Here is a 55,698-nt window from a genome sequence, read left to right as displayed (position 1 = left end):
CGGCGCATCAGCCTGCCGCGCATGCTGCCGGCCGCCGCCATCCATGCGATGAAGACGGCGCTCTCCGTCATGCGCGAGGTCGCCGAGACGGGCGTGCCCGTCAACCGCGAGGACCTTCTCGTCGGCATCGAGGACATCATGGCGGTGATGGACTACGAGGAAATGCGGGCGCTGGAGAAGAAGCTGACGACCTTCGACGTCGACGCCGTCTTCGAATAGGTTTCCCTGCCTCCCCGGCGGCCGCCCCGTCAGGTCCGCCGCCGGGGCTTTTTCGCAGGCCCGAGGTCGATGTTGTGTCGATGGGCCGGAATGGACTAAACTCGCCCGACCCGGACATGATGCGGAAAGCGAGTCACTGCCATGCAAAACGCCAGCGCACCCTACGAGCTGACCATTCACGACGTCACCGTCGATACGGCGCATGCGCCGGCGCAGTTGAGCGTGCGCTACGAGGGCCAGCACGCTCCGGCGACGGTCACCCAGTCCCTCGACGGCGTCGAGGTGCCCGATCTCATGAAGGCCTGCGAGACCGTCGCCAGCCGTATCTTCCACGACGAATTCCGGCTGAACAACGCGGTGGAGATGACGTTTTCCCTGCGCGACGAACAGGGTCTCTCCCTGTGGCACACGAAGCCGACCCTCTATATGCAATGCCCGCTCACCATGTCGATGAAGTGGTCGTGCCTTCACCTCAGCAACACCTACAAGACGATGACCACCCTCGGCCTGATCGAGCTTCCCTCCACGCTGCCGCTCGACGGGAACCAGATCGACCTGAACAGGACCGCCCGGGTCATCATGGATTCCATGGCCAACGGCGTGGAATTCATGGGCAACCTCATGCGCATGCGCAACACCCTCGATCACGAGGCTGCCAAGATGGGAGCGCCCGTTTTCTCCCACCCTCGAGGAGCGGGGGACAGCGTTGCGCGGTCAACAAGGCCCGAAGGCCATTAGGAACTCGGCAACCATGTGATTTGAGGTTTGCGTGATGCTCTAGTCTCGCAAACCCTATCCGTCCGGCGTTTCGGATAAAGAACTGGCGCTGAAAAGGCCCGGGTTCGATACGGCCGGGCTGCCGACATGCATCGCTTCTTCAGCCGGGATCGGCCGCCCCAAAGACCCTTTGCAGGAAGCCGAGCACGCCGCACCGCGTCAGCAGCGCGTAGTAGTGCGAGGCAAAAGTGTTGACGAGGATGCCGCGCACCACTTGGAACCCGACGACCGTCGGAACGGCAAGATGCAGGATTTCCGCCGTGACCGTCATTTCGGACAGGCCACCGGGCGATGTCGCAAGGATGGCGGCCGGATAGGTCAACCCTGTCGCGACGGACAGAAGCAGGGCAAAACCCACCATGACGGCGCTCAGCCCGAAAATGGAGATGACGCTGAAAAACGCCACCCGCGGAAGCCTGGCGAGAATATCCCGGCGAAAGCGGCAACCGACGGCAAAACCGACCATCAACTGGGCAGCCGCGAAAAGCGGCTGATACATCTTGCCGGCGACGAGCCCGCGCGACGCGAAAATGGCCGTGAACAGGACCGCCCCGATCATATAGGGATTGTTGAGATGGATGCGCCCGAGACAATAGGCGAAACCCGCCCCTCCCGCGATCAATCCCACCGTCCAGTACGGATCGACGATCATGGCGCCCGGCGCAATGGCGAAATGCGGCGGACCGAAGGTCAGCAGGATCGACGGGATGGTGACGGCGACCAGCGTGACGCGCAGCGTATGGACGATGGCGATCGGCTCTGCTTGTGCGCCCATCTGCACGCCGATGTTCCCCATCTCCGCCAGCCCGCCCGGCAGGCTCGCGAAAAAGGCCGTCTTCATGTCGAGCCGGGCCTGCCGGGCGAGGATGACCCCGGCCACGCAGGACACGAGCACGGAGACGATGGCGCTGAGCACCATGAGCGGAAGCCACCCGCCGAGCTCCGCCAGGACGCTTGCCGTCATCGTCAGCCCGACGGCGGTCCCGATCGTGAGCTGGCCGAATCGCCTCACATTCTCGTTGGGCCGCAGATCGAACCCGGCCGCCGACAGGCAGGCCGCCACGAGCAGCGGGCCCAGCATCCAGGCCAGAGGGACATGGCAGGCCGCGCCTGAAAAGCCCACGAGCGCGGCAAGCCCGAAGGCAAAGGCGGTGGTGGCCAGCCTTTTCCAGGCATTCAACGAGGGAATTGGCGCACTCCTTGAAAGATAGGGATTGTTCTATAAGCCCACCGGGGAAGGCCGAAGGAGGATTCCGGGGATTCGATGCCCTGATTTCTATCCGGCGTCCAGGTCCCTCAGCACCTCGCGGCCGATCCGGAAGCTGTCGACCATCGCAGGCACGCCGCAATAGATTCCCACCTGGAGAAAGACTTCCTTGATTTCGTCGCGGGTCACGCCGTTGTTGATGGCGCCGCGGACATGCGCCGCAAGCTCGTGGGGACGGTTGAGCGCGCTGATCATCGCCAGGTTGATGATCGAACGGGTTTTCCGGTCCAGCCCCTCGCGGCCCCAGACCTCGCCCCAGCAATAGGTGGTGACGAGCTGCTGCAGGTCCTGCGTGAAGTCGTCGGCCTGGGCCAGCGCCTTGTCCACATAGGCGTCGCCAAGCGTTGCACGGCGGATGGCGAGGCCCTTGTCGTATGTTTCCTGGTCCATGTGCATTTCCTTTCAAGAGATGGTCGGATCGATGAATGTCCGGCGCGCCGGCAGCCCCATGTGCCTGCCGGTCACGAGACCGCGCGCAGGCGCTCGGCTTCGGCTATCAGCTCGTTCAGGATGTAGGGCATGACACCGCCGCTCCGCACATACTCGACCTCGACGGGCGTATCGAGGCGAAGGATCAACGGGACCTCAGCCCTCGCCCCGTCGGCCCGATGGATGACGAGCGTCAGCGACTGTCCGGGCTCCGTGTCGTCGCAAAGGCCGAGGATATCGAAGTGTTCCGAACCATCAAGCCCAAGATCCACCGTCCGGGTCCCTTCCGCAAGCTGGCACGGAAGCACGCCCATGCCGACGAGATTGCTGCGGTGGATGCGCTCGAAGCTTTCGGCAACGACCGCGCGCACGCCGAGAAGCCGCGTCGCCTTGGCCGCCCAGTCGCGCGCGCTGCCGGTTCCGTATTCCTGGCCGGCCACCACGATCAGGGGAACGTCGTCGGCCTTGTAGCGAAGCGACGCCTCGTAGATGCTCGTCGTTTCCCCGTCCGGCTGGTGCGTGGTCACGCCCCCTTCCACGCCCGGAACCATGAGGTTGCGCAGGCGCTGGTTGCCGAAGCCGCCGCGCACCATGACCTCGTGATTCATCCGCCGGGCGCCGAAATTGTTGAAATCCAGCGGGGCGACGCCGAGGCTGGAAAGATAGGCGCCGGCCGGGGAACGCGCCTTGATGTTGCCGATCGGGCTGATGTGGTCGGTGGTGACGGAATCGCCGAGGATCGCCAGCGCCCTCGCCCCCATGACCGGTTTCAGGACGGAGGCCGACAGTTCGGGCGCAAGGAACGGGGGCTCCTTCAGGTAGGTCGATCGCTCGTCCCAGGCGTAGAGGCTGCCTGTCGCTTGCGGAATGGTCTTCCAGTTCGGATCACGCGCGGCGATGTCGCCCGCATAGGTTTCCCGGTAGAAGGCGGGATTGGCCGCGATCGCCTGCGCCGCCCCGAGCTCTTCGGCTGTCGGCCAGATGTCGCGGAGATAGACAGGCCTGCCGTCACGATCAACGCCCAGCGGCTCGTTCAGGAGGTCGATGTCCATCCGCCCCGCCAGCGCGAAGGCCACGACGAGCGGCGGGCTTGCGAGAAACGAGGCGCGGACGGCCGGGTGGATGCGCGCCTCGAAATTGCGGTTTCCCGACAGCACCGCGCAGGCGACGACATCCCGCGCGGCTATCTGTTCTTCCAGTTCGGGATCGATCGGCCCGGAGGCACCGACGCAGGTGGCGCAACTGTAGCCGGCGACGGCGAAGCCCAGCGTATCGAGCGCATCCTGAAGGCCGGCCGCTTCCAGATAGCGGCTGACCACCATCGACCCCGGCGTCAGCGATGTCTTGACCCACGGCCGGGTGCGAAGGCCCCGGGCGACCGCATTGCGGGCGACCAGCCCCGCCGCCAGCATCACGCCCGGATTGGACGTGTTGGTGCAGGATGCGATGGCCGCGATCACGACGTCGCCGTCGCGCACCCCGCGCCCGTCCTCGCCGGCGACGGTCGCCGGCGCCTTTCCGTAGCCGCCCTCCGCCACCGGCGCCGCGAGCACGTCGGCAAAGCGTTCCTTCAATCCGTCGAGCGGGATGCGGTCCTGGGGCCGCTTCGGCCCGGCAAGGTTGGGTACGACGATCGGCAGGTCCAGTTCGAGCACGTCGGAATAGTCGATGTCGCCGGGCTTCGGCGCGCCGAAGAAGCCTTGCGCGCGATAGAGCGTCTCGACCGCCCGCACCGTCTCCTCGCTGCGTCCCGTCTGGCGCAGGTAGGAACAGGTCTGGCCGTCGACGGGGAAATAGCCGATCGTCGCCCCGTATTCGACCGCCATGTTGGCGATGGTCGCACGGTCGGGCACGCTCAGCGTCGTGACGCCCTCGCCGAAGAACTCAACGAACTTGCCGACCACCTTCGCCTTGCGCAGCATCTCGGTCACATGCAGGACGAGATCGGTGGCCGTCACGCCTTCGCGCAGCCGGCCGGTGACATGCACGCCCACCACGTCCGGCGTGAGGAAGAAGAGCGGCTGGCCGAGCATGGCGGCCTCGGCCTCGATGCCCCCGACGCCCCAGCCGACGGTGCCGAGGCCGGCGATCATGCAGGTGTGCGAATCCGTCCCGACCAGCGTGTCGGGATAACAGATCCCGTCCTTTTCGAGATAGCCGGGGGCGAGAAGCTCGAGATTGAGCTGGTGCAGGATGCCGGCGCCCGGCGGAAACAGGCGAACGCCGCCATAGGCCTGCATGGCCCATTTGACGAACCGGTAACGCTCGGCATTGCGGCGGATGTCGAGCGCGGTATTGAGCGCCAGCGCATCCGGCCGGGCATTGAAATCGACCGTCAGCGTATGATCGAGCGCCATGTCGACCGGCACCTTGGGGCCGACGGTCCCGGCGGGATAGCCGCGACGCATCATCGCGCCGCGAATGGCCGTTAGATCGCCGAGAAGCGGAATGCCCGCCGCGCAATTGAGGACGATGCGCCCGATCGTGAAGGGGATTTCCGTCTCGCGCGGCGCGTCGGGCCGCCAGTTGGCGAGCGATTCGACATGGTGTGGCAGGACCTTCCTGCCGTCGCAATTGCGCAGGACGGATTCCAGCACGATGCGCAGCGACACGGGCATGCGCGAGACCTTGCCGATGCCGTTCTCCTCCAGCGCGGGGACGGAGAAGTAGCGGTAGTTCAGGCCCGGTCCGAGGGTGATGTCACGGCGGGTCATGTCCTTGAGATTCACTGTCATCGGGAACTCGCTGAAGAAAGGGGTTCCATGAGCGCGCGAACCGAGGAGAGATCGGCAAGGGTGCGGACGCGCTCCGTGAGGGTCTCGGCCTGCGCCTCGGACAGGCGTCCGCGCGTCAGCCGCCTGAACTTCTCCCGGCTTTCGGCCTGCGTGCAGGGATCGGCGGGCGTGCCGTGGCAATCGAGCACCATGCCTTCGAACGATCGTCCGTCGGCGAGCGTCAGCGAGACGCAGGCGCCATACTGGGCGGGATAGACGGCGTCGATGCGGGGATCGACGCCGATCTCTATCCGCGCCGCCAGTTCCCGGATATCCGCGCGGCCGACCGTTTCGGCGGCGAACATGTCCGGGTCGCGCGGATCGCCCAGGAGGGAGAGCGCAGCGCAATAGGGAATGCTGTATTGCGCGCCCATCGTATCGATCGGCGCGGGCTCGCTGTTGTTCTGGGCCGCATATCTGCTGACGCCGACACGCACATGGGCGATATCGGCGGATGCGAGCGGCCGGGGACCGCGCATCTCCAGGAGCAGTTGCACGGTGGACTGGATCCATCCGCAGATCGGATAGACCTTGAACCAGGTCTGCGCGATCGCCCATTGCGATCCCAATCCCGCGCTCAGCCTGGCCGCGTCCGCGCTGGCGCCGCCGAACACCTCCACGAGGCCGAAGCGGCTGTCGATGGCGAAGGGCGGGCCGAGGAAGCCGCGTCGGGCAAGTTGGGCGGCGCGCACGCCGGCTTCGGCCGCGCGGCCGAGATGCAGCCGCTTCACCATGCCGCCTCCCTTGCCGACGGCAAAGCTCTTGATGCCGCCGGCGGCGGAGCAGCTCAGCCCGATGGCGGAGAGAAGCTCGTCGCGCGTCAGGCCCATGACGATGCCCGCAGCGACCGCGCAGGCGGCCGGGGCGGAAAGGCTGGTCACATGAAAGCCCCGCCGGGACGGTTCGGCACCGAGCGCCAGGCCAATGCGGTGCATCACCTCGTAGCCGGCGACGATGGCCTCCAGGAGCCGCGCGCCGCCGGCCTCGACCGCCTCTCCGGCGGCAAGCGCGGCCGGGATGACGGCCGCGCCGGGGTGCACGACGGATTGCGCGATCAGGTCGTCGAGCTCGTAGCCATGGATCGCCGTTCCGTTGCAAAGGGCGGCGGCCGGCGCGGCGAGCCTGCCGTGGCCGATGACCGTGCTGAAGCCCCGGCTTGCCTCCGCGGCCATCTCGTCGGCGAGGAGACGCGACCAGGGCTGCGAGGCGCCGAAGACACCGCAACCGAGCGCCTCCAGAAGGCAGATCCGCGCCTGCTCCACGACGGCAGGAGGCAGCGTGTCGAGGGACATCCGGCGGACGAAGTCGATCAGGTCGTGGGCGTGGCTGTTGGTCGTCATGCTGTCCATGCGTGGTCCTCTGCTGTCCTTTGCAATGCGGCCGTCAGAGCCGGATGACGCCGATGCCCTTCTCGATGTCGATCCGCGTGCCGAACGGCTCGGAAAGCGACTTGAGGCGTCGGAGAACCGCCTCGCCGGTTTCCCCGTCGGCAAGGAAGGGGCGGCCTTCCGTCAGGGCATGCGAACCTTTCCCCGTCCGCCGCGTGATCACCGTTCCGTCCGGCGTCGTCCGGCGGCCCATCTCGACCGGGTGCAGCCGGATCTCCTTCAGGACGTCGCCGTCATAGGCTAGCGCGAACACGGCGGAACTCCACCAGGGCGCAAGGTCGAGGCCGGGATGGAGCGGATAGGCCGCGGCGTTCAGCGTCGCCAGGCGGTCGACATCGTGGTCCCACGCCTCGTAACTGTCATAGGGCACCCGGCGGACGAATTCCGATTGGCAGATGAAATTGCCGACGCCGTAGAAGATCGGCTTGCCGTCGTGGATCTCGATGCCGAGCGTCTTGTGCCAGCCGTGGCCGATGTAGATATCGGCGCCCGCCTCTATCGCGGCATGGGCGAACTGGCGGGCGAAGCGCGGAGGATTGTCGCTGCGCGGCCCTTCCGAGACATTGAAGTGATGGGCGACCATGACGAGGTCGGCCATCGCCGCCGCCTCGCCGATCGACCGGAGATTGCCTTCGAGGTCGCGCGGATGGCATTCGCTGAACACCCCGAACCCCTCGCCGGCGACGAAGGTCGGCGCGGTGCGGGTCGACTGGTCGCCGGGAAAGTTCAGCACGATCTCGCTCGCCTCCCTGCGGCCGCCGATACCGAGCCGGCCGGCGAGCCTTTCCAGCTCGGCGGCGGCGGCCCTGTCGATCTCGTATTTCATCGACACGCGCAGGGGATTGACGCCCGGCCGGCCGCGCAACTGCGCCTTCGGATGGCTCGCCCATTCGTAGGCCTTGTTTCCCGAGCTCGTCGAAACGAGCGCCACGCGGCCCTTGCGCGTCTCAAGGAAGGCCGGCTCGCGGGCCTCCTCCAGGTCGCGCCCGGTGCCGGCGCAGGCAAATCCCGCCGCCCGGCAATGGCGCGCCGTCGCGAGCAGGCCCGACGGGCCGAAATCGAAACTGTGATTGTGGGCAAGGGACAGAAGGTCGATCCCGGCCGCCCTCAGCTCCGCGGCAAGATCCGGCTCCGCGATCATGTAGCTCGCGATCCAGTCGCCGCGCGAGGCCCATTCCAGATCGTCGGCAGTGCCGAAATTCATCTCGAGATGCGCGTAGGTGACGTCGGAGTCTGCGAGCAGGTCGAGGACGGCGCGGAACTCCGGCTCCTCATAGGCCGAGAAGGGCCGGGACATCATGCATTCGCCCGCAAGGACGACCTTCCAATCCCGTTTCCGAGACATGTTCTCACCCCGTTTGCTTGATCGATCAGTCGGCGGCGCCCATCAAAGGACGGGCGCCCGCTCGCGCGCTCAATAATAGGCGCGCTCGGCACCGAGGAGATTTTCCCGGAAGCGATCCTTCAGATGGGCGCCGTCGCGCACACGGATCGACATGGGATAGCGCTGGGTGTTCACCTTGATCGCCGCGAAGAACGGCCCGTCCGTTTCGAACAGCCGGGGCACGACCGCGTCGAGCTCCGCCGGGGTATAGACCGTCTCGGTACCGGCAAAACCGCATGCCTGCGCGACGCCGGCAAGGCTCACGCCGCGCTGCGTGTGGGTCGGCTGCATGCCGGTCTCGCTGTAATGCTCGTTGTCGATCACCACGATGGCGAGATTCTTCGGCCGTTGCGCGCCGATCGTCGCGAAGGCGCCGATCCCCATCAGCATCTCGCCGTCGCCGGTCACCACCAGCACGCGGCGCTCGGGCTGGGCGAGTGCGAGGCCGAGGCCCGTCATGGCCGCCGCCCCCATGCCGCCCCAGAGGCAGAACGTGTTGGGGTGGTCGACCGTGCCGGCATCGTAGGTCGCCGAGCCGAGCCCTGTGACCATCAGCGCGGTTCCGCGTTTCGCCGCGATCGTTCCCATCACCTCGCGGCGGTCCATCGTGCCCTTTTTCGTATCGGTCATCGTCATTTGCTCCAGTCCTTGAAGCCGAGAAGCCGCTGGCTGAGGAGCACCGCGACCGCGCAATTGGAAGAGAAGGCGAGCTGTGCGGCGGCGTAGACGATCTGCCCCACCTCCTCGGCGTGGTTCGCACGATGAATGTAGACGCCCATGTCCTGCAGGACCCGTTCGGCGTTCTGGCCCATCGGCAATTGCCAGGGGTTGAACTCGCCCCACTCGCCCCGCATCGTGACGATCATCAAGAGCGGCATGCGGCAGTGGAGCGGAACGCTCAGCATGTTGATGCAGTTGCCGACGCCGGACGATTGCATGAGGAGAGCGCCGCGGTCGCCGCCGAGCCATGCGCCGGCCAGCATGGCGACGCCCTCCTCCTCGGTGGTCAGGGAGACGGCCGACATGCCGGGGTCCGCCTCGCAGCTCGCTATCAGCTCGACATGGCCCGCGTCCGGAACGTAGGCGACCTGCCTGACATCGCTCCGCTTGAGCGCCTGGAATATCTCGCCGGGCCAAAGCCGGGGGGTGGGTTCTATTTTCACGTCGACTCCATGGAAGGCTTGAACAGAATTTGAAACGTCGGGTCCTGGCTGCGCGGCCGCTGGGCCGCGCAGGCGATCGGTATTCTTCGGGGTCTATGCGGTCAGAGCTGGTTGGCTACGCCGGATTGCTTGACGACCTCGGACCACTTCCCGATATCGTTGATCACCTGCTTGGAGAATTCCTCGGGCGTGTTCCCCACGAGCACGGCACCGGTCGGCTCGAAGCGGCCGCGGAAATCGGGATCGTCGATCAGCGCCTTGGTGCCCTCGTAGACCTTCTGCACGATCTGCGGGTCCGTGCCGGCGGGGACCAGGAGGCCATACCAGAGATCGGATTCGAAGCCGTCGAGGCCCGGCAGCTCGGCGACCGCCGGAATGTCCGGCAGGGACGAGTTGCGTTGCAGGCTGCTGACCGCCAGCGGGCGGAGCTGCTCCTGCTTGATATAGGGCGAAGCGCTGAGGATCGAGACGAAGAGGCAGTCGATATGGGCGCCGAGGAGCGCGGTGATCGACGAGCCCGTTCCCTTGTAGGGGACATGCGTGATATCCACGCCCGCCCTCGCCTTCAGCATCTCCAGCGCCAGGTGCGCGCCGCCGCCGACACCGGACGAACCGCAACTGAGATCGCCGGGGCTCTTTTTCGCCAGCTCCAGGAATTCCTCCATGGTCTTCGCCGGCGAGGACGGCGGCACCAGGAAGACGAAGGGCAGGCTCGAAAGCATCGAGACGGGCGTGAAGTCCTTGACCGGATCGTACTTGACACGGTCCCCGAAGATCTGCGGATTGATGACGATCGTGGCGTTGGTCGTCAGGAGCAGCGTATAGCCGTCCGGCTTCGCCTTCGCGACGATGTCCGTCCCCAGGTTGCCATTCGCGCCGGCCTTGTTCTCGACAATGACGGGGTTGTTGTTCCACAGGCCCTGGAGCTTGTTGGCGAGCTCACGCGACATGATGTCCGTGCCGCCGCCAGCCTCGAAGGGCGTCACGATCCGGACCGTCTGGTCCGGATAATCCTCGGCGGACTGGGCGAGAGCCGGCGCGGCCTGCAAGGCGATGAGCGATATTGCTAGCCCGGCGATATGATGGCGATATGAAAACATGACTTCCTCCCTTTATGCGTCGGGAGTTTAGTGAGCCGGTTTTGCGGGCGCAAAGCGTCATTTTCGATAGTAGTATGCGCTGGCGGCATACTGGAACCGGGCGCGCGGATGCGCGCTCTCCTGCCGCACGAGGATGTGCCAAGCTTACTTCGCCGCGCGTTCGCGCTCCCGCGCCCGCAGCGTCGCGCGAACGTGGTCCGGCGTCAGCCTGGGCGCCAGGAGCTCTATGAAATCGAAGATGAAGCGCCGGATATAGGTGTCGGTCCGCAGGGTGACGTAGCTGGTGCTGGCCTCGAAGAGATGGCTGGCATCGCGCGCGCGGAGCGCCCTGTCATGCGCCGGGTCGAAGGCGTCGGTCGCCATGACGGCGATGCCGAGGCCCATCTCGACATAGGTCTTCCCCACGTCGGCATCCACGGCGTTGAAGAGGATCATCGGCGAGATCCCCTTCTTCTCGAACGCATCGAGGATCTTCCATCGGCCGCTGCGATGCGGATCGTGCGCGATCATCGGATATTTGGCGATGGCCTCGAGCGTCAGGGTCTTGACCCGGAAGATGGGGTGGCCTTTCGGCGCGATCAGGCTGCGCGTTATCTGATAGCAGGGCATCCGCAGGAGGCTCGGAAAGGGCCGCATGGTCTCCGTGCCGACGGCAATGTCGGCCTTGCCGGTCTCGACCGCCTCGCAGATCTCCGTCGGGTTGCCCTGCAGCAGACCGATGCGCACCAGCGGATGGCGCTGGACGAAGCTCTTGATGACGCGCGGGAGGATATATCTGGCGTGCGTATGGGTCGTCGCGATCGTCAGCGTCCCGCCTTCCTGGGCGCCGTAGTCCTCGCGGATGTTCTTCAGGCTCTGGACTTCGTTGAGGATGCGCTGGGCGATCTCGACGACCTCGCGGCCCGGATCCGTCAGGCCGGTCACGCGGTTCCGGCTGCGCTGGAAGATCGAGAAGCCGAGTTCGAGCTCCAGTTCCTGGATCTGCTTGCTCATGCCCGGCTGGGAGGTATTCAACGCCTCGGCGGCGGCCGAGATATGGTTGCCCTGCCGGTTGACCTCAACGACATATCGGAGTTGGCGGAGCTGTACCATGGGCGTGTCCTGCGGTGATGACCTCACGCCCAGTCTATGCGGCCCGCACCGGCGTCGTCATGAAAAATATGGGGCTTTTCACAGGACGCCGGCCGCCTTCCGTCAACCCTCCTCGATCGCCTGGTCCTTCTGCTGGCGAACCAGCGGAACCACCATCAGCGCCATGAGGCCGAACGCGATCGCCAGGAAGACGGCGCTGAGGGGCGAGGTGACGAAGACCTCGGGATTTCCGTGGGATTGCAGCAGGGCGCGACGGAAGTTCTCCTCGATCATCGGCCCGAGCAGGAAGCCGAGGATGAACGGCGCCGGCTCGCAGTCCAGCTTGAGGAAGATATAGCCGAGCAGCCCGAAGAAGGCGGCGAAGGCGACGTCGCTGGCGCTCATGTTGACCGTATAGATGCCGATGCAGGAGAACACGAGAATGAGCGGATAGAGCCAGCGATAGGGCACCTTCAGGAAGGAGACCCAGAGCCCGACCAGCGGCAGGTTGAGGATGACGAGCATGACATTGCCGATCCACATGCTGGCGACCAGCCCCCAGAACAGGCTGGGATGCGAGGTCATCACCTGTGGTCCGGGCGTGATGCCATGGATCATCAGCGCCCCGAGGAGCAGGGCCATGGTCGCGCTGCTGGGAATGCCGAGGGTGAGCGTCGGGATGAAGTGCGTCTGCGCGGCCGCATTGTTGGCCGATTCCGGTCCGGCCACCCCTTCGATCGCACCCTTGCCGAAGCGGGAGGGGTCCTTGCTGAGCTTCCTTTCGAGCGCGTAGGACGCGAAGGAGGCGATGGTCTGCCCCGTTCCCGGCAGGACGCCGAGGATGGAGCCGATGCCGGTGCCGCGCAGGATCGGCTTCCACGAGGCCTTCAGGTCCTCCCGCGTCGGCATGAGGTTGGTCACGCGCCCGGTCAGGACGTCGCGCTGCAGCGAGACGCCGAGATTGACGACGATCTCCGAGAAGGCGAAGAGGCCGGCGGCGACGACGACGAAGTCGAAGCCCTCGGCAAGGCCGTCCATGCCGAAGGTGAAGCGGTCGATGCCGGAATTGACGTCCGTTCCCGCCAGGCCGAAGATCGCGCCGCAAAACGCCATGCCCATGCCCTTGACCAGGGAGCCGCGCACGAGGGCGGACGAACAGATCAGCGCCATGAACATCAGGGAGAAATACTCCGCCGCGCCGAACTTCAGCGCCACGGCGCCGAGCGGCGGCCCGACGAAGGCGATGAGCAGCGTACCGATGCAGCCGGCGACGACCGAGCCGATGGCGGCGATGGCCAAGGCCGGCCCCGCCCGCCCCTGCCGCGCCATCTGGTATCCGTCGATGCAGGTGACGGCCGAGGAGGATTCCCCCGGCAGGTTCACCAGGATCGCCGTGGTCGAGCCGCCATAGGCGGCACCGTAGTAGATGCCGGCGAGCATGATCATCGCCCCCTCGGGCGGAAGGCCGAAGGTCAGCGGCAGCAATACGGCGATCGTCACCAGCGGCCCGACACCCGGCAGGACGCCGATGAAAGTGCCGAGCAGCACGCCGGCGAAGCAATAGGCAAGGTTCATCGGCGACAGGGCGACACCGAAACCCAGCGAAAGATGCTGAAGGAGTTCCATCACCAGGGCCTCAGCTTGAGGGGAATGTTCAGTCCGTAGACAAAGATGCCCACGGCGATCAGCGTCATCGCAAGAACCATGACGGCGAGTTCGCGCATGCTGCCCTCCCGTCCCGCCAGGCGGCTGATCAGGACGAGCGCCACGACCGCGACGATGAGACCGCGCGACTCGATGAGCAGGCTGAAGACGAAGACGGCGGCGAGGATGAAGGCGAGCGGCCGGATTTCCCAGCTCGTCACGCTTTCGGAGGCCTCCGGATGAAGCGTCGAACGGACGACCATCGTAAGGCCGATGAGCGTCATGATGGTTCCGAGAATCGCCGGGAAGTAGCCGGGGCCCATATTGCCGGCCGTTCCCATGTCGTAGCTCTGCCCCAGCACGATGGTTCCAAGCCCGATCGCGCCGAAAAGGGCGCCGCTCAGGAAATCTTTTGTGATGTGAAGCTTCATTCTTCCTCCCCATCCCGTGACATCGCGATGCCGGGGCGTCCTCCCGCCCGGCGCTGCTGTCACAGGCGCCTTTTCCGCATTTCGCGGCGAGCCTTCGCCGCCACGGACGATCTCAACTCGCTTTCGCCTTCACCGCTGCACGAACGGATTGGCCGAAGGCGCACCGTAGTTCATCCAGACGCTCTTGACCTGCAGGTATTCCTTGATCATCTCCGCACCGTTCTCCCGGCCCACCCCGCTCTGGCGATAACCGCCGAAGGGCGACATGTAGCTGGTCGCGCGATAGGTGTTCACCCAGACGGTGCCGGCCTTCAATGCCTCCGTCATGCGTACCGCCCGGCCGATATCCCTTGTCCAGACCCCGGCCGCAAGCCCGTACATCGTGTCATTGGCGATCCGCACGGCATCGGCCTCGTCCTTGAAGCGGATGACGGAGAGGATCGGGCCGAACACCTCCTCCTGCGCGATGCGCATCGTGTTGCGCACGTCCTTGAAGATGGTCGGCTCGACGAACCAGCCGTCGCCGCATTCGGGACGCCTGCCCGGCTCACCGCCCATCACCAGCGTCGCCCCCTCGCCGAGGGCGACGTCGATATAGTTCAGCACCTTCTCGTATTGTGGCCTGGTCGTGACGGGGCCTACCTGCGTCTCCATCTTAGCGGGGTCACCCATGCGGGCCGCCTTTACCGTCTCGACGAGGCGGTCGAGGAAGGCGTCGTGGATGGAATCCTCCACCAGGAGGCGGGAGCCTGCGAGACAGGTCTGGCCGGTGGCCGCGAAGATACCCGCGATGGCACCGTTCACCGCCTCGTCCAGATCGGCATCCGCGAATACGATGTTCGGCGATTTCCCGCCGAGTTCCATCGTCACATGCTTCATGGTCTGCGCTGCCGCGGCATAGATGCGCTTCCCGGTCGCGTCCGATCCGGTGAAGGCGACCTTGGCGACCTTCGGATGCTCCACGAGGGGCGTGCCGACTTCGTTGCCGAAGCCCGTGACGACGTTGACGAGGCCGCCCGGCGCGCCTGCCTCCTCGATGATCTTCACGAATTCCAGGACGGAGGCCGAGGTGAATTCGGAGGGCTTGATGACCACGGCATTGCCGGCCGCGAGCGCCGGCGCCAGCTTCCACGCCGTCAGCATGAGCGGCGAATTCCACGGCGTGACGATCGCGACGACGCCGAGCGGTTCATAGCGCGTGTAGTTGAGATAACCGCGTTTATCGAGCGGGATGACGGAGCCCTCCACCTTGTCGGCGAGCCCGCCGTAATAGTGGTACCAGTTCGGCATGTAGCGCATCTGCGCCAGCATCTCGGCCATCAGCTTGCCGTTGTCGCGCACCTCGATGGCGGCGAGATGCTCGGCGCGCTGCGCGGCGAGGTCGCCGATGCGGCGCAGCAGCGCGCCGCGCTCGCTGGCGGTGCTGGACGCCCAGGGGCCGGTGGTCACGGCCGCGTGGGCGGCCTCGACGGCCCTCTCCACGTCCGCGGCATTGCCCCGCGCCACCCGGGCCCAGGGCTTGCCAGTGAAGGGGTTGTACGTGTCGAACCATTCGCCGCCATCGGGATCGACGAACCTGCCGTCTATGTAGTGCTGAAAGTTCTGCATTCCGCTCTCTCCCGTCATCGTCATACGCCCGGCTCGTTCGGCGAAGCCCACTTCGCGTGCTCCGACACCTTGCCCTTGAGAAGCCTGTCGATATCGAGCGCGCCGTGTGCCGGGTCGGGCAGCAGTTCGTTCAGCGTGCCGTTCTCCATCGACAGAGCCTCCGCGCGCTCGCGCTGCAGCGCCCTGACGAGAACCTGCTCGGCCAAGAGGCGCGGCACGACGGTAATGCCGTCGTCATCGCCCACCACGATATCGCCGGGCGAGACGACGACCCCGCCGACCTCAACCGGAACGTTGATCGAGCCGGGCGTGTTCTTCTGCGGCGCGCGCGGCGACACGCCGCGGGAAAAGACGGGAAACCGGTCGCGGCGCAGCAGCGCCACGTCGCGAACCGTTCCGCTGGCAACGACGCCGACGCCGCCCCGGCCGCGCACCTGCAGGGCGCTGCGATGGCCGAAACAGCCGCTGTCGGAATCGCCGGTATCGATAACGAGCACGTCGCCCGGCTGCATCATCTGCACCGCCTTGTGCGTCATGATGTTGTCGCCGGGAAAGCAAAGCACCGTGAAGGCGGAACCCACCAGGGCGATATTCTCGAAGATCGGCCGGATATCGGCCTTCATCGCGCCATGGCGGCCCATCGCATCGCTCAGGGTGGACGTCGGCACACCCTTGAACCTGTCGATCAAGCCGGACGGCGCCCGCTGGAAATCATGATAGATATGGCCATACATGGCCTTCTCCCCTTAAAAGTCCTTCATGCCGTCCGCTCAGGCCCGCTCCGCCACGAGCGTTTCGCGAACACCATCAAGAAAAGCCCGCGCCGGACCGGCGACGAACGCCTTCACGTGAACGTTGACCCAGCGCAACCCCCGGCGACGATAGTGCTCAACCATGTGCAGATCGCCCTGAACATTCATCCCTGCCACGCGTCCGGCCCGCTCGATCGTGCAGATGGCATCTTCGACCGCCTGCCGCACCTTCGGATGGTCGGGCTGCCCCTTGAGGCCCATGGACTGGGCAAGGTCCAGCGCGCCGATGTAGAAGACGTCGACGGCCTCGGACATCAGCATCTTCGGCAAATTGACGAGGGCGGCTTTCGATTCGATCATCGCCACGAGCAGCGTCTTGCCGTGGTCGCCTTCCCATTGGGTGATGCCACGGGCGATTGCCGCCAGTTCGGCAGGCGTATCCACATGCGGCGCCTGGATGCCGTCGATGCCACAGCTCAGGTATCGGTTGATCAACCCGATCTCATGGGACCATGGGCGCACGATGGACGCCATTCCCGATGCGCGCGCCGCCCGGGCCAGATCCTCGACCGCCTGGAAGTCCGTGCCGGCATGTTCGCAATCGATGAAAATCGCATCGAAGCCGAGGCCGCCGACGAATTCAACGAGGCGCGGGGTCGGAAAGTCCGTGTTACAGACCGCGACCGTTCCGCCGCCCTTCAATCGGTTTTTCAGATCGTGGCTCATCGGCTTGCCCTGGCCAGATTCGCGGTCGTCGCACTTTCCGCAACGAAGCGCGCGAATTCCGTATGATCGGCATTGGGTCCGTTCCAGGCGCCCGCTTCCTCCCACAGGTCAAGGCAGGCACGGCCGAGGGTGGCGGGAACCTCGCAGGCGTCGGCCACGTCCATGGCCAGCTTCAGGTCCTTGACCATCAATTCAAGCGCGAAGCCGGAATCATAGGCATGGTTGAGAACGTACTGCTTGAACTTGTTCTCGGTGCTGTTGTTTCGCCCGGTCGAGGCGTTGAGCACATCGATGAGAACCTCGCCATCGATGCCGAAGCGCTCTGCGACGACGAGCGCTTCGGCCACCGCCGCCAGACCGGCGGCCGAAACGTAGTTGTTGAGGACCTTGATCGCGTGACCCGAACCCAGCGGCCCGATGTGGAAGCGCTTTCCCATGGTCGCAAGAAGCGGATCGAGGCGGTCGGCCAGCGCGCGGTCGCCACCCACCATGATCGACAGCGTCGCAGCGATGGCGCCCTTCATGCCCCCGGAGACGGGCGCGTCGAGCAAGCCGATTCCGAACACACCGAGATCCTCTCCGAGTGCGCGCGTACCCACCGGTGCGGACGAGCTCATGTCGACGATAGCCGTGTCCGCCCGCATGCCCCGCACCAGACCGTCGCTCCCGACACCGTCGCCGAGCGCGACGTTGCGCACGATCCTGCCGTCCGGCAGCATCAGCACCACCACATCCGATCGCTCGCCAAGCTCGGCGAGCGATCGGGCACTGCCGCATCCGTGCTCCGTGGCGAAGGCGTCCGCCTTCTCACAATCCACGTCATAGACCGTAACCTGCCAGCCGCCGGCAATCTGATTGGCCGCCATAGGCCGGCCCATGTTTCCGATGCCGACGAAACCAACCCTCGTCGTGCCCTTTGAAGCGGTCACCACAGTCCTCCCTTTATAAGTCCTTGCCAGCGGGCCAGCGCCGGAACTACATGGCCGATACCTTCGCCGTCCTGACGCTTTCCCTGGTCGCCCGCGCCGCGATGGCGGCGTTGCGCCCTGCGATGCGGCCGAAGACCGCGCCGCTCATGAGGCCCGTCGCACCCGGATAGTTGAAGTAGAAGAGGCCCCCGACCAGTTCGCCAGCCACATAGAGGCCGGGGATCGGCCGTTCGCCGCCATCGATCGCCTGTGCGTCAGTGGAGATGCGCAACCCGCCGAAGGTGAAGGTGATGCCGCAGGTCACGGCATAGGCTTCGAACGGGCCGGTCTCGATGGGGTTCGCCCAGTTGGACTTGGGAATGTCCAAGCCTTCGGTGCGCCGCCCGTCCTTCACGGTGGGGTCGAAGGGCACGTCGCGGGTGATCGACGCGTTATAGTCGCGCACCGTCTTGAGGAAGGTCTCCCGATCGACGTCTCCCATCCTGTCGACCAGCTCCTCCAGCGTGTCGGCGACCACACGGGTCACGCGGCGGGTCTTGTATTCCGGCCGCAGGAGATGAACGACGGTCGAGTCGAAGATCTGCCAGGCGAACTGGCCGGGCTGTTCGAGAATGACCTTGCCGTATTTCGCATAGGTGTAGTTGCGGATATCCGCACCCTCGTCCAGGAACCGCTTGCCGGCCGCATTCACCATGATCGACCAGGGATAGCTGTCGCGCTCATAGTCGCCGGTGACGGAGAGGTCGCCGAAGTCCTCGGCATAACGCTCCCAGCCGACGGCATGGCAGCCGGACCAGTTGCCCTTGGGCTGTGCGCCGACCTTCAACGCCATGTCGAGCCCGTCGCCGGTGTTGAACTTGCTGCCCCGCACCTTGGCGAGGTCCCAGCCCGGGCCGAGATACTTGGTGCGCCATTCACTGTTCGCCTCGAAACCGCCGCAGGCCAGCACCACCGACTTCGCCCGAACCTGCTGCGTCACGCCGTCCAGCTTGACGATGACGCCCTCGACGCCGGCATCCGAGCTGATGAGCTCGCGGGCCCACGCATTGTAGCGCACGTCGATGCCCGCCTTCTTCACAGCCGCATAGAGCGAGTCGACAAGCCCCTGCCCGCCGCCCCAGGCCGCAAGCGTCGCGCCGCCCCAGAACTTGAACTTTCCATCGACCTTGAAGGACTGGCGGCCGAACTGCGGATAGAACTTCACCCCCTGCTTCACCATCCAGTGCATCGTGGCATTGCTCTGGCGGACGAGAATCTCGCAGAGATCGGGGTCGGTACGGTTGTGCGTGATGCGCGCCATGTCGTCGAAGAACATGTCCTCGGTATAGCTGCCGAAATCGCTGTCCATTTCCTCGGGCGTGAGATCGGGGGAGAGGGCCCGGATGTCGTCCGAGCCCGTATAGGCAAAGCGCATCAGGCCTTCGGTATAGGAACTGTTCCCGCCGCGCTCTTCCTCCGAAGCCCGCTCAAGAACGAGCACGCTGCCGGCGCCATTCTCCCGCGCCGACAAGGCTGCGCACAGCGCTGCGTTGCCTCCTCCAACAATCACAACGTCATACTCGATCTCACTCATCGGCCGCTCCATAACTCCATCCTCGAACTTTCGTGCTGGCTCCTTCCTAGCAAAGTCGTTGAGCGAATTATCAGACTATCTGGTGCTTCTAGTATTCCGCACCGACATACTGGAGATGACCTTCCGTGATCATGTGCAAACGATGCGACCGCTCCGGATCGCAAGGGCGTTATCCTTTGCTGCTGCAGCGGCAATGAGGTCGGAAGGACGACGGGGCAGACATGGAATGCGATCGTCAGATTCCCATTGACAATCGATATCTCAAATATATCCTAAAAATATATTTTATGAGGGAGCGCCCTTTGAAACCCTTCTCCGCCGGCAAGATGCGTCTCAGCGACGTCGCCTATCACGGCCTGCGCAACGCCATCATCAAGGCGGATCTGCTCCCGGGTTCGCCGATCGACGAGAAGGAATGCATGGAGCAGCTCGCCGTCGGCCGGACACCGCTGCGGGAAGCGCTGCAACGGCTGGCGCAGGAGGACCTGCTGCTTGCGGTTCCCCAGCGCGGCTATTTCGTTTCCTCCACGTCGGCCACCGATTTCTTCCAGCTCCAGGAGTTCCGCCTCCAGGCAGAAGTCTGGGCCGCGCGGCTGGCGGCAACGCGCATCAGCGACGTCCAGCTCGATCGCCTCGCCGCGCTTATCGAGGAAGCACGCGCGGGCGTCGAGGCACGCCGCATGGAGATCGAATGGCATCTCGGCATCGACGAGGAGATGCACAAGCTGATCGCCGAGGCCTCCGGCAATGCCTACCTCGCGCAGGCGCTGACGCGTCTCTACGCCCTTTCGGTCCGCAGCCTTTACGTGTCGCGCATGCCGGTGGCGCTGCTCTTCGAGGATCTGAAGGACATGGTGGTGATCCACGAAGCGCTTGCGAGCCGCGATCCAGACAGGGCCGAGGCGGCGATGCGGGCGCACCTTTCCGTCAGCGCGACCAACCTCATCCGGCCGGTGGAGCCGGTCCGCCACAACCGCGTGGAGGTGGGGAAATGACCGCCGCGCGCCGAGGCAACCTCATGACGCTGGCGCTTCTCGCCCCGTCCCTCCTCAGCGCGGTCCTTCTCCTGGTCATCCCGATCCTGATCGTCATCGCCTTTTCCTTCGCCGAGCAGGATACCTATGGCGGCGCCAGGTTCGGCTTCACATTGACGAGCTACCGCGAGCTCTTCCAGACGATCTACCTGCCGATCTTCACGAATTCGCTCCAGCTTGCGGCGGTCTCGACCATCGTCTGCCTGCTGGTCGGCTATCCGATCGCCTATTTCATCGCGTTGCGCGCCGGGCGCTATGCCGGCCTCCTGCTCGCGTTGCTCCTCATCCCGTTCTGGATCGATTTCATCGTGCGCATGTCGGCCTGGATGGTTCTGCTCGGCCGCGGCGGCACGATCAACAGCGCGCTTCTCGGCCTCGGCCTGATCGAACAGCCGATCCGTATGATCGGCACCTATCCCGCCGTGCTGGTCGGCATGCTCTACGCCTTCCTGCCGACGACGGTCCTGCCGATCCACGCCGCGCTGAACGGCCTCGACAAGCGCCTTCTGGAAGCCGCCGACGATCTCGGCGCGACGCCGCTGCAATCCTTCTGGCGCGTCACCTTCCCCCTGTCGCTGCCCGGCGTCATGGCGGCGATCCTCTTCGTCTTCGTGCCGGCCATGGGCGTCTACGCCATCCCCGTCCTGCTCGGCGGCGGCAAGAGCATCATCCTCGGCAACCTCATCGTCCAGCTCTTCCTCGACTTCCGCAACATCCCGCTCGGCGCCGCCGTCTCCGTGGTGCTGCTCGCCATCTCCTCGGTCATCATCGTCTGCTACATGCGCGTGCTGCGCTCGGTCGAGGAGGCACGTACATGAGGAAGGTGCTTGCCCTCTACGTTCCCGCCGCCACGGTCGTCGGCTATATCTTCCTCTTCGCGCCGCTCATCGTGCTGGTGGTCTACGCTTTCAACGCCGGCCGCTCGACGGTGGTCTGGGAGGGCTTCTCGCTCGCCTGGTTTACGGAAGCGCTGCGCGACCGCAGCCTCCGGGCCGGCTTGCAGGTGAGCGTCATCGTCGCCATCGCCTCGGCGGCGCTTGCGACCGTCATCGGCGCAAGCGCGGCGCTCGCCGTGGTCAAGCGGCCCTTCGCCGGCAAAAGCCTGTTCTCCACGCTGGTCATCGCCCCGCTCGTGCTGCCGGAAATCGTGCTCGCCGTCGGCCTGCTCGTCGCGACCGTCTGGACCGGCATTCCGCTCGGCTACGGCACGCTGATCGCCGGCCATGTGCTGGTGTCGATCCCCTTCAGCTTTCTCATCGTGCGCGCCGCCGCCTCCGGCCTCGATCCGCGCCTCGATGAAGCCGCCGCCGATCTCGGCGCCAACGGCAGCCAGGCCTTCCTGCGGGTGACGCTGCCGCTCCTTGCGCCCGCTATCCTCTCGGCCTTCCTGCTCTGCGCGGTGATCTCCTTCGACAATTTCGTCATCTCGACCTTCGTCTCCGGCGTCGGTTCCACGCCGCTGCCGATCCAGATCTACGCCATGCTGAAGACCGGCCTCACGCCGAAGATCAACGCGCTCGGCGCCATGCTGATCGCCGTCAATGTCATCGTCATCCTGGTCGTCATGGGCCGCTATCTCAAGACGATCCGCAAACAATCATAACCACCAACCAAAATGGGGAATGCGACAATGAAAAACTGGAGAAGCCTGCTTACATCGGTCAGCCTGATCGCCTTCGCATCGGGAGCCTCGGCCGCCGAACTCAACATCTACGCCTGGTCCGGCGAAGTGCCGCAGGAGATCGTCGACGACTTTGCGAAGGAGACCGGCATCACCGTGACCTTCGACACCTACGATTCCAACGAGACGATGATGGCCAAGCTCTCGGCCGGCGCGAGCGGCTACGACCTCATCGAGCCGAGCCAGTACACCGTGCAGGTGCTCGCCAAGCAGGGCCTGCTGCAGGAGCTCGACCACGCAAAGATCCCGAACCTCGGCAATCTCGGCGCGCCGTTCAAGGAAGTCTCCTACGATCCCGGCCAGAAATGGTCCGTGCCCTATATCTGGGGCACGACCGGCTTCGCCTACAACGAGGACTGCGTGAAGACCCCGCCGACGAGCTGGAAGGTACTGTGGGACCCGCAGTATGAAGGGCGTATCTACATGCTCGACAACATGCTGGCGGCCTATATCGCCGGTCTCCAGGTGAACGGCTTCAAGGCCGGCACCACCACGCCGGCGGAAATCGAGAAGGCGACCCAGTCGCTGATCGAGCAGAAGAAGGTGCTCGGCGGCTACAACAGCACCAATTTCGGCGACCTCGTCGCCTCGGGCGAGGCCTGCATCGTGCAGGGCTGGAACGGCAACATCGCCCAGGTTATGGCGACCAATCCCAAGGTCAAATATGTCGTGCCGGATGAAGGCGGCTCGATGTGGATCGACGGCTTCGCCATTCCGAAATCGGCGAAGAATGTCGAGGAAGCCTACAGGTTCATCGACTACATCATGCGCCCCGAGGTCGCCGCAAAGGCCGCGAATCTCTCCAAGTCGGCGACCGTGATCGACAAGGCCAAGGCGCTGTTGCCGAAGGAAGTGGTGGAGAACACCGCCATCTATCCGCCGGAAGACAAGCTGATGAAAGCGGACTTCATCCTCGATGTGGGCGACGCGACGAAACTCTACCAGGACGGCTGGACCAAGGTGAAGACCGCCCAGTAACGCGCCGGCGGCCGGATGCGGACCTCCGGCCGCCCCTTCTTCCCTCATGAGCTGCGAATGATATGCCGCCTGACACCATGATAGAGACGGCCGGCGCAAGCCGCGCCGCCATCGAGCTGATCGATATCCGCAAGGCCTTCGGCTCCGCCGGCGGCGAAACGACCTATGCGGTCGACCGGATGAGCCTCGCCATCAGGGCGGGCGAGTTCTTCACCTTCCTCGGCCCCTCCGGCTGCGGCAAGACGACGACGCTGCGCATGATCGCCGGCTTCGAGGAGCCCACGTCCGGGCGCCTGCTTTTGGATGGCAAGGAGGTGACCGGCGTTCCGGCCCACCAGCGCAACGTCAACACCGTGTTCCAGAGCTATGCGCTCTTCCCGCACCTGAATGTCGGCGAGAATGTCGGCTTCGGCCTCTCTGTGAAGGGTGTCGCGAAGGACGAGATCCGCCAGCGCGTCAAGGCCGCGCTCGAAAGCGTGCACATGGCCCACGCCATCGACCGCAAGCCTTCAGCGCTTTCCGGCGGCCAGCAGCAGCGGGTGGCGCTCGCCCGCGCGCTGATCAACCGCCCCTCCGTGCTGCTGCTCGACGAGCCCTTCGGTGCACTCGACCTGAAGCTGCGGCGGGAGATGCAGATGGAGGTGAAGGAGATGCAGCGCAAGCTGGGCATCACTTTCATCTTCGTCACCCACGACCAGGAAGAGGCGCTGACCATGTCAGACCGCATCGCGGTCATGAACAACGGCGTCGTCCAGCAGGTCGGAGGACCGGCCGATATCTACGAGCGCCCCGCCAATCGCTTCACCGCCGGCTTCATCGGCGACATGAACCTCATCGATGCGCGCGTCGTCGCACATGACAGCGACCGGCTTACCGTGGACGCCGCGGGCGGCCGGTTCGACCTCCCCAGCACCCTGCCGCTGCAGCCGGGCGATCCGTGCACGCTCGCCATCCGCCCGGAGGCGTTGCATTTCGTCGAAGGGGAGGCCGGTGGCAGGGTCCGCTTTTCCGGTGCGGTGAGCGAGGCCGTCTATATCGGCACGGACACCGTCTACAGCCTGACGCTCGCCGACGGCGCGCGCCTCAACGCCCGCGTCCGCAACGGTGACGGCCAGCCCATGCCGCGAACCGGCGCGCCGGGCACGCTCGCCTGCGCGCCCTCCGCCATCAGACTTCTCACGCAATAGGACCTTTCTGCACCATGTCGATCAAATCCTACCGGATCGCCGACCCTGCGCCGCAGCTCGATACCGGCCTCCTCGCCCGTTTCGCCCGCGTCGAGGCGGCGACCGTCGGCCACTACCTGCATGACCGCTTCATGCGCAACGACCTTCGCCCGCTGATCGACGGCGTGCGGGTGGCGGGCACGGCACAGACGGTGTCGATCCCCGGCTCCGACTCCACCCTGCTCTACCACGCGATGGACCGGGTGCGGCCGGGAGACATCCTGGTGATCGACCGGGCGGGCGACGAGCGCCATGCCGCCTGGGGCGGGTTCATGGCGGCGGTCGCGAAGGAGCGCGGCCTTGCCGGTGTCATCGTCGACGGCATGATCACCGATCCGGCGGCGATCCGCGAGGCCGGCGTGCCGACCTGGGCGCGCGGCGTCTCGCCCATCACCACGAAGCTGCTCAATCTCGGCGGCGGCTACAACATTCCGGTCTCCTGCGGCGGCGTCACCGTCAATCCGGGCGATGCGATCCTTGCCGACGACTGCGGCATCCTCGTCCTGCCACCCGCCGAGGTGGCGGGCATTTCGGATATCGCGCTCGCCGACCAGGAGGACGAAGGAACCTGGGTGGCCCGCATCCGTGCCGGAGCCAAGCTGCAGGATCTCGTCGATATCGCCGGCATGATCACCGAACGGCAGGAGAAGGATGGAGCCGCCCATGGCTGACATATTGAAGAATCTCGCCGTCTGGCTCTCGACCCCGCATCAGGCGATGATCGAGATCGCCCATGACATCGGCTATCGCCATGTCGTCCTCGACATCGAGCACGGTCTCTTCGACCTCGAAGCGATGGACCGCATTATCGCACTCGGCAAGGCGCTCGGCATGACCATGCACGCCAAGGTGCTGGGACCCGAAGCGATCCCGATCCAGCAGGCGCTCGACATGGGGGCCGACAGCGTCATCATCCCCCATATCGGCGATGCCGGGCACGCGCGCCGCGTCACCGCCTCCGCCAAGTACCCGACGCTCGGCACGCGCAGCTTTTCCGGCACCCGCCCCGCCCGCTACGGCGGTGTGAAGCCGGACTATTACGACAACGAGAACGCCAAGACCCGCTGCTATCCGATGATCGAATCCGCCGCAGCGCTACAGGATGTCGAGGCAATCCTGGCGCTCCCGACGGTGGACGGCCTCTTCGTAGGCCCAAGCGACCTCTCGCTCGATTCCGGCCGCGGTGCCTACCGCAACACGGACGCCGACAAGGCCGATCTCAAAAAGATCGCGGACGCCGCCGCAAAAGCGGGGAAACCCTGGATCATGCCCGCCTGGTCGCGGGCCGAGCGTGCCTTCGCGCAAGACCTTGGCGCGAGCCTGATGGTCGTCGCCGACGAATACGGCTCGATCTGGATGGGCCTCGAAGACGCCGCCAAACCCTGACATCGATTTTCCGAACGGACACTTGCCATGAACGAGACCATTTCCTGCGGCAGCCGCCTGATGCAGATCCTGAAGGCCTATGGCGTCGACACCGTCTTCGGCATGCCGGGCGTGCACACGCTCGAAGCCTATCGCGGCATGGAGGCCGCCGGAATCCGCCATATCGGCGTGCGCCACGAACAGGGCGCCGGCTTCATGGCCGACGGCTATGCCCGAATGTCGGGCAAGCCGGGCGTCTGCATCCTGATCTCCGGCCCCGGCGTCACCAATGCCGCAACGCCGATCGGCCAGGCCTATTCCGACAGCGTGCCGATGCTCGTCATCACCTCCGTCGCCGCCAACAAGGATCTCGGCATGGGCCGCGGCACGCTGCACGAGATCACCGACCAGTCCGCCGTCACCCGTCCCCTCACCGCCTTCTCCGAAACGGCGGGCAGCCCCGAACAGGTGCGCGAATACATCGCCCGCGCCTTCGCGCTCTTCGACAGCGGCCGCCCGCGCCCCGTCCATCTCTCCATCCCGCTCGATGTCTTCAAGGCGCCGGACGACAAGCCGGCGAGCCGACGCACCACCGCCCGCCGCCGCGCGCCCGACGCCGCGCAGGTCGAGGCCGCCGCCGCCATCCTCGATGCCGCCAGACGGCCGGTGATCCTTGCCGGCGGCGGCGCGGTCTCGGCCGCCGCCGAGGTCAAGGCGCTGGCGGAGAAGGTCGGCGCGGCGGTGGTTCCGACCATCGCGGCCAAGGGCATCCTGCCCGACGACCATCCGCTTGCGCTGGAGGTGACGGTTGACCGCGGCGTGACCCAGGCTTTCGTGCGCGAGGCGGATGCCGTGCTGCTCGTCGGCACCGAGCTTGCGGAACCCGACATCTGGCTCGACGGCCCGCTGCCCATGGACGGCAGGCTGATCCGCATCGACATCGACCCGGCGACGCTGGTGCGCGACTACGACGTGGACGTCGCCATGGAGGCGGATTCGAAACTGGCGCTGGCGGCCATCGTCGAAAAGGTCGCGCCGGCCGAGGGCTTCAGGAATTCCAACGCCATCGCCGAACTGCGCGCCGCCGAACGCACCGCGCTGACGCCGCTCGAACAGAAGCACGTGCGCGTGCTCGACAGCCTGCGCAACGCCATACCCGACGACGGCGTCGTCTACACCGACATGACGCAGCTCGCCTACACCGGCTACGCCTTCTATCGCAGCGCCCTGCCGCGCACCTGGCATTTCCCGGCCGGTTTCGGCACGCTGGGCTATGCGCTACCCGCGGCGATCGGCGGCAAGATCGCAAGCCCCAAGACGCCCGTCGCCGTCATCGTCGGCGACGGCGGCTTCCAGTTCACGCTTCAGGAACTCGGCACGGCGGTGGAGAACAGGCTGCCGCTCGCCATCATCCTGTGGAACAACGACAGCCTCGCCCAGATCCGCGACGGCATGCTCGCCCGCGACATCCCGACCATCGGCGTCAACCAGCACAATCCGGATTTCGTGAAGCTCGCCGAGGCCTATGGCTGCCAGACCGCCGAGCCGAAAAGCTTCGAGGAACTGGAAGCCGCGGTAAGGATCGCCTTCACTGCAGACGGCCCGACGGTCATCCATCTGCGCGAGAATGTTCCTTTCTTGAATGCAGGCTAGTCGCCTGGATCAGTGGCGCGAGTGCTCTGGCCCCCGAAACCTCAAGGGAATTCGGGGATCAGGTCAACCGGCCGGAACCAAACCGCCGACCATAGTACGCCAGCGGGCAAGCTGCTCAAGAGGTGCAGACCCTTGAGATCGAGGAGCCGCCGGGACGGGGATTCGTGTGGGTTTGACCCGGCGCATGGTCTACGCAACCATTGATGGCATGGCAGGCCCGCTCGAACATGCCGGAAACCGGAACAGCGAAAAACCACCGGCGGACCACCGCCATCCCTGGTCAGGTCGCGTTGCCCTTGTACCGCACGGCGGCGCCACCAGCGGCCTTGAGCTCATCGATCGAGGCAATGCCCATCAGGGCGAGGCTGATCGAGATTTCCCGTGTCAGGATCGCGATCACCTCGGAGACGCCGGCCTCGCCTGCCGCCGCAAGGCCGTAGGCATAGGCCCGGCCGAGCATCACGCCGTCGGCGCCGAGGCCGACCGCCTTGAGAATATCCGTGCCGCGGCGGATGCCACCGTCCAGCATGAGGCAGAAATCCGGGCCGACGGCGGCCCGGATCGCCGGAAGCGCGCCGATGGTGCTCGACGCGCCATCGAGCTGGCGGCCGCCGTGATTGGAGATCACCACCCCGTCGCAGCCAAGCGTCCGTGCGGTCACGGCATCCTCCGGCGCAAGGACGCCCTTGACGACGAGTTTTCCGGTCCAGCGCTCGCGCAGCCAGGCGACGTCCTTCCAGGACAGGGTCTTGTCGATGCGACGCGACAGGTTGGCCGCCTGTTCCAGGGCGCCGCGGCCGAAATCCGGACGGTGCTCGATCGCCCGCACCGACGGCATGCCGCCGAGCGCCACGTCGGCAAGCCAGCGCGGCTTCAGCGCGAGCCGCGCCAGAAGCCCCGGCGTCACCCGCATCAAGGAGCGGAAACCGTTGCGCACATCCCGTTCGCGAATGCCGGTAATGGCCGTGTCGACCGTGACGAACAGGGTGTCGACGCCGGCCTGTTCGGCCGCCGCAAGGAACTCCTCCGAGAGCGAGCGATCCTCCAGCACATAGAGCTGGAAATGCAGCGGCCCGCCTGTCACCGCGCGAAGATCGGCCAGCGAGGCGATCGAGAAGGTCGACAGGCAGAAGGGGATGCCCGCGGCATGGGCGGCGCGCACCGCCTTCTCCTCGCCGCGACCGGAATAGAGCCCGAGGAACCCGACCGGCCCCAGCATGAACGGCAGGGGATGGCGACGTCCGAGATAGGCGGTCGAAAGATCCTGTGGGCCGGCGTCCGCCAGCACGGTCTGGCGCAGGCCGAATCGGGCGAAATCCGACCGGTTCGCCCGCATGGTCTCCTCCTCGAACGATCCGCCGTCGATGTAGTCGAAGAAGATCTTCGGCAGGCGCCGGCGGGCGAGATCGCGAAAATCGTGGATATTGACCGGGGCCATCTCAGCCCCTGCCGGGGTCGATCGCGTCGAGGAAGCGGGTGACCGCATCCTCACCCGCCACTGGCTCGCTGCCGGCCATCACCGCGATGGACAGGCCGATGAGCGAGGAGACGGGATTGTGGCTCGTCGCTCCGGCACGCAGGTTCATGACGAGCGTCGGGCAGAGGAAGAGGCCGAGCCGGACGACCCGCCGCCAGTCGGCAGGCAGCATGTCCCGTGCCTTCAGGGCCGCCAGCAGCGGACGCCACAGGGCCTCGGCCTTCACCTCCAGCAGCGCCCGCCGGACCCGGCTCGGTTCGAAATCCATCGTGACGTGCAGCCGGTCCCCCTCAAGACGCGCGCTGGCCTCGTACCGCTCCGCCGCCACGGCGGGATCGTACAGCCAGAAGGGATGGGCGAGAATGTTGTGGAAGGTCGTCTTCACCTCGGCGAGAAGCGTCGGGATGTTCTCGCCGGCAAAGGCCGGGTCGAAGAAGGCAAGGCGTGCGGAACCCTCGCGCTCCTCGTACCAGACGTTGGCGTTGTGGGCATCGCCATGGGCGACGACACCGCCGGCATCCGCAAGGCGCGCCGGTGCAAGCCGCTCGTGCGCGGCATCGAAAAGCGCGCCGATACCATCCTTGTATTCGATGCCGTTGACGACGAAGCGGCAGCGCGAAAGCCGGTCCCAGCCGAGCGTGAGGCCGGGAAAGGCGAAGTCCTCACCGACATAGAATCGCGAAAGCCGCCCGCCCGGATAGGCGCCAGCCGGCGGATCGATCAGGCGTTCGTAGAACAGGCGGTGGATCGGCTCGGCCGCCACCTCGGCGGCGCTCACCGGATGCAGCGTGTCGAGATAGACCTTCAGCACGGCCTCGCTCAGCACGCGCTCGGCCGCGACGGCCTTTTCGCGCGCTTCGGCATCGTCCGTCATGTCCAAGGCCCGCAGCACGTCGGAGAAGCGCGGGTCGGTGCGGCGGCGATAGACGAGGATCTGCTCGCCCGGCAGCACCGACATCAGGAGCGGCTGGTCCACCGGGAGCCCGGCCTTGGCCAGGATGTCGGCGCGATAATATTCGCCGCTCATCGCCTCCTCGCCCTCTTCCTGATGGAACTTGAAGAAGAAGGCGCCATCATCGGTCTCGAAGAAACCGTTCAGCGAATTGAGGCTGTACTGGTCGTGGTTGATCGCCACGTTGCGTGCCTCGACCGCAAAGAGATCGCACAGCAGGTCGGCCAGAAGCCGCTCCGCCTCCCCGCCCCCGGCTTTCGCGAGCGTCCTGATTTCCGCCGTGCGGCTGGTGGGCTGGGTCATGGCATTCTTTCCGGATGGACGAGGATCATTTGCTGCCGTGCAGGTAGCGGCTGCCGAGCGAATAGCGGCTGCCGACATAGGTCAGCGTGTTGACGGTGGCGACGACCTGCCCCGTCCAGGTCTTGCGGTGCAGGACGAGGCAGCAGTCGCCGGGACGGATTTGCAGGAGGCGTGCATTGTCCTCGCCCGCCGGCAGGGCGCTGATGAGGTGTTCGACCTCGGTCAGCGGCGTTGCGGTCTGGAGGTAATCATATGTGGCCGTGACGCTGAAATCTTGCTCGACATAGCCGGAGACGAGGTCCGGATTGACATAGCGCTCCTCGAGCTGGACGGGCAGGTCGTTCTCGAAATGGATCACCACGGAATGATCGACAGGCCTCAGGGTCTCGAACTCGAAAGCGAGCAGCAGCTCCGGCTCCGGCCGCCTGATGCGCTCGAGCACGACCACCTCGGCCCGGTGGCGGCTGCCGCGCGCCTTGATCTCGGTGATGATGTTGCTGATCTCGATCAGCGTCGATTGCGGCTTCGGCGGCGCGACGAAGGTGCCGACGCCCTGGATGCGGCGCAGGTGCCCCTCCGAGGTGAGCTCCCGCAACGCCCGGTGCACGGTCATGCGCGAGACGCCGAGGGTGGAGACGAGCTCGTTTTCCGAGGGAAGCCGGCTGTTGCGGCTCCATTTGCCGCTGCCGATATTGCCGAGGACGAAATCCTTGACCTTCTCGTAAAGCGGCGATGCGGAATCCGAAAGCGTGTTCATGGTTCACTGTCTCCACCGGCAGACAGGGCCGGCATCCGGAATGACGCGGCGGCTAATCCGCCACCGCGACGATCGTCTTCAGTGCGCGGCTTTCGCCCCGTAAAAGCCGCTCATAGGCTGCCGGCACCGCGTCGAGTCCCGGCAGGACCTCGATCAACTGCTCAAGAGCCGGGGCGAGTTCGGGAAGCAGTCCGACCGCCTCGGCCAGTTCGTCCGCAAAGGCATGGCAACCGATCAGCGCGATTTCCCGCTCGACGAGAAGGTTGGGGTCGAGATCGAGCTTGCCGTGGCCGATGCCGACGAGGGCAAGCGCGCCACCACCCGAGAGGAGGTCAAGCGTCCCCGCAATGGCCCGGATGCTGCCGGTCGCGTCGAGTGCGTAGCGCAGGCGCCGGCCGGAAAGCGCCGCATCGAGGGCCTCCCGTTCGAGAGCGACCACCGTGCCGTCCGCAACAACCTTCACCAGCGCAGCCTTCTCGGGGTTGAGATCGGCGAGGAGGAGCGGGCCGTCATGAAGGCGCGAGAGAAGCAGCGCGCTCAGCCCGCCGATCGTGCCGCAGCCGACGACGAGCACCGGTTCGCCGGCCGGGGCGGCCAGCCGGCGCACGGCATGCAGCGCCACCGCCAGCGGTTCGGCCATCGCGGCGACATGCGGCGAAAGCGTCGGATCGTGGCGCAACACGAGCCGCGCGGGCAGTTGCACCGCCTCGGCAAAACCGCCGTCGCAGACCTCGCCGACGAAGCCGAGAGCCTCACAGACATTGGCGCGGCCGCTGCGGCAGGCCGGGCAGGTGCCGCATCCGACGCGGGAATCCGCACAGACCACATCCCCGACGGCGACATGGCTAACGCCCTCGCCGACCGCCGTCACGCGGCCGCAGAATTCATGCCCCGCCGTCGAGGGCCGGCGGGTGATCCACTGGCCGGTGCGGTAGTTGTGAAGATCGGAGCCGCAGATGCCGGCGGCTCTGACAGCGAGATTAACGAAACCGGCGGGCGGCGCGGAGAGCGGGGCCACCGCCTCCACCCGCAGATCCTTCGCATCATGGAGCCGCACCGCCTTCATGGTTCTCAGCCGCCCTTCTTGAGGTAGGTCTGGCGCAGCGGCGACACGGCCAGCGCATGGGAGGAGAAACCCTCGTAGACCGCCAGATTGTGCGAGTGCCGGGCGAATTCCGGATAGGCCGGCGCGGTGACGTAGCCGATCGAGCTGCGCTTGACGAAGTCGGTGACGGAGAGCGGACCGAAGGTGCGGGCCCAGCGGCTCGTCGGCAGGACGGCGTTCGGCCCGAGCGAGAAATTGGCGATGCTCACCGGCGTATGCGTGCCCATCAGGATTTCCGAGGCCTCGGTGATGTGGCCGAGATGGATGAAGGGGTCTTCCGAGAGAAGCTCGAGATGCTCCGGCGCATAGGCGTTGACGAAGGCGTAGCTCTCCTCGATCGAGCTCGTCAGCACGATGCCGCCCGTCCTGCCGGTGAGCACGGCCTTGGAGAAGGCGACGCGCTGCTCCGACATGCGCGACCAGTGGTCCGGCAGGGCGGCAAGCGCTTCTTCCGCGACGCGGCGGCTGTGGGTGACGAGATAGGCCGAGGAATCCGGACCGTGCTCGGCCTCGATCAGGAGGTCGAGCGCGGCGAGGCCTCCATGCACCGTTTCGTCGGCAAGGATCATCACCTCGGAGGGGCCGGCCGGAAGGCCGGTATCGATGAAGCCGGCCAGCGAGCGCTTGGCGGCAACCACCCACGGACTGCCCGGCCCGACGATCTTCAGCGCCGGTTTGACGGTCTCGGTGCCATAGGCGACCGCCGCCACCGCCTGCGCGCCGCCGACCTTGTAGACGGTTTCCACGCCGGCGAGGCGCGCGGCGACCAGCGTCGCGGCATCGACGGAGCCATCCGGCGCCGGCGGCGTGACGATGGCAAGGTTCGGCACGCCGGCAACGACCGCGGGGACGGAGGTCATCATCGTCACCGACGGGAAGGAGCCCTTGCCGCGCGGCACGTAGAGCGCCACCGACCGGATGGGCGTGAAGCGGTCGCCGGCAAAGGCGCCCGGCCGGATCTCCTTCAGCCACATGGCCTCCGGCTTCTGCTCCTCATGGAAGGTGCGGATGTTGTCGATGCCGAACTGGATCGATTCGACGACGCTCGCATCGACCAGCTTGAAGGCCGCGTCGAATTCCGCTTCCGTGACCTTGAGATTGGCCTCGGTCACGGCGGCCTTGTCGAGCTCGCGGCCGAAACGCGCCAGCGCCTTGTCGCCCTCGGTGCGTACGGCCTCCAGGATCGGCGCGACCTTCTCGATGAAACTCGAAATATCCGTCTCCGACCGGCGCAGGAGGGCCGCCTTTTCCTCGGCATTGAGCTTGGCATACTCGTAGAAAGACACTGATGTCATCGTCTTGTCCTTGATGTCTGGCCCTTCAAGGGTCATTTCGATTTGAGGAAGATGTCGAGGCCGACCAGACGATCGAGCAGAGCGATCACGAAGGCGGCGCAGGCGATGAAGACCACCGAGATGGCGGCAAGGTCCGGCGTGATGATCGACCGGATGGAATTGTAGATCTGCACCGGCAGCGTGACGCTCCGCGCGTCGACGAGCAGAAGGCTGACCAGGAACTCGTTGAGCGCGAGGATGAACATCAGGAGCGAGCCGGTGATGACGCCGGGCAGCACCGCCGGAAGCGTGATGTAGAGGAAGCGCTGCAGGGGCGGCGCGCCGCAATTGGCCGCGGCCAGTTCCAGATCGGGCGAGAGATTGCTGGCGCTCGCGGTCACGGCCCAGATCATGAACGGCAGGTTGATGACGCAGCAGGCGATGCCGACGGGCCAGAGCTTGCCGAGCACGCCCGCATTGCCGAACACCAGCATCAGGCCGATGCCGGAGCCGATCAGGGGAATGGTGAAGGGCAAGAGCAGGTAGATCTGGATGGAGCGGGCGAAGCGCACGCGGTATTTCGCAAGCGCGATGCCGGCGAGCGTGCCGACGGGAATGGCAACGACCGTGCAGATCGTGGCGACGATCAGCGAGCGCACGAAAGCCTGCCTAAGATCGCTCGCCTGTGCGATCGCGCCGTACCATTTCAGTGACAGCCCGTCCGGCGGGAAGGTGATGATGTTGCCGGCGGTGAAAGACGCGCCGAGCACCACGACGGTGGGCGCGGACAGCATGAGGAGCGCGGCGATGACGAAGGTCCACAGGACGACGGATTTGCTGCGGCTGCCGGTCATTTGCGCGTCTCCCCCATGGCAAGCGTGCCCGCGCCGAACAGCATGAAGACGACGCCGACGAGGATGGAGCCGACGGCGACGAGCATCAGCGACAGCGTCGCGCCGAGGCCCTGGTCGGAGGTGCGGAAGAACTGGTCGTAGATCGCGTTGGCGATGAAATCCTGCGTGCCGCCGCCGAGGATGGCGGGGATGGCGAAGTCCGTGAGCGACAGCGTGACGACCACGAGGCCGGCGCCGACCAGCCCCGGGCGGGACAAAGGCAGCACGACATGGCGGAAGGTGCGCACCCAGCCGGCGCCGAGCGAGGCGGCCGCGGCCTCCAGTTCGTTCGGGATCGCCGTCAGCGCCGGGGCCAGCATCAGCACCGCGAAGGGCAGCATGTATTGCACGAGGCCGAACAGCACGGCCGGATAGTTGTAGAGCAGCCGCATGGGCGGCACGCCGACGAGCCCCAATGCCTCGTTGACCATGCCCTGGTTGCCGAGGATGATGAGCCAGCCATAGGCACGCACGACCTGGCCGATGAAGAACGGCAGGAACAGGGCGACCAGCAGGAACTTGCGCAGCGCCGATGAGGGCGTTCGCACCATCAGATAGGCATAGGGGAAGGCGAAGAGCAGCGTGATCGCGGTGACGATCAGCGAGCCCATCAGGCTGCGGCCGGCGACCGTCGCGAAGAAATTCTCCGTCAGCACGCGCTGGTAATTGGCGAGTGTGTAGTCCTCCGACATCAGGAACGTGTTGGTATCGAGCACCCTCAGGCTGGTATCGCCGATCTGCACGAGGCCGAGCACCAAAAGCCCCACCAGAACGACCGCCGGCAAGAGCATGAGATAGGGCAAGCCCCGCTGGAAACTCGATGGCCAGACGGCCGCCGCAAGGCGTTCGAGCATATCCATGACACGCCATGTCACGGGATATGCGGCACGGGGAGTGCGCATGAACCGATCCTCTTAACGAAAGGAGACGGCCCGCCGCCAAAATGCCGCGGCGGGCAGGCAGGGCCTCAGCCCTGCATGATTTCCTTGAACTTGGCGAACCACTGGCTCTCGTTTTCGACCTGCACCTTGGACGAGATGCGGATGAGGTGCTCGAAGGCCTCTTCCGTCACCGGATAGGACGGATCGTCAACGAGGTCGGCCGGCGGGGTGAGACCGGGCACGACACCGGGCAGGCCGAGACCGTCGAGCCAGACCTGCTGGGCTTCCTTGGTCAGCGCATGGTTGATGTACTGCTTGGCCCAGTAGAGTTCGTTTTCCGGCAGGCCCTTCGGGATCCACAGGCCGTCCGTATCGAACTTCGCGCCCTCCTCCGGCACCACCCAGGCCAGCTCGATACCGTTTTTCTTGGCTTCGCGCGCATTGGTGGAGATGGTGCAGGCGGCGTCGATCTCGCCCTTCTGGAACCAGGTGGTGAAGTCCGGGTCCTCGCCGAGCAGCGGCTGCTGCTCCTTGATCTTCGCAATGAAGTCCCAGGCCGGCTGCATGTTGCCGGGGATATCCTCCAGCTTGCCGCCGCCGGCGACCTGGGCCGGGAAGTGGAAGCCGATGCCGTCGTTATAGAGCGCGATGCGGCCCTTGAGCTTGGGATCGAGCAGGTCCTTCCAGGACTTCGGCGCACCGTTCGGGAAGGCCGAGGGGCGATAGGCCAGCACGTAGACATAGCCGTAGGTGTTGACGATCGGATAGCCGTCGAGCCCGACGGGCTTGGCAAGCTCTGTGGTGTCCTTGAGGTTCGGCAGGTCCGACAGGTCCTCCGTCACGCCGCGCAGCGCCGACTTGGTCGCGTTGGTGGTCGTGTCCCAGTTCACATGGATCGGCGGCACGCGCTTCTGGGCGACGGCGGCCCACACCTTCGGCTGGATCTCGTTGTCTTCGGTCAGGTCATGGCGAACCGCAATGCCGGTTGCCTTGGTGAAGCTGTCGGAAACGCCCGCCTTCAGCGCGTCGACCCAACTGCCACCCCAGGCGCGGACGATGATTTCGGCCGGCTTTTCGGGCTCCTGGGCAAAGGCACGGCTGACGCCGAGCGTCGAAAGACCTGCGGACGCACCCGCCGCGGCCATCGATGCCAGCAGCGTGCGGCGGCGGATCTGCATAGAAGAAAGTTTATCATGCGACATTACGCGTTCTCCTCTGGCTTAGCCTTCGTTGGTTATTTTGCAAAGACATGCATGTCCCTTGCATTCCAGCCGAGGCGAACCGCGTCACCCGGGCCGAACTGCAGGTGGGATTCGGGATCGTGGTCGAAGACGCGCATCAGCACGTCGCCGAGCTGCGGAACCCGGATTTCATAGACGACACGCTCGCCTTCGAAGATGCAGTCGACGACGAGACCGTCGACCACCGTTTCGAGGCCGTCGAGATGACCATCCTTCGGCGCGACGCGGATCTGTTCGGCGCGCACCGCGCCGGCGCAGGGTTTGCCGCCGGCAAGCGTCGCGTCAGCCGCCAAGCCGGCAAGATGCAGGCCATTGGCCTCGATCGTCGCACGCGACCCGGCAAGCTCGACCACCCTGCCCTCGACAAAATTGGTGACGCCGATGAAATTGGCGACGAAGGCGTTCGAGGGCGCGCGATAGGCATCCACCGGACGCGCCTTCTGCTGGATCGAGCCACCGTTCATAACGATGATCTCGTCGGAAACGACCAGCGCTTCGCGCTGGTCATGCGTGACGTTGATCGTCGTCACGCCGAGCTCCTTCTGGATGCGGCGGAATTCCAGCTGCATCTCCTCGCGCAACTTGCGATCGAGCGCGGCGAGCGGCTCGTCGAGCAGCAGGAGGTCCGGCTCGAACACCAGGGCGCGGGCAATGGCCACGCGCTGCTGCTGCCCACCGGAAAGCTCGTTGATGCGCCGGTTGCCGTAACCGCCGAGACGGACGAGATCGAGATAGCGCTCCACCTTCTCCAGAATGCGGCGGGCATCGTGGCGGCGCATCTTCAGCGGAAAGGCGACATTCTCGGCGGCCGTCATGTGCGGAAAAAGCGCCAGCTTCTGGAACACCATGCCGATGGCCCGGCCATGCGGCGGCACGGCGCTGACGGGCTGGCCGTTGATGAAAATCTCGCCGCCGGTCGGGCGATCGAAACCGGCAATCATGCGCAGCAAGGTCGTCTTGCCGGATCCCGAGGGGCCGAGGATCGTCAGGAAACGGCCTTTCGGCAGGTCGAAGGATGCGCTCTTCACAGCATGGACATTGCCGAAGACCATGCTGACATCCTTGACGGAAACGGCAATCCGGTCGTGCGGCTCCACCGCGGGCTGCTCGGCATCGACAACGCCCATGGCATTCCCCTGTATTGCCCTACCGGCGACACGGGACCGCTGGAAGGCTTCCTCTTGTCACTGCGGCCACGGGCAGGCGGCCGAGCATCTCATGCAGTTGTCTATACATATGCATACAAGTTCCGTCAACCACACTTGCGTATTTTTTGCACTGCAAAGGCGGATGATTAAATATTGTGCAACTGCGAAAAATAGCTTCTGTGGCCCGCCTTGGCGCCATGACCAAAGCTAGGCGCTGCCGCGTTCAGATCGAGGCAAGGTAGCCGCCATCGACCGGAATGCAATGGCCGGTGACGTAGGCGGCGGCATCGCTGCACAGGAAGACGGCGACGCCGCCGATATCGCCTTCGCTACCGAAGCGGCGCTGCGGAATCTTGTCCAGCATCCGCGTCTGCCAGTCCTCGTTCTGGTAGAACGCCTCTGTCATCGCCGTGCGGAAGTAGCCGGGCGCGATCGCGTTGACGCGGATGTTGTGCGGCGCCCATTCCGTGGCGAGAGCCCGCGTCACGCCGAGAAGGCCCGACTTCGACGCACCATAGGGTACCGCCGTTGGAATGCCGACATAGGAGGTCAGCGAGCAGAGATTGACGATCGCGCCGCCGGCGGCGTCAGCCATGATGCGGCCGGCCGCCTGCGCACAGAAGAAGGCGCCCTTCAGGTTCGTCGAGAGGATCGTTTCCCAAAGCGCCTCGTCAACATCGAAGGACGGGCGGACATTTTCGAAGCCAGCATTGTTGACGAGGATGTCGAGACCGCCGAGCGCATCAGCCGCGGCGTTCGTCACGGCCGTGCACGCCTCCACGTCGCGCACATCCTGCGCAAGCTCCACGCAGCGCCGGCCGGCCTTCTCCACCAGCGCCCGGGTCTCGGCCAGGCCGTCGAGCGACCGCGCCGTGATGGCCACATCCGCGCCCGCCTCGGCAAGCGCCACAGCAATCGCCTGGCCGATTCCGCGACTGGCCCCGGTGACGAGCGCACGGCGACTGGAGAGATCGAAGACCGGACGGTTCATGGCGACACCTCGATTGACTTCCCGGCGAATGACAGCACTTCCGCAAGAAAATGTCTATACATATATACAGATCAAAATTCCCGGCGTATGAATGCGGCATGGCAAACCCATCGCATGGAGCCGCAAAATGGCAGACCCTTCAAGCCTGATCCGCGAAGAAATCCGCTCTATCCAGCCCTACAATGCGGGGCTGACGCTCGAAGAGGTGCGGGCGACATATCAGGTGGAGACCATCGCCAAGCTCGGCTCCAACGAGAACCCCCTCGGCCCCTCCCCGGCACTGCGGCGGCTGTTTTCCGACATCGGCGAACTTGCCCGGCTCTATCCCGATCCGCAGGGCCGCGCCCTGTGCACCCGGCTCGCCACCAGCTTCGGCGTCGATAGCCGGCAGGTCATCCTCGGCAACGGTTCGGAGGACCTGATCGGCGTCATCTGCCGCTCGGTCGTGCGCCCCGGCGACACGGTCGCGACGCTCTACCCCTCCTTCCCGCTGCATGAAGACTACACGGCACTGATGGGCGGCCGGATCGAGCGCGTGCCGGTGACGCAGGACCTGACCATCGACATGGCGGCGCTCCTTGCCGCCGTGGCCCGAAAGCCACGCATGTTGATGTTCTCCAACCCCATGAACCCGGTTGGCTGCTGGCTGACGCCGGACGATCTGGCGGAGCTCATCGCCGCACTCGACGCTCAGACGCTGCTGGTCGTCGACGAGGCCTATGCCGAATATGCCGCCGGCGACGAATACGCGTCGGCGATCGGCATGCTGAAGGGCAAGGGCATTCCGTGGGTGGTGCTGCGCACCTTCTCCAAGGCCTATGGCCTCGCGGGGCTCCGCATCGGCTACGGCATCGTCAGCGATGGCGGCCTCTGCGATTTCTTCAACCGCGCGCGCACCCCGTTCAACACCAACGCCATCGCCCAGGCCTCTGCGGCCGCGGCTCTCGACGATCCGGACCATCTGGTCCAATCGGTAAACGCCGCCATCGAGGAACGGGAACGCATGAAGACAGCCCTCGCCACAACCGGCTATCGGTCAGCGCCGTCGAAAGGTAATTTCCTGTTCGTCGATGTCGGGCAGAGCGCAACGGACCTGGCCGCGGCGCTGCTCGAGCGCGGGGTCATCGTCAAGCCCTGGAAACAGCCCGGCTTCGAGAGGTTCATCCGCGTCAGCATCGGCACGCGAGAGGAGAACGACCATTTCCTGCGCGCGCTCCGGGATGCGGAGGGCATGGGCGAAACACCCCATCGACGCTGAACGGATCTCCTTTTCCGCTAAAGCTTCCCCGACGAGGGTGACGCGCGACACGCCATGCGGTGGGCTATTCACGGCCCTGGATGCCCGCCTCCTCGTCAGCCGTCAGCGGATCCGACACGCCGAGCGCATCGAGGTAAGCGTCAACGCTTTGAAGCGCGGCGTCGGATGCCGGCGCATAGGCATTGCCGCCGCTCCGTTCGACGGTGAGCTCCACTGTCCAGCCCGTTCCGCGGTCGCAGCCGATCCCGGTCAGCGATGCGCGCGCCCCCCCGATATCGAAGCTGCGGCAGATTCCGCCCTCGACCCGATAGGTGGCAAGCGTCTCGAAGCGTGCACTCTCGCCTGCAAGGGAAATCGAGCGCTCCTCTCCCGACCGGGTGGCCGAAAGCGCTTCGGCGATTGCGGCGCGGCCGAGGGGATCGTCATTGCCGGCGCCCGTCCGGCCGGCGAGATAACCGGCCCCCCCGACGACAAGCAGGAGAGAGGCGGCAAGCGGCAGGGCGAATCGGGCCCGGATCCGGCTCCGCAACGGAACGACATTGTCGCGGCGGCCGAGCACCGCCTCGATCAGTGCCGGGGGCACCTCCTCCCGCCGCGCATCGCCGAACGCTTCGCGCAGCAAGGTACGGCTGCCGTGAAACAGCTTGGCACGGGCGGCAAGGGCGGCATCGGCGGCAAGCGCACGCTCGATGGCCGCGCGGGTGGTCTCGTCGGTCTCGCCATCGACAAACGCCATCAGCATCTCGTCCGTCACCTTTCCTGTCATGACCGTTCTCCACCTGCCCGCGCGGGGACATCGCCTTCCATAGCCGCGACCAGCGCCACACGCGCACGCGCCAGCCGGCTCATCACCGTGCCGATCGGAACATCCAGCATTTCGGCGGCCTCCCGATAGGTCAGGTCCTCGACGCATACGAGCAGAAGCACGGCGCGCTGTTCGTCCGGCAGGGAATCGGCGACGCGCCGGACCTCCGCAAGCGCAAGACGCGCCTCGACCACCCTTCGGCCATCTTCCGTCGGCAAGGCCATCTCGGCGCCGCCGTCGTCGATCGGCATGTCGGGCCGGCTGCGGCGCATCGTGTCGACCCAATGGTTGCGCATGATACGGAAGAGCCACGCATCGAGCCGCGTGCCGGGCGTCCAGCTTTCGCGATGCCGCAACGCCTTCTCGCACGCCGCCTGCACGAGATCGTCGGCTGCATCGCGAGAACGCGTCAGGGTGCGCGCGAGGCCCCGAAGCCTCGGCAGCAGCGCCACGATGTCATATCCGAAATCCGCCATACACTATCCGTCCTCGCCCAAGAACGCCGAAGACGCCACCCTTATTCCAGCCGCGCATGAAAATTCCCCCTGTCTGGAATAGAGGTGAGCCTGCGACGTTTTCGTCTCTATTGTCGAATTCAGGAGCCTCGATATGGGAAAAGACGATGGAAACCGGCACGGCGCAGCGGAACTGACCAGGCGCCGCATGCTGCAAAGGCTGGGCATCGCCACCGGACTTGCCTATGCCGCGCCGGCCCTCCTGGGGCTCGGTTCCGCGCGAGCATCCTCCTCCGGGGGCAGCTCCTCCGTCGGGCGCTCCTCGCGCGACGGGGGCTCGGGGAGAAGCTCTCCCCGGCCGCGACGGCAGCGCCCGCGTGCCCGCAGGCCCCGCCCGGAGATCGTCGTCGCCGCGCCCTCGCCGGCCGCGATCGACCTCATCACCGCGCAGGGATATGGCCTCGTCGTCCGCGACCGGCTCGGTCTGCTCGACGCAGAGATTGCCCGCTTCACGCTGCCGCAGAACCGCACGATCGAACAGGCCCGCACCGAAATCCTCCAGCTCGTTCCATCCGCCCTTGTCGACCCGAACCATATCTACCGGACCAACGAGCTTGCCTGCGGCAGTGACGGATGCGCCGCCTTCGGCATGATCGGCTGGAAGGAGGCCCCGCACGCCTGCCCCGTCGACATCACCATCGGCATGGTCGATACCGGCGTGAACACCGGGCACGAGGCGCTCGCAGGAACGGCTCTCCAGCGTGTCTCGGTCGTCGATCCGAAGAGGCGCCCGTCCTCGCGCACGCACGGCACCGCCATCGCGGTGCTGCTTGCGGGCCGCGCGGCGTCGCGCACCCCCGGCTTGCTTTCCGGTGCCCGCCTCGTCGCGGTCGATGCGTTCCACAGCGACGCCAGGGGGCAGGATGCAGCGGACGTCTTCGACATCGCCCGCGCGCTGGATCGTATTGCGGCCAGCAAGGCCCGTGTCGTCAATCTGAGCTTTGCCGGCCCGGCCAATCTGGTGCTGGAACGGGTCGTGCGCGCCCTTGTCGAACGCGACGTGGTGCTCGTCGCCGCCGCCGGCAATTCGGGGCCGCGGGCGGACCCGCTCTACCCCGCGGCCTATCCCGGCGTCGTCGCGGTGACCGCGGTCGACAACCGCCTGCGCGCCTATCGTCGGGCGGCAGCCGGCGAGCATATCGATTTCGCCGCCCCGGGCGTGCGCGTCTGGGCGGCGGCCTCGGTGCGTGGCGGGCGCTTCCGTTCGGGCACGTCCTATGCGGCACCCTTCGTCTCGGCCGCCCTTGCCGCCGCCCGCGCGGCCGATCCACAGGCATCGGGCCGGGAGATCGTGGACAGACTTGCCGCCGGGGCCATGGACCTCGGTCGCGGCGGCCGCGACACGACCTTCGGCTGGGGGCTCGTGCAAGCGCCCGCAGTCTGCGCCATGCCGCCGGCGGATATCCTGCCGGCAGTCGAAGCGCAGCCATAAAAATTCGATGCGGCATGGAATAGGTGGTGCGTCGCCTGCGTTTGCCCTGCCGAAGTTCCCTGGATGGGAGCTTTTCCAACCAGGAAAGGAGCTGACCATGTCGATCGAAGATACCAAGCCAGGCGGCCTGTCGCGCCGCGCGATGTTGACGAGACTGGGACTGGCGGCCGCCACTGCCTATATGGCACCCGCCATGCTCAAGCTGGATGAGGCCCATGCTTCCTCCGGGAGGAGCGGCGGCAGCCGGGGAAGCGGAGGCCGTGGCAGCGGTCGCAGGAGCAGCGGCCGAGGCACGCGCCGAGGCGGCGGCGGAAGCCGCAGCGGCGTCCGCAGGCGCAGGACCACCCGGCGCCGCACGATCTTCACCTGAACGCAGAACCGGGCGGAGCGGCCTTTCCGCTCCGCCCCGCTTGACGATTGCACGGAGCGGAACCATGCGCCTCGCATTCGAGGGACTGAAGGCCAACATCGACGTGCCGGATCACCCGGCGTTTCTCGCCGCGCTGAAAGCCGCCGCGATCGACTGGCCGTTTCACCGCGTCGAAACCGACGAGGAGCCGATCGCCCGCATCATCGCCAGGGGCACCTCGCTCGTCGTCCACCACCCCGAGGAGGAGCCGGTCCCGACGACCCCGGTCGCCGCGGCCTGCGACGTTATGGTGAGCCTGGCCGGCGCGCTCGTGACGGAAAATCCGCACCGCCTCTGCCTCCACGGCGCGGCCGCCCTTTTCGCCGGCCGGCTGCTCGTCTTTCCCGGCCATTCCCATGCCGGCAAGAGCACCCTGACCGCAAGGCTGGCGGCGGACGGACACACGATCTTCGGCGACGACATCGTGCCGCTCGACGAGCAAGGCAACGGTGTCGCGCTGGGCGTCGCCCCACGCCTGCGGCTGCCCCTGCCGGCTTCGGCCACGCCGGCCTTTCGCGATTTCGTCATGCGGCACGCGGGCGCCTCGGATGGGCGCTACCACTATCTCGCCCTGCCCGAGGGCCGGCTCGCACGCAAGGGAACGACCGCCCCCATCGGCGCGATCGTCCTGCTCGACCGCCAGCCGCGTGGGCCTGCCGACCTCCGCGCGGCGCCGCGCAGCCTCGCCCTGAAGCTGCTGGCCCGCCAGAACGTTTCCTATGCCGAGGACGCCCGCCCCTTGCTTGCCCAGATGAGCGCACTCGTGCAGAGGCTGCCCTGCTATGTTCTTGCCTATGCCGATCTCGAGGAGGCCGCCGAACAGCTCGCATCGGCTTTCGGCCGCTGGCCGGCGGCCCCGCAGCACCTCCCACTTGCCGATCCCGATGCGCTTTCCCGGCGGCTGCTGCAGCACGATCCCCTGGCGGAGGCGGATATAGAGTTCGACCAGGACCTGTCGTGCGAACCCTACCGGCCGGGAATGCGCCTCGTCCGGAATCCGGATGTGACGATGCACGAGGTCGAAGGCGAAGCCTTTCTGGCCGGCGTCGATCACACGGCGGCGATCAACAACCTCAATCCTATCGCGCTCGGCATCTGGAACCTCATGATACATCCGGTCGATGAGGCGGAGGCCGCGTATGTCCTCTCGGGCGCTTTCCCCGAAACGGATCCGCATGTCATCGCGCGCGATGTAAGCGCCCTGTTTCAAAGCCTCCACGACTCGCGCTTTGCCATCGAAGCGACCGGCCCCCGCCCTAAAGCATGGTATCCGCTCGTAGTTGCTCGGCCGCATACCTGATTTCAAGAATTCCTTGAGGTCAGATAGGTTTTGGCGATTTCCTGCAAACGGGCGCGTCCAAAGCTCGATCCATGACCACCATAGACGACTTCCAGATCAAGCTGCAGCAGGCGTTCCATGCTCGCCTTGTAGGCCTCGATGTCGCATCCGGGCAGATCGTCTACGAGACTTCCCTCGTAGATCGCGTCTCCGCTGAAGAATATCCCCGTCTTCTGATCAAGGAGGCCTATCGATCCCGGGGAGTGACCGGGAAGATGCAGGACCGTGTAGCAGGCGTCGCCGATGTCGATGATGTCATTCTCGGCCAGGATCGTGGTCAGCGGCGCTGGTGAAATTGCATAGGCTTCGGGCCTGGTGCCCATCGGCGGAACCTGCGCGAGAACATCCGGTTGCATGCGAAAATACGGGGCCAGCGTGTCGGCGTCGGGCATATGCGCGAAGGCTTCGGCCTCAGCTTCATGACCCAACCGGTTCTCGAACTCGTGAAACGAGCCGACGTGATCGACATGGATGTGTGTCGCCACGGCAAGGACGGGTTTGCCGGGGGGAATGGTCAGCACGCTTGCAAGGTTACCGAGGCCCATGCCGAAATCAATGACGAGATCGGCATCACGGCCGACGACGTGGAACATGTTGGCCCGAAAGAAGGGGTGGACATGCGGTTCGTATATCCGGGTCAACCGATCCGAGATCGCTTCCGTTGAAAACCAGTCAGCGTTGTTCATGGCGATCTCGCTCAATGCAGCAGCTTGCCGAGAAAGCGCCGCGTGCGCTCATGTGTCGGCGCCGAAAACAGTATGTCCGGCTTGTTGCGCTCGATGATCTGGCCACCGTCCATGAAAACCACTTCGCTGGCCACTTCGCGCGCAAAATTCATTTCGTGGGTGACGCACACCATCGTCATGCCGTCGGCGGCAAGCGAAATCATCGTGTCCAGCACTTCCTTGACCATTTCGGGATCGAGCGCCGAGGTGGGCTCGTCGAACAGCATGATGCTCGGGTTCATGCAGAGGGCCCGCGCGATGGCGACGCGCTGCTGCTGGCCGCCCGAGAGCTGGCCCGGATATTTGTCTGCTTTTTCCGGGATATGAACACGTTCCAGATATTTCATGGCGATCTCGGTCGCCTGTTTTTTCGGCAGCTTGCGCACCCAGCGCTGGGCGACCGTGCAGTTTTCGAGAACCGTCAGGTGCGGAAACAGATTGAAGTGCTGAAACACCATGCCGACGTCGCTTCGAACGCGGTCGATGCGCTTGAGCTGGTTGGTGAGCTCGATGCCGTTGACGATGATCGAGCCTTCCTGGTGAACCTCGAGACGGTTCATGCAGCGGATCAGCGTCGACTTGCCGGAGCCGGAGGGTCCGCAGATCACGATGCGCTCGCCCTTGTTCACCGTAAGGTCGATGCCCTTCAGGACCTGGAAAGCGCCATACCATTTGTTGACGCCGGCCACTTCGATCGCGGCCTTGTGCGGAAGATCGGTCTTCGTTTGCGTGTTCATGTCCAACTCGTGGGTGAAGCGGGGATCAGCGATAGCCGCGTGACAGCACATGCTCGATGCGGTTCTGCGCGAGCGTCAGCACCGAGACGATGACGAGGTAGTAGACGAGCGCGGCGCCGTACCATTCGAGGAAGCGGAAGCTCGTCGCGATGGCGAACTGCGAGACGGTCATCAGTTCCTTGAGCGAGATCACGGTCGCAAGCGACGTGGTCTTCAGGAGGGAAATGAATTCGTTCATCAGCGCGGGAACCGCGATCCGAAGCGCCTGCGGCATGGTGATGACCAGAAAGATCTGCCAGCGATGCATGCCGAGGGCCGCCGCCCCTTCCCGCTGGCCCGGGCCGACGGCGGCAAAGGCGCTGCGCAGGATTTCCGCCAGATAGGCGATCTGGATGAGCGACAGTGCCAGGAACGCCGCGACGAAAGGCGTGAACCAGCCGGCGCGGAAGATCTCCGAAATCTGCGGCAGGCCGTTCCAGACGAAGAGCAGCACGAGCAGGGCCGGCGCGCCGCGGAAGAGCCAGACATAGAGCGTCACCAGCCACCGGACCGCCGGCCGCGGGGAGCCCGCCATGGAGCCGAGCCCCATGCCGAGCACCAAAGACACGGCCATGACACAAACGGAAAGGCCGATCGTCAGGAGCGCCCCCTTGAAAAGGGGGGCGCTGAAGATCGCGTGCAGGAAGAGGTCGAGCTGGAACAACGCTGAATCGTCCTGTCGTCAGTTGACGTCATGGGAAACGTCGGTCGCCGTTTCCGGCAGGTTCCATTTCTGAAGCAGCGCCTTCATCTCGCCGCTTGCCTGCAGGGCCTCGATCGCTTCCTTCAGCATCTGGCGGTCGCCATCGCTCTTTCTAAGATAGATGCCGTAGTTCTCGCTCTCCTCGTAGGTGTAGGGAATGCTTAGGCGGCCCGGCACCTGAAGCATGCGATAGGCGGCCGTCGTATCCTGCGTGATGGTGGCGGTCGCACGGCCGACGAGGATCTGCTCGATCACGCCCGATGCCGAAGGATAGGTCTGCGCCTGGATCGGCGCCTTGCCGGCGGCCTCAAGCTCCGCATTGAGGTCGGCGACGATCTTTTCATAGGACGTGCCGGCCTCGATCGCCATCACCTTGCCGCTGACATCGGCGGGGACCTTGGTCTGCGTGTCGCTCGCCGCGGTGACCAACACGATATGCGAGCTGAAATAGGGGATGCCGTCGTATTTCTCCAGGCGGGCGGGCGTGATCAGGATACCGCTCGCGACAAGGTCGCAGCGCTTCGAATCGAGCGAGGGGAGCAAACCCTTGAAGTCGCCGACGATATATTCGGCCTTGGCGCCCCACCGCTTGGCGATCGCGTCCATGACGTCGATCTCGAAGCCGATGAGGTCCTTGTCGCCGGGGTTCTCGTAATATTCCATCGGCGGGAATTCGCCGCTGGTGCAGACCTTCAAGACGCCGCCGGATACGAAGTCGGGCTTCTGGTCTGCGGCAAGACCGGCGCCTGCGCCGAAAATAGCTGCCAGCATGGTGCCGGCGAGAAGAGACGGTTTCATTCCCAGTCGTGCAGTCTTCATTGTCGTGTTCCCTTGTTTTGGCTTCTTGGATGGATGTTTTGTTAAGTCGTATATGAACGTTCATTGCAGACAAGCTAAATATTTTCGCTGAAAAAACTCAGAAAAACTAAACGATAGTCGTGAGGATCTGCCCGTATATGTCCGTGTCGAAGGCCGGAAGGATCAACGGTTCGACATGTCCGTCCCGGCGGGCGGTAAGGACGTATTGCATCATCGCTTCATTGCTCGGCATCTCGAAAACCTGCACGAAATCATAGGGGCCGAGCAGGGCGTAGAAGGCGATCGAGCGGCCACCGAGCGCCGCCACGCGATCCTCGCTGACCTTGCGGCGCTTGGCGCTGTCGGCCAGCTCGGTGAGCCCCTTTTGCGTCAGGCGCATCAGGGAAACGTATTTCTGGTTCGCAGGCACCCCACTCATTTCGCAACTGTTCCAAGCTTCTTCAGGCCTTCAAGAACCGCGGCCGTGTCGGCGAGCGCGCCGAAAATACCGTTCTCGACGGTGACCATGTGAAGAGCCGCCTCATGGGCGTATTGATCGCCGCTGGCGCAGGCATCGGAGATCGTCAGGCATTGGAAGTTGCGGTCGCAGGCCTCCCGCAGCGTGGTGTGGACACAGACATCCGTGGTGCAGCCCGAAAACAGGAGATGCGTGACGCCCTGCGCGCGCAGGACATGCTCGAAGTCCGTATAGGTGAAGGCGCTGTTGCAGGTTTTGTCGACGATGATGTCCTCCGGACGCACATCCAGTTCGGGAACGATCTGGAAGCCGGGGCTGGACCGCAGCAGCGCGGTCGTCCCCTCAAGCCCGGAGCGCTTCCGGCGCCATTTCTCATAAGGGGTCATGTCCGCGAGATCTTCGCGATAGCCCTGCCGCGTGTGGATGATCCGAACCCCCGCACCCCGGCAGGCGGCAATCAGCCGGTTGACCGCGGGAAGGATTGCGCGGAGCGGCGCCGGGTCATAGCCCTGCCGGGCGAAATAGCCGGTCGTCGAGAGGAAATCCTCCTGCAGGTCGATGACGATGAGCGCGGTCTTTTCCACCTCCAGATTGCCGTCATAGGGAAAATCGAATGGCTTTGCCGAAATCATGAACGTTCTCCTCTTTGTCGTTGGATAGCACTCTTAACAGTTTGGAAAAATCAATTTATAATCACCGGTATCGTTCTGTTATTATAAACAATCAGCCGGACCTTCGATGAGTCGCCTGCCCCCGTATTTGCAATATCTGCCGGCCTTCGAGGCAACGGCGCGCCTCGGCGGGGTCCGGCATGCGGCCGAGGAACTGAACCTCAGCCCCAGCGCGGTTTCCCTGCAACTGAAGAAGCTCAGCGAAGCCACGGGGATCGTGCTGTTTCAGAAAGCGGGCCGGAATGTCGCGCTGACCCAGGCGGGCAAGGACTTTTCGCAGGCCGTTGCCATATCGCTCAGTCAACTCGACACGGCGACGCGCGCCTCGCGGAAAATCACCACCGGCGACCAGCCCGCCGCGCTGTCGGTCTCCGTGCCGACCGCACTCGGCATTGCCTGGCTGACAGCGGCCATCGTCGACTTCGCCCAGTCGAACGGCATAGTCAGCCTGACGATCAACGAGGCCGTTACTGCCGCGGACGTTGACTGGGACAAGAACGACCTCGCCATCGTCTACGACAACCCGCCGTTTACCGGAAAGTACTGGCGGTCGCTCAGCGAAGTCAGGCTCTGCGCCGTCTGCTCGCCGACGCTGTTCCCCCGGCTCGACCTGCGCAACCGCGACAGGAAGCTGAGTTCGGTCGTCCTGCTGCATGAGGACGACGGCGGCGAATGGGCGAAGTGGTCCGTCGCCGCGCGGATCGGCCTTGAGGGCAACATTCGGGTGCGGGTGAATTCAGTGGCGCAGGCGATCGCATCTGCCGTTCAAGGCCGCGGCGTGGCGCTGGTCTCGGACGTCCTGACGCGGAACTATCTGAGCGAGGGCCGGCTCATTCAGCCGTTTTCGACGACCATCAACGCGGCGCGGGAATATTACATCGTCTGTCCCGTGGATCGGGCGGGCGATCCGGTCCTGCGCGCGCTTGCCGATCGCGTGATCGAGCAGTTGCGCCCCGGACGCGACCAGAATGCCTGATCATCAAGTCCCCGATTGAGGAACGAAACCGATGGTGCTGCCTCCCCTTCATGCATTTCGCGTCTTCGAGAGCGTCGCGCGGCTCGGCAATGTCAGCGCGGCGGCGGCGGAGCTGCATGTGACGCCGGGCGCCGTCAGCCAGCAGATTCGCGCGTTGCAGACGGCGCTCGGTGTCGACCTGTTTCAAAAGCGCGGACGCCAACTGGCCCTGACCCGCAGCGGAAGCCAGCTCCAGCGCTCCGTGGCGAGCGCGATGGACGCGATCCAGACCGGCGTGCGCCAGCTTTCGGTGCAAAGATATGGCGACGCCGGCAGGCGAACCCTGACCATCTCCATCCCGCAGGTTCATGGCGTCGCCTGGCTCGCCACCCGGCTTTTCACCTTCATGGCCGACAGCCCGAACTTCCAGTTGAAGGTCGTCACATCCAGCCACTTTCCCGGCGTCGACTGGCGCAAGACGGATGTCGCGATCGTCTATGGGGCGCCGCCGTGGCCAGGTTTCTGGTGGCGCCTGCTGCACGGCATCCGCATGACGCCCGTCTGCAGCCCGCAGCTCCTGCGCGGGCCGAACGCCATCCGCCAGCCCTCCGACCTCGCCTATCACCGGCTGCTTCACGAGGATGACGGATCGCAATGGCGTCGCTGGCAGGCAGAGGCGGGCATTGCCTATGCCGGCGAAGCGGACGTCTATTTCGACGACTTCGGCATCGTCCTTCAGGCTGCACGGGATGGTTTCGGCGTCGCGCTCAGCGACGAAGTCGTTTCCGCCCGCGATCTCGACGAAGGCCGGCTGGTACAGCCGCTGCAACTCAGCGTACCGGCTCTTCACAATTATTATTGCATCTGCCCGGAAGCAAAGCGGGAAACTGCCGAGGTTAGCTATTTCATCAACTGGCTGATCGAGGAAGCGACGACAGCTTGAAGCCCCAGCGGCGGCGATAGAAAATTCCCGCGGGTTTGGCGTTGACGGGATTCTTACCAAAACCTGAGAACTCAGGGTGCTCGACAGCCGGAAGATCTGGAGGCGGCCCGCGGCAGGCGTGCCAGGCGATCGTGACATCCGCCTGCGTGCCGACCTCCTGCATGCAGGCCTAATAACGGGTATGACTATAGCTTGAGTACCTCCCCCTTTGCGGCCGGCATCTGCGAGCATCGGCTTGTGGGCCATATTCCGCATATTCGAGGAAATTCTCGTCGAGATAGGCGCTAGTCAGCGGCACGCCGGATAATTCCCGGACCTATCTCGCAGCAGCTGAACATCCATTAATTTGCATGCGCATGCATAGATATTGACTTATGCCGTCAGCTTTAATATGCATGCACATGCAAACGAATAAACCGGTGCGCGAAGCTCTGCCCACCAGGCGCAGGCCATCAAGCCCAACCAGTGATGAAAGGAAAACACGATGAGCTGGCTATATCTTGGAGTAGCCGTGATCTTTGAGATCGCGGTCGCAATCAGCGCAGGCAATGCGAAGGGATTCACGCGGCTTGGGTGGACCATCGTCACCCTTGTCAGCGGCGCAATCGCCACTTTCTTCCTCAGTCTTGCACTTCTTACCTTCGACGTTGGCGTTGGTTACGCCATCTGGACCTCCGTTGCGGGCGTCGGAATCGTCGTCCTGGGTGCGCTGTTCTTCGGCCAGCAACTCAACCTGAAAAAGATACTCGGGATCGCCCTCGTCATCGGAGGCGTCGTTGGCCTGCGCCTCAGCGGCGCAGCGTAGAGAACCGCCGCCCTTGTGCAATTCCCATCCGACCTGAAAGGAACCTGACATGACGACTACGGATGAAAACCACCAAAGCAGCGGGCGCGCATGGATCATGTTGATGCTCGCAAGCGCCTTTGAAATCGGATATGCGCTCAGCGTCGGGGGCAGCCAGGCGTTTACCGTCCTGAGCTGGTCGGCGGCCGCTTTGGTGTTCTTCCTGCTCACGCTTTACTTCCTCAGCGCCGCCTTGCGAACCATCGACGTGGGGATCGGCTATGCGGTATGGGCAGGCATCGGCTCCGTGGGCGCGGCTGTCTTCGGGAGCATCCTGCTCGACCAGCCGCTCACGCTGGGCCAGGCATTCTGGCTGGCAGTCATCATCGCCGGTATCGTCTGGCTGAAGCTCGCCGACAGCGCAAAGCTCCAGGGTCGAGCCTAATGGCAGCCGATCGTTCGATCCGCGACAAGCAGCTCATGGAGGAGGCAATCGCCTTCTCCGTGAATCTGTCCACGATGGTGGCATTCCATTCACCGCCTTCGCAGTTGACCAGGATGGCGTGATTTTTAGGTGAGGCGCCAGTTGCGACCGGAAGCATTTCAATCATACCCGCGCACTGGTTTGGCGATCGCGGAATGTATCTCTTCTTTGCCGACAATCCGCAAACCCGACGGTCGCCTGCCATGAGCAAGCTCGCCATCTCGAAGGGCTTGCTCCCACGCCCCGGCATTTCGCTTAGGGCTGCGCGTGTCATGGCGGCGCACGTTCCATTGAGTCGGCGGTTGCATGGACATACATATGAAGAATGCCCCACTGATTGCTCGAAAGGAGTCTACGCCGGTCATGTCCAAGAGAAGCGATTCATGGCTCAAGCTGATTCATGTCGTAGCCAACGTCGAAGCGGAGCTGGGCAAGGTTTTGCAAGAACAGCACGGGCTTGGCCTGTCGGAATATCGTGCGCTCCAGATATTGTCACGATCGGCCAAATCCGAACTTCGAATGCAGGAGTTGGCCACGCATCTGCATCTGAACCAGAGTTCGGTTTCGCGAATGGTCGAGCGTCTGGAGCGCGGCGCGCTCACCATTCGCGATCTTTGCCCGGACGACAAGCGCGGGGTCTACACGGTCCTGACCGAAAAAGGGCGTTCACGCTTCGAAAGCGCTCAGCCCGACTACGAGGCGACGCTGGCCGCCGCGCTCAAGGACCACGGCTTCGAGGAAACACTGTCAGCGAAGCTTCTGAAGACAGAATAGCCGCCGGCTCCGTTGTCAGCCATTCGCGCTGCTTGGCAGTCCGCAGGTTCTCTCTATGTGAACTTCCAGTAGCTGCCATATAGGCCGAACCGAGAAGGCTGGAGTTCCCGAGCCGCGAACGCCTGCCATTCGCGCCATGTGGGATTGGCGGCCTGCGCTAGCATATCGGTGTCGAGGAACTGGGTGTAGCGCGTGAAGCCGGCAATGGCCTTGAGATAGGTCTCGATGATCGCGTTGATCTTGTCGATCGGCCGGAAGAACACGCCGACCAGGGGCAGGAAGCCGCCTCGTCGGGCGACGACTTGCTCGCCTGCGGGAGCGGACAGGTGGAACAGTAGTCGAGCCTGTCGACGAGATAACGGATGCAGCAGATACGCCGGCGCCGCCCGAAACAGCGTGGTAGCGCCCGGGCGCGTGAATGGGGTTGGAGCGCCCGTCCACAAGGCGCCGTCTCCCCATGAGGGCGAGCGCGTCCGCGATGGCCGCACATGTCAGCGGACTTAGCAAAAATGCCTTATCCACCCCACATGACTTGCCTCCTTATCATGTTATCGTGAAGAGGTTCGGGCCGCACACCGGCCGTTGGGACATGTTTTCGACGTTTATTTCTCCTCCACCATCATCGTTCTCAAATTGGCCGACCTACACAACCTTCCCTTGCCGACACTGCGCACCTTCGAGGTGGCGGCACGCCACCAGAGCCTCGCGAAGGCTGCGGCAGAGCTGCACCTGACGGACAGCGCGGTGAGCCATCAGATCCGCCGGCTGGAAGAGGCGCTCGGCTGCGAGCTCTTCGTCAAGGCCGGACGCGGCGTGGTGCTGACGGATGCGGGCAGGATCCTCGCCAAGACGGTGTCCGCCGCGCTCCAGGAGATTCTTGCCGCCACGATGCGCCTTGCCGACGCAAGCCAGGTCGGCGGCCGGCTCGATGTCGCCTGTCCGCCGATGTTCGCCAATACCTGGCTCGCCCGGCACATCAGCGACTTCTGCCAGGACCATCCGTCGATCGAATGCCACATCCGCCTGGTCGAGAACCAGCGGGTGCACGAGCTCGGCGATATCGACGTCGGCATTTCCTTCGGCCCGGGCGGCTGGGCGGATCGCTGGTCCGCCCTCCTCGCCCATGTCAATGTCACGCCGGTGTGCAGCCCGCTGCTGTTCGAGCGCATCGGCGGGACGATCACCCGACCCGCCGACCTGCGTCATTGCCTCCTGCTTCACTGGGACGACGGCTCGGAATGGCGGCGGTGGTTCTCCGAGGCCGGCGAAACCGACTTCGACCAGCAGGCCCGGCACCTCTATTGCAGCGACCTCGGCATGGCGATCGATCTCGCGATCCACGGCACCGGGGTGGCGCTGGTGAGCGATACGCTCTCGGCCTCCGATCTCAAGCGGGGCGTCCTGATCAAGCCCTTCTCGTTTTCCATCGACGCCTTCGGCGGCTGGCACGTCGTCTGCAACAATGCGAGCCTTCGCCGCTCGGCGACCCGCCTCTTCCTGCGCTGGCTGCTTGCCCGTTTCGGCCGCGACGCCGCATGGGAAACCCTGCCCTGACAGGGGTTTCCGGGAAAGCTGACGGAGATTCACAAATCATTCCATCGTCTTCGGCCCATGCCCCGGACGAATTCGCAATACATGATTCTACGTCATGTATCGGGTGAAGAATCGTCATTTGCGCAAAACGGCGCCATGTCCCTAGATGGCAAAAGAAATGAGCAGAAGAGCGGTCCGAGCCGCCTTGCCGAAAGGGAACCGATGCTGAAACTCAGCGCGACAGACATCCACAAGTCCTACGGGGCGCACGAGGTGCTGAAGGGCGTCTCGCTCCAGGCCGAGGCCGGCGACGTGATCAGCGTTATCGGTGCCAGCGGCTCCGGCAAGAGCACGTTCCTGCGCTGCATCAACTTCCTGGAGCGCCCGAGTGCCGGCACCGTCGCCATCGACGGCGAGGTGCTGGCGACCGTCCGGGACCGCGACGGCATGCTGCGGGCCAGCGACCGGCACCAGTTGCGCCACATCCGCAGCAAGCTCGCCATGGTCTTCCAGAACTTCTGCCTCTGGTCGCACATGTCCGTGCTTTCGAACGTGGTCGAGGCTCCGGTCAGCGTCCTCGGGCTCTCGCGGAAGGAAGCGATCGAGCGGGCGAAGGCCAACCTTTCCAAGGTGGGCCTCAACTACGAGGTTCTGGAAAGATACCCCTCGCATCTTTCCGGCGGCCAGCAGCAGCGCGTGGCAATCGCCCGCGCCCTCAGCATGGATCCGGACGTTATGCTGTTCGACGAGCCGACCTCCGCGCTCGACCCCGAACTCGTGAGCGAGGTGCTGCGCGTCATGCAGGCGCTCGCCGAGGAAGGACGCACGATGATCGTCGTCACCCACGAGATGGGCTTCGCCCGTCACGCGTCGAGCCGCGTCGTCTTCCTCCACCTCGGACGGGTGGAGGAGGAGGGCGCGCCGGACGCGATCTTCACCCGGGCGAGCAGCCCGCGGCTGCAGCAGTTCCTGGCCGGCCGGCTGAAGCACTGATCAGGCGCCGGTCCCGACGGCCGGGCCGGGGCCGCAAACCCTGCCGAACCAACAAGAACGATCAACCCCAGAGGACAGAAGAATGAAGGCTACGCTCAAGACCCTTTTTGCCACCGCGATCATGGCTGCCGCGCTCACGGCGGCACAGGCGGCCGAACAGATCGACATTGCCACCGACGCCACCTTCCCGCCCTTCGAATACATCGATTCCGAAGGCAAGCTCGTCGGCTACGACATCGAGCTGATGGAAGCGATCTGCGAGGCGGCCGCACTCGACTGCAACATCTTCAACGCCGCTTGGGACGGCATGATTCCCGGCCTGATCGACGGCAAGTACGACGCGCTGATCTCGCAGCTCACCGTCACGGAGAAGCGCCGCCAGGTCATCGCCTTCAGCGACATCTACGATCGCCCCATCTTCCGCTTCGTGGCGAAGAAGGGCGCCGCCTTCGACTTCACGCCCGAGGGGCTCGCCGGCAAGACGATCGCCGTGCAGACCGGCACGCCGATGGACGCCTACGTCACCAGCCATTTTCCGACGGCCAGCATCAAGCGCTACGACACGGGCAGCGCACCCTATCTTGAGCTGACGGCCGGCCGCGCCGACCTGCACATCAGCTACCAGGCCCAGATCATCCACGGCTTCCTGAAGAACGACGCCGGCAAGGACTTCGAACTCGTCGGGCCGCAGCTCACCGGCGCGGACGCGGAGGAATTCGGCGAGGGCGTGGCGATTGCTATCAACAAGAAGAACGCCGAGCTCGTCGAAAAGGTGAACAAGGGGCTCGCCGCCATCCGCGAGAACGGCAAGCTCGACGCCATCAACGCCAAATATTTCGGCGAATGACCGGCATGGTCGGTGCATTCACCGCAACGATACTGGCGGCAGGGTGGACGACCCTGCTGCTGGCCGTCGCCTCTCTCGTCGTGGCGACGGTTCTCGGCATGGCCGCGGCCTTCGCCAAGCTTTCCGGCAACCGGCTGCTGCGGAGCGCTGCCTCGCTCTATACCTTCGTCGTGCGCGGAATTCCCGATCTCGTGGTCATGCTGCTGATCTACTACAGCCTGCCCGCGCTTCTCAACCAGTGGATTGACGCGATGGGCATCGATGCGCGCATCGAGTTTCCGC

The 55,698-nt window shown here is 65.1% G+C and carries 56 protein-coding genes and 1 pseudogene (2 of these 57 cut by a window edge); 22 read left to right on the top strand and 35 right to left on the bottom strand.

Annotation, left to right across the window (positions count from 1 at the left end):
• Nucleotides 1-219 carry the final stretch of an isocitrate lyase/PEP mutase family protein gene (locus tag MUU56_RS17725; RefSeq protein WP_244768610.1) on the top strand. It extends 693 nt beyond the left edge of the window, so only the last 219 of its 912 coding nucleotides appear in the window; its start codon lies off the left edge, out of view; the stop codon is at nucleotides 217-219.
• 141 nt (nucleotides 220-360) lie between these two features.
• Nucleotides 361-957, top strand: a complete 597-nt coding sequence (locus MUU56_RS17720; RefSeq protein ID WP_244768609.1) for a hypothetical protein — start codon at nucleotides 361-363, stop codon at nucleotides 955-957.
• A 139-nt stretch (nucleotides 958-1,096) separates the two neighbouring features.
• On the opposite strand, the gene MUU56_RS17715 is transcribed toward MUU56_RS17720, so the two are convergent.
• From MUU56_RS17715 to tcuA, 16 genes are all read right to left on the bottom strand, one after another.
• Entirely contained in the window at nucleotides 1,097-2,176 is a 1,080-nt protein-coding gene (locus tag MUU56_RS17715; protein ID WP_244768608.1) for an AbrB family transcriptional regulator, read from the bottom strand.
• A 96-nt stretch (nucleotides 2,177-2,272) separates the two neighbouring features.
• Entirely contained in the window at nucleotides 2,273-2,653 is a 381-nt protein-coding gene (gene pcaC, locus MUU56_RS17710; protein WP_244768607.1) for a 4-carboxymuconolactone decarboxylase, read from the bottom strand.
• 71 nt (nucleotides 2,654-2,724) lie between these two features.
• On the bottom strand, nucleotides 2,725-5,427 hold the full coding sequence (gene acnA, locus MUU56_RS17705) for an aconitate hydratase AcnA (RefSeq protein WP_244768606.1): 2,703 nt from the start codon (nucleotides 5,425-5,427) through the stop codon (nucleotides 2,725-2,727).
• A complete protein-coding gene (locus tag MUU56_RS17700) occupies nucleotides 5,424-6,815 on the bottom strand; it encodes an MmgE/PrpD family protein (RefSeq protein ID WP_244768605.1) in 1,392 nt (463 codons plus the stop codon). Before MUU56_RS17700 ends, acnA begins: the two co-directional genes overlap by 4 nt.
• Nucleotides 6,816-6,849: 34 nt before the next feature.
• The gene (locus MUU56_RS17695) at nucleotides 6,850-8,199 is read right to left on the bottom strand and encodes a CapA family protein (protein ID WP_244768604.1); all 1,350 of its coding nucleotides are present in this window, start codon (nucleotides 8,197-8,199) and stop codon (nucleotides 6,850-6,852) included.
• A 69-nt stretch (nucleotides 8,200-8,268) separates the two neighbouring features.
• Nucleotides 8,269-8,868, bottom strand: coding sequence for a thiamine pyrophosphate-dependent enzyme (locus tag MUU56_RS17690; protein WP_244768603.1), 600 nt, complete (start codon nucleotides 8,866-8,868; stop codon nucleotides 8,269-8,271).
• Between the two features lie 2 nt (nucleotides 8,869-8,870).
• Entirely contained in the window at nucleotides 8,871-9,401 is a 531-nt protein-coding gene (locus MUU56_RS17685; protein ID WP_244768602.1) for a thiamine pyrophosphate-binding protein, read from the bottom strand.
• Nucleotides 9,402-9,502: 101 nt separating this feature from the next.
• Entirely contained in the window at nucleotides 9,503-10,501 is a 999-nt protein-coding gene (locus tag MUU56_RS17680) for a Bug family tripartite tricarboxylate transporter substrate binding protein (RefSeq protein ID WP_244768601.1), read from the bottom strand.
• 144 nt (nucleotides 10,502-10,645) lie between these two features.
• Entirely contained in the window at nucleotides 10,646-11,593 is a 948-nt protein-coding gene (locus tag MUU56_RS17675; RefSeq protein ID WP_244768600.1) for a LysR substrate-binding domain-containing protein, read from the bottom strand.
• 102 nt (nucleotides 11,594-11,695) lie between these two features.
• Nucleotides 11,696-13,198 carry a tripartite tricarboxylate transporter permease gene (locus MUU56_RS17670; RefSeq protein ID WP_244768846.1) on the bottom strand — a complete coding sequence of 501 codons (1,503 nt, stop codon included), beginning with the start codon at nucleotides 13,196-13,198 and terminating at the stop codon, nucleotides 11,696-11,698.
• Nucleotides 13,198-13,647: a tripartite tricarboxylate transporter TctB family protein gene (locus tag MUU56_RS17665; protein ID WP_244768599.1), complete on the bottom strand. Its 450-nt coding sequence runs from the start codon at nucleotides 13,645-13,647 to the stop codon at nucleotides 13,198-13,200. Before MUU56_RS17665 ends, MUU56_RS17670 begins: the two co-directional genes overlap by 1 nt.
• Before the next feature lie 129 nt (nucleotides 13,648-13,776).
• The gene (locus MUU56_RS17660) at nucleotides 13,777-15,255 is read right to left on the bottom strand and encodes an aldehyde dehydrogenase (RefSeq protein WP_244768598.1); all 1,479 of its coding nucleotides are present in this window, start codon (nucleotides 15,253-15,255) and stop codon (nucleotides 13,777-13,779) included.
• Between the two features lie 20 nt (nucleotides 15,256-15,275).
• On the bottom strand, nucleotides 15,276-15,989 hold the full coding sequence (locus MUU56_RS17655; protein WP_244768597.1) for a 4-carboxy-4-hydroxy-2-oxoadipate aldolase/oxaloacetate decarboxylase: 714 nt from the start codon (nucleotides 15,987-15,989) through the stop codon (nucleotides 15,276-15,278).
• Between the two features lie 36 nt (nucleotides 15,990-16,025).
• Nucleotides 16,026-16,733, bottom strand: coding sequence for an HpcH/HpaI aldolase family protein (locus MUU56_RS17650; RefSeq protein ID WP_244768596.1), 708 nt, complete (start codon nucleotides 16,731-16,733; stop codon nucleotides 16,026-16,028).
• Nucleotides 16,730-17,662: an NAD(P)-dependent oxidoreductase gene (locus tag MUU56_RS17645; protein ID WP_244768595.1), complete on the bottom strand. Its 933-nt coding sequence runs from the start codon at nucleotides 17,660-17,662 to the stop codon at nucleotides 16,730-16,732. Before MUU56_RS17645 ends, MUU56_RS17650 begins: the two co-directional genes overlap by 4 nt.
• 46 nt (nucleotides 17,663-17,708) lie before the next feature.
• Nucleotides 17,709-19,235, bottom strand: a complete 1,527-nt coding sequence (gene tcuA / locus MUU56_RS17640) for an FAD-dependent tricarballylate dehydrogenase TcuA (protein ID WP_244768594.1) — start codon at nucleotides 19,233-19,235, stop codon at nucleotides 17,709-17,711.
• A gap of 302 nt (nucleotides 19,236-19,537) precedes the next feature.
• Between tcuA and MUU56_RS17635 the strand changes: the two genes are divergently transcribed.
• The 8 genes from MUU56_RS17635 to MUU56_RS17600 all read left to right on the top strand — a co-directional run bounded on the left by MUU56_RS17635 (nucleotide 19,538) and on the right by MUU56_RS17600 (nucleotide 27,172).
• Complete coding sequence (locus MUU56_RS17635; RefSeq protein ID WP_244768593.1) at nucleotides 19,538-20,230, top strand: GntR family transcriptional regulator; 693 nt, start codon at nucleotides 19,538-19,540, stop codon at nucleotides 20,228-20,230.
• The gene (locus tag MUU56_RS17630) at nucleotides 20,227-21,087 is read left to right on the top strand and encodes an ABC transporter permease (protein ID WP_244768592.1); all 861 of its coding nucleotides are present in this window, start codon (nucleotides 20,227-20,229) and stop codon (nucleotides 21,085-21,087) included. The genes MUU56_RS17635 and MUU56_RS17630 overlap by 4 nt, the downstream gene beginning before the upstream one ends.
• Nucleotides 21,084-21,872 carry an ABC transporter permease gene (locus MUU56_RS17625; protein ID WP_244768591.1) on the top strand — a complete coding sequence of 263 codons (789 nt, stop codon included), beginning with the start codon at nucleotides 21,084-21,086 and terminating at the stop codon, nucleotides 21,870-21,872. The genes MUU56_RS17630 and MUU56_RS17625 overlap by 4 nt, the downstream gene beginning before the upstream one ends.
• Before the next feature lie 27 nt (nucleotides 21,873-21,899).
• A complete protein-coding gene (locus MUU56_RS17620; RefSeq protein WP_244768590.1) occupies nucleotides 21,900-22,928 on the top strand; it encodes an ABC transporter substrate-binding protein in 1,029 nt (342 codons plus the stop codon).
• A 62-nt stretch (nucleotides 22,929-22,990) separates the two neighbouring features.
• Nucleotides 22,991-24,115: an ABC transporter ATP-binding protein gene (locus MUU56_RS17615; RefSeq protein ID WP_244768589.1), complete on the top strand. Its 1,125-nt coding sequence runs from the start codon at nucleotides 22,991-22,993 to the stop codon at nucleotides 24,113-24,115.
• Nucleotides 24,116-24,129: 14 nt separating this feature from the next.
• The gene (locus MUU56_RS17610) at nucleotides 24,130-24,825 is read left to right on the top strand and encodes an RraA family protein (RefSeq protein WP_244768588.1); all 696 of its coding nucleotides are present in this window, start codon (nucleotides 24,130-24,132) and stop codon (nucleotides 24,823-24,825) included.
• On the top strand, nucleotides 24,818-25,540 hold the full coding sequence (locus MUU56_RS17605) for an HpcH/HpaI aldolase family protein (RefSeq protein WP_244768587.1): 723 nt from the start codon (nucleotides 24,818-24,820) through the stop codon (nucleotides 25,538-25,540). Before MUU56_RS17610 ends, MUU56_RS17605 begins: the two co-directional genes overlap by 8 nt.
• Nucleotides 25,541-25,567: 27 nt before the next feature.
• Nucleotides 25,568-27,172: a 5-guanidino-2-oxopentanoate decarboxylase gene (locus tag MUU56_RS17600; RefSeq protein ID WP_244768586.1), complete on the top strand. Its 1,605-nt coding sequence runs from the start codon at nucleotides 25,568-25,570 to the stop codon at nucleotides 27,170-27,172.
• A gap of 280 nt (nucleotides 27,173-27,452) precedes the next feature.
• Here the strand turns inward: MUU56_RS17600 and MUU56_RS17595 are convergent, their stop codons facing one another.
• The 10 genes from MUU56_RS17595 to MUU56_RS17550 all read right to left on the bottom strand — a co-directional run bounded on the left by MUU56_RS17595 (nucleotide 27,453) and on the right by MUU56_RS17550 (nucleotide 38,194).
• Nucleotides 27,453-28,610 (bottom strand): alpha-hydroxy acid oxidase, encoded by a 1,158-nt coding sequence (locus tag MUU56_RS17595; protein WP_244768585.1) that lies wholly within the window; start codon nucleotides 28,608-28,610, stop codon nucleotides 27,453-27,455.
• Between the two features lies 1 nt (nucleotide 28,611).
• Nucleotides 28,612-29,904, bottom strand: coding sequence for a hypothetical protein (locus MUU56_RS17590; RefSeq protein ID WP_244768584.1), 1,293 nt, complete (start codon nucleotides 29,902-29,904; stop codon nucleotides 28,612-28,614).
• Nucleotides 29,905-29,929: 25 nt separating this feature from the next.
• A complete protein-coding gene (gene hutC / locus MUU56_RS17585; protein ID WP_244768583.1) occupies nucleotides 29,930-30,661 on the bottom strand; it encodes a histidine utilization transcriptional repressor HutC in 732 nt (243 codons plus the stop codon).
• Between the two features lie 52 nt (nucleotides 30,662-30,713).
• Nucleotides 30,714-31,727, bottom strand: coding sequence for a zinc-dependent alcohol dehydrogenase (locus MUU56_RS17580; RefSeq protein WP_244768582.1), 1,014 nt, complete (start codon nucleotides 31,725-31,727; stop codon nucleotides 30,714-30,716).
• A 5-nt stretch (nucleotides 31,728-31,732) separates the two neighbouring features.
• Entirely contained in the window at nucleotides 31,733-33,061 is a 1,329-nt protein-coding gene (hisD, locus tag MUU56_RS17575) for a histidinol dehydrogenase (protein WP_244768581.1), read from the bottom strand.
• A gap of 32 nt (nucleotides 33,062-33,093) precedes the next feature.
• Entirely contained in the window at nucleotides 33,094-33,894 is an 801-nt protein-coding gene (locus MUU56_RS17570; RefSeq protein ID WP_064333826.1) for an ABC transporter permease, read from the bottom strand.
• On the bottom strand, nucleotides 33,891-34,835 hold the full coding sequence (locus tag MUU56_RS17565; protein WP_244768580.1) for an ABC transporter permease: 945 nt from the start codon (nucleotides 34,833-34,835) through the stop codon (nucleotides 33,891-33,893). Before MUU56_RS17565 ends, MUU56_RS17570 begins: the two co-directional genes overlap by 4 nt.
• Before the next feature lie 65 nt (nucleotides 34,836-34,900).
• A complete protein-coding gene (locus MUU56_RS17560; RefSeq protein WP_244768579.1) occupies nucleotides 34,901-36,016 on the bottom strand; it encodes an ABC transporter substrate-binding protein in 1,116 nt (371 codons plus the stop codon).
• 32 nt (nucleotides 36,017-36,048) lie between these two features.
• Nucleotides 36,049-37,182, bottom strand: a complete 1,134-nt coding sequence (locus tag MUU56_RS17555) for an ABC transporter ATP-binding protein (RefSeq protein WP_244768578.1) — start codon at nucleotides 37,180-37,182, stop codon at nucleotides 36,049-36,051.
• 244 nt (nucleotides 37,183-37,426) lie between these two features.
• The gene (locus MUU56_RS17550; RefSeq protein WP_244768577.1) at nucleotides 37,427-38,194 is read right to left on the bottom strand and encodes an SDR family NAD(P)-dependent oxidoreductase; all 768 of its coding nucleotides are present in this window, start codon (nucleotides 38,192-38,194) and stop codon (nucleotides 37,427-37,429) included.
• A 127-nt stretch (nucleotides 38,195-38,321) separates the two neighbouring features.
• Here MUU56_RS17550 and MUU56_RS17545 point away from each other — a divergent pair, with 127 nt between their 5' ends.
• Nucleotides 38,322-39,452: a histidinol-phosphate transaminase gene (locus MUU56_RS17545; protein ID WP_244768576.1), complete on the top strand. Its 1,131-nt coding sequence runs from the start codon at nucleotides 38,322-38,324 to the stop codon at nucleotides 39,450-39,452.
• 64 nt (nucleotides 39,453-39,516) lie between these two features.
• Here the strand turns inward: MUU56_RS17545 and MUU56_RS17540 are convergent, their stop codons facing one another.
• A complete protein-coding gene (locus tag MUU56_RS17540) occupies nucleotides 39,517-40,218 on the bottom strand; it encodes an anti-sigma factor family protein (RefSeq protein ID WP_244768575.1) in 702 nt (233 codons plus the stop codon).
• Entirely contained in the window at nucleotides 40,215-40,733 is a 519-nt protein-coding gene (locus MUU56_RS17535) for an RNA polymerase sigma factor (RefSeq protein ID WP_244768574.1), read from the bottom strand. Before MUU56_RS17535 ends, MUU56_RS17540 begins: the two co-directional genes overlap by 4 nt.
• 133 nt (nucleotides 40,734-40,866) lie before the next feature.
• On the opposite strand from MUU56_RS17535, the gene MUU56_RS17530 reads away from it, so the two are divergent.
• Both MUU56_RS17530 and MUU56_RS17525 read left to right on the top strand, forming a co-directional pair.
• Nucleotides 40,867-42,204, top strand: a complete 1,338-nt coding sequence (locus MUU56_RS17530; RefSeq protein WP_244768573.1) for a S8 family serine peptidase — start codon at nucleotides 40,867-40,869, stop codon at nucleotides 42,202-42,204.
• Nucleotides 42,205-42,638: 434 nt separating this feature from the next.
• The gene (locus tag MUU56_RS17525; protein WP_244768572.1) at nucleotides 42,639-43,913 is read left to right on the top strand and encodes a hypothetical protein; all 1,275 of its coding nucleotides are present in this window, start codon (nucleotides 42,639-42,641) and stop codon (nucleotides 43,911-43,913) included.
• Nucleotides 43,914-43,915: 2 nt separating this feature from the next.
• On the opposite strand, the gene MUU56_RS17520 is transcribed toward MUU56_RS17525, so the two are convergent.
• The 6 genes from MUU56_RS17520 to MUU56_RS17495 form a co-directional block, all read right to left on the bottom strand.
• Nucleotides 43,916-44,638, bottom strand: coding sequence for an MBL fold metallo-hydrolase (locus tag MUU56_RS17520; protein ID WP_244768571.1), 723 nt, complete (start codon nucleotides 44,636-44,638; stop codon nucleotides 43,916-43,918).
• Nucleotides 44,639-44,649: 11 nt separating this feature from the next.
• On the bottom strand, nucleotides 44,650-45,465 hold the full coding sequence (locus tag MUU56_RS17515; RefSeq protein WP_398431910.1) for an amino acid ABC transporter ATP-binding protein: 816 nt from the start codon (nucleotides 45,463-45,465) through the stop codon (nucleotides 44,650-44,652).
• Nucleotides 45,440-46,117, bottom strand: coding sequence for an amino acid ABC transporter permease (locus MUU56_RS17510; protein WP_244768569.1), 678 nt, complete (start codon nucleotides 46,115-46,117; stop codon nucleotides 45,440-45,442). Before MUU56_RS17510 ends, MUU56_RS17515 begins: the two co-directional genes overlap by 26 nt.
• Nucleotides 46,118-46,135: 18 nt before the next feature.
• Entirely contained in the window at nucleotides 46,136-46,954 is an 819-nt protein-coding gene (locus MUU56_RS17505; RefSeq protein WP_244768568.1) for a transporter substrate-binding domain-containing protein, read from the bottom strand.
• A 127-nt stretch (nucleotides 46,955-47,081) separates the two neighbouring features.
• The gene (locus MUU56_RS17500; RefSeq protein WP_244768567.1) at nucleotides 47,082-47,393 is read right to left on the bottom strand and encodes a GYD domain-containing protein; all 312 of its coding nucleotides are present in this window, start codon (nucleotides 47,391-47,393) and stop codon (nucleotides 47,082-47,084) included.
• Nucleotides 47,390-48,064, bottom strand: a complete 675-nt coding sequence (locus MUU56_RS17495) for a cysteine hydrolase family protein (protein WP_244768566.1) — start codon at nucleotides 48,062-48,064, stop codon at nucleotides 47,390-47,392. Before MUU56_RS17495 ends, MUU56_RS17500 begins: the two co-directional genes overlap by 4 nt.
• Nucleotides 48,065-48,170: 106 nt before the next feature.
• Here MUU56_RS17495 and MUU56_RS17490 point away from each other — a divergent pair, with 106 nt between their 5' ends.
• The 5 genes from MUU56_RS17490 (at nucleotide 48,171) to MUU56_RS17470 (ending at nucleotide 52,043) form a co-directional block, all read left to right on the top strand.
• Nucleotides 48,171-49,079 (top strand): LysR substrate-binding domain-containing protein, encoded by a 909-nt coding sequence (locus MUU56_RS17490; protein WP_244768565.1) that lies wholly within the window; start codon nucleotides 48,171-48,173, stop codon nucleotides 49,077-49,079.
• A 31-nt stretch (nucleotides 49,080-49,110) separates the two neighbouring features.
• On the top strand, nucleotides 49,111-50,001 hold the full coding sequence (locus tag MUU56_RS17485) for a LysR substrate-binding domain-containing protein (RefSeq protein ID WP_244768564.1): 891 nt from the start codon (nucleotides 49,111-49,113) through the stop codon (nucleotides 49,999-50,001).
• 484 nt (nucleotides 50,002-50,485) lie between these two features.
• Nucleotides 50,486-50,806 carry a DMT family transporter gene (locus MUU56_RS17480; protein WP_244768563.1) on the top strand — a complete coding sequence of 107 codons (321 nt, stop codon included), beginning with the start codon at nucleotides 50,486-50,488 and terminating at the stop codon, nucleotides 50,804-50,806.
• Between the two features lie 49 nt (nucleotides 50,807-50,855).
• Nucleotides 50,856-51,230 carry a DMT family transporter gene (locus MUU56_RS17475; RefSeq protein WP_244768562.1) on the top strand — a complete coding sequence of 125 codons (375 nt, stop codon included), beginning with the start codon at nucleotides 50,856-50,858 and terminating at the stop codon, nucleotides 51,228-51,230.
• Between the two features lie 402 nt (nucleotides 51,231-51,632).
• Complete coding sequence (locus MUU56_RS17470) at nucleotides 51,633-52,043, top strand: MarR family winged helix-turn-helix transcriptional regulator (RefSeq protein ID WP_244768561.1); 411 nt, start codon at nucleotides 51,633-51,635, stop codon at nucleotides 52,041-52,043.
• Between the two features lie 343 nt (nucleotides 52,044-52,386).
• Here MUU56_RS17470 and MUU56_RS32940 read toward each other — a convergent pair.
• Nucleotides 52,387-52,533 (bottom strand): annotated as a pseudogene (locus MUU56_RS32940) (hypothetical protein); the annotation flags it as partial.
• A 167-nt stretch (nucleotides 52,534-52,700) separates the two neighbouring features.
• On the opposite strand from MUU56_RS32940, the gene MUU56_RS17460 reads away from it, so the two are divergent.
• The 4 genes from MUU56_RS17460 to MUU56_RS17445 form a co-directional block, all read left to right on the top strand.
• The gene (locus tag MUU56_RS17460; protein ID WP_244768560.1) at nucleotides 52,701-53,597 is read left to right on the top strand and encodes a LysR substrate-binding domain-containing protein; all 897 of its coding nucleotides are present in this window, start codon (nucleotides 52,701-52,703) and stop codon (nucleotides 53,595-53,597) included.
• A gap of 201 nt (nucleotides 53,598-53,798) precedes the next feature.
• Complete coding sequence (locus tag MUU56_RS17455; RefSeq protein ID WP_244768559.1) at nucleotides 53,799-54,569, top strand: ABC transporter ATP-binding protein; 771 nt, start codon at nucleotides 53,799-53,801, stop codon at nucleotides 54,567-54,569.
• A gap of 82 nt (nucleotides 54,570-54,651) precedes the next feature.
• On the top strand, nucleotides 54,652-55,416 hold the full coding sequence (locus tag MUU56_RS17450) for a transporter substrate-binding domain-containing protein (protein WP_244768558.1): 765 nt from the start codon (nucleotides 54,652-54,654) through the stop codon (nucleotides 55,414-55,416).
• A gap of 5 nt (nucleotides 55,417-55,421) precedes the next feature.
• Nucleotides 55,422-55,698 carry the 5' portion of an ABC transporter permease gene (locus MUU56_RS17445; RefSeq protein ID WP_244768557.1) on the top strand. The gene runs 413 nt beyond the window's last position, so 277 of the gene's 690 nt are visible here — the first part of the coding sequence; it begins with the start codon at nucleotides 55,422-55,424; its stop codon lies beyond the right edge, outside the window.

Source organism: Shinella yambaruensis (genome assembly GCF_022899355.1).
GTDB classification, from domain to species: Bacteria; Pseudomonadota; Alphaproteobacteria; order Rhizobiales; family Rhizobiaceae; genus Shinella; species Shinella yambaruensis.
This window is presented reverse-complemented; position numbering and strand designations above follow the sequence as displayed.

Coding starts and splice junctions, on each gene's coding strand:
- MUU56_RS17720 (WP_244768609.1), top strand. CDS start 361: ATGCAAAACGCCAGCGCACCCTACGAGCTGACCATTCACGACGTCACC.
- pcaC (WP_244768607.1), bottom strand. CDS start 2,653: ATGGACCAGGAAACATACGACAAGGGCCTCGCCATCCGCCGTGCAACG.
- acnA (WP_244768606.1), bottom strand. CDS start 5,427: ATGACAGTGAATCTCAAGGACATGACCCGCCGTGACATCACCCTCGGA.
- MUU56_RS17700 (WP_244768605.1), bottom strand. CDS start 6,815: ATGGACAGCATGACGACCAACAGCCACGCCCACGACCTGATCGACTTC.
- MUU56_RS17695 (WP_244768604.1), bottom strand. CDS start 8,199: ATGTCTCGGAAACGGGATTGGAAGGTCGTCCTTGCGGGCGAATGCATG.
- MUU56_RS17690 (WP_244768603.1), bottom strand. CDS start 8,868: ATGACCGATACGAAAAAGGGCACGATGGACCGCCGCGAGGTGATGGGA.
- MUU56_RS17680 (WP_244768601.1), bottom strand. CDS start 10,501: ATGTTTTCATATCGCCATCATATCGCCGGGCTAGCAATATCGCTCATC.
- MUU56_RS17675 (WP_244768600.1), bottom strand. CDS start 11,593: ATGGTACAGCTCCGCCAACTCCGATATGTCGTTGAGGTCAACCGGCAG.
- MUU56_RS17670 (WP_244768846.1), bottom strand. CDS start 13,198: ATGGAACTCCTTCAGCATCTTTCGCTGGGTTTCGGTGTCGCCCTGTCG.
- MUU56_RS17665 (WP_244768599.1), bottom strand. CDS start 13,647: ATGAAGCTTCACATCACAAAAGATTTCCTGAGCGGCGCCCTTTTCGGC.
- MUU56_RS17660 (WP_244768598.1), bottom strand. CDS start 15,255: ATGCAGAACTTTCAGCACTACATAGACGGCAGGTTCGTCGATCCCGAT.
- MUU56_RS17655 (WP_244768597.1), bottom strand. CDS start 15,989: ATGTATGGCCATATCTATCATGATTTCCAGCGGGCGCCGTCCGGCTTG.
- MUU56_RS17650 (WP_244768596.1), bottom strand. CDS start 16,733: ATGAGCCACGATCTGAAAAACCGATTGAAGGGCGGCGGAACGGTCGCG.
- tcuA (WP_244768594.1), bottom strand. CDS start 19,235: ATGAGTGAGATCGAGTATGACGTTGTGATTGTTGGAGGAGGCAACGCA.
- MUU56_RS17630 (WP_244768592.1), top strand. CDS start 20,227: ATGACCGCCGCGCGCCGAGGCAACCTCATGACGCTGGCGCTTCTCGCC.
- MUU56_RS17625 (WP_244768591.1), top strand. CDS start 21,084: ATGAGGAAGGTGCTTGCCCTCTACGTTCCCGCCGCCACGGTCGTCGGC.
- MUU56_RS17620 (WP_244768590.1), top strand. CDS start 21,900: ATGAAAAACTGGAGAAGCCTGCTTACATCGGTCAGCCTGATCGCCTTC.
- MUU56_RS17615 (WP_244768589.1), top strand. CDS start 22,991: ATGCCGCCTGACACCATGATAGAGACGGCCGGCGCAAGCCGCGCCGCC.
- MUU56_RS17610 (WP_244768588.1), top strand. CDS start 24,130: ATGTCGATCAAATCCTACCGGATCGCCGACCCTGCGCCGCAGCTCGAT.
- MUU56_RS17605 (WP_244768587.1), top strand. CDS start 24,818: ATGGCTGACATATTGAAGAATCTCGCCGTCTGGCTCTCGACCCCGCAT.
- MUU56_RS17600 (WP_244768586.1), top strand. CDS start 25,568: ATGAACGAGACCATTTCCTGCGGCAGCCGCCTGATGCAGATCCTGAAG.
- MUU56_RS17595 (WP_244768585.1), bottom strand. CDS start 28,610: ATGGCCCCGGTCAATATCCACGATTTTCGCGATCTCGCCCGCCGGCGC.
- MUU56_RS17590 (WP_244768584.1), bottom strand. CDS start 29,904: ATGACCCAGCCCACCAGCCGCACGGCGGAAATCAGGACGCTCGCGAAA.
- hutC (WP_244768583.1), bottom strand. CDS start 30,661: ATGAACACGCTTTCGGATTCCGCATCGCCGCTTTACGAGAAGGTCAAG.
- MUU56_RS17580 (WP_244768582.1), bottom strand. CDS start 31,727: ATGAAGGCGGTGCGGCTCCATGATGCGAAGGATCTGCGGGTGGAGGCG.
- hisD (WP_244768581.1), bottom strand. CDS start 33,061: ATGACATCAGTGTCTTTCTACGAGTATGCCAAGCTCAATGCCGAGGAA.
- MUU56_RS17570 (WP_064333826.1), bottom strand. CDS start 33,894: ATGACCGGCAGCCGCAGCAAATCCGTCGTCCTGTGGACCTTCGTCATC.
- MUU56_RS17565 (WP_244768580.1), bottom strand. CDS start 34,835: ATGCGCACTCCCCGTGCCGCATATCCCGTGACATGGCGTGTCATGGAT.
- MUU56_RS17560 (WP_244768579.1), bottom strand. CDS start 36,016: ATGTCGCATGATAAACTTTCTTCTATGCAGATCCGCCGCCGCACGCTG.
- MUU56_RS17555 (WP_244768578.1), bottom strand. CDS start 37,182: ATGGGCGTTGTCGATGCCGAGCAGCCCGCGGTGGAGCCGCACGACCGG.
- MUU56_RS17550 (WP_244768577.1), bottom strand. CDS start 38,194: ATGAACCGTCCGGTCTTCGATCTCTCCAGTCGCCGTGCGCTCGTCACC.
- MUU56_RS17545 (WP_244768576.1), top strand. CDS start 38,322: ATGGCAGACCCTTCAAGCCTGATCCGCGAAGAAATCCGCTCTATCCAG.
- MUU56_RS17540 (WP_244768575.1), bottom strand. CDS start 40,218: ATGACAGGAAAGGTGACGGACGAGATGCTGATGGCGTTTGTCGATGGC.
- MUU56_RS17535 (WP_244768574.1), bottom strand. CDS start 40,733: ATGGCGGATTTCGGATATGACATCGTGGCGCTGCTGCCGAGGCTTCGG.
- MUU56_RS17530 (WP_244768573.1), top strand. CDS start 40,867: ATGGGAAAAGACGATGGAAACCGGCACGGCGCAGCGGAACTGACCAGG.
- MUU56_RS17525 (WP_244768572.1), top strand. CDS start 42,639: ATGCGCCTCGCATTCGAGGGACTGAAGGCCAACATCGACGTGCCGGAT.
- MUU56_RS17520 (WP_244768571.1), bottom strand. CDS start 44,638: ATGAACAACGCTGACTGGTTTTCAACGGAAGCGATCTCGGATCGGTTG.
- MUU56_RS17515 (WP_398431910.1), bottom strand. CDS start 45,465: ATGTGCTGTCACGCGGCTATCGCTGATCCCCGCTTCACCCACGAGTTG.
- MUU56_RS17505 (WP_244768568.1), bottom strand. CDS start 46,954: ATGAAACCGTCTCTTCTCGCCGGCACCATGCTGGCAGCTATTTTCGGC.
- MUU56_RS17500 (WP_244768567.1), bottom strand. CDS start 47,393: ATGAGTGGGGTGCCTGCGAACCAGAAATACGTTTCCCTGATGCGCCTG.
- MUU56_RS17495 (WP_244768566.1), bottom strand. CDS start 48,064: ATGATTTCGGCAAAGCCATTCGATTTTCCCTATGACGGCAATCTGGAG.
- MUU56_RS17490 (WP_244768565.1), top strand. CDS start 48,171: ATGAGTCGCCTGCCCCCGTATTTGCAATATCTGCCGGCCTTCGAGGCA.
- MUU56_RS17485 (WP_244768564.1), top strand. CDS start 49,111: ATGGTGCTGCCTCCCCTTCATGCATTTCGCGTCTTCGAGAGCGTCGCG.
- MUU56_RS17480 (WP_244768563.1), top strand. CDS start 50,486: ATGAGCTGGCTATATCTTGGAGTAGCCGTGATCTTTGAGATCGCGGTC.
- MUU56_RS17475 (WP_244768562.1), top strand. CDS start 50,856: ATGACGACTACGGATGAAAACCACCAAAGCAGCGGGCGCGCATGGATC.
- MUU56_RS17470 (WP_244768561.1), top strand. CDS start 51,633: ATGTCCAAGAGAAGCGATTCATGGCTCAAGCTGATTCATGTCGTAGCC.
- MUU56_RS17455 (WP_244768559.1), top strand. CDS start 53,799: ATGCTGAAACTCAGCGCGACAGACATCCACAAGTCCTACGGGGCGCAC.
- MUU56_RS17450 (WP_244768558.1), top strand. CDS start 54,652: ATGAAGGCTACGCTCAAGACCCTTTTTGCCACCGCGATCATGGCTGCC.